The sequence below is a fragment of the Nitrospirota bacterium genome (assembly GCA_020851375.1).
Classification (GTDB): Bacteria; Nitrospirota; 9FT-COMBO-42-15; order HDB-SIOI813; family HDB-SIOI813; genus RBG-16-43-11.
Window position 1 is genome coordinate 1 of the sequence record JADZCV010000025.1, and the last position, 57,671, is coordinate 57,671.

At 46.7% G+C, this 57,671-nt stretch carries 49 protein-coding genes, 1 pseudogene and 1 riboswitch (1 of these 51 running past the window's edge); of the genes and pseudogenes, 22 read left to right on the top strand and 28 right to left on the bottom strand.

Translation table 11 applies throughout. From position 1 onward, the window contains the following. Positions 1-110: 110 nt before the first annotated feature. The 11 genes from IT393_05175 to IT393_05225 all read right to left on the bottom strand — a co-directional run bounded on the left by IT393_05175 (position 111) and on the right by IT393_05225 (position 11,348). Complete coding sequence (locus IT393_05175) at positions 111-692, bottom strand: ATP-binding protein (protein MCC7202043.1); 582 nt, start codon at positions 690-692, stop codon at positions 111-113. After that, complete coding sequence (gene istA, locus IT393_05180; GenBank protein ID MCC7202044.1) at positions 679-2,103, bottom strand: IS21 family transposase; 1,425 nt, start codon at positions 2,101-2,103, stop codon at positions 679-681. Before istA ends, IT393_05175 begins: the two co-directional genes overlap by 14 nt. Before the next feature lie 233 nt (positions 2,104-2,336). Further along, a complete protein-coding gene (locus IT393_05185) occupies positions 2,337-2,762 on the bottom strand; it encodes a hypothetical protein (GenBank protein MCC7202045.1) in 426 nt (141 codons plus the stop codon). Positions 2,763-3,001: 239 nt separating this feature from the next. Continuing rightward, entirely contained in the window at positions 3,002-3,472 is a 471-nt protein-coding gene (locus tag IT393_05190) for a GNAT family N-acetyltransferase (GenBank protein MCC7202046.1), read from the bottom strand. A 50-nt stretch (positions 3,473-3,522) separates the two neighbouring features. Beyond that, the gene (locus IT393_05195; protein MCC7202047.1) at positions 3,523-4,065 is read right to left on the bottom strand and encodes a flavin reductase family protein; all 543 of its coding nucleotides are present in this window, start codon (positions 4,063-4,065) and stop codon (positions 3,523-3,525) included. Between the two features lie 41 nt (positions 4,066-4,106). Further along, entirely contained in the window at positions 4,107-6,641 is a 2,535-nt protein-coding gene (locus IT393_05200; GenBank protein MCC7202048.1) for a GIY-YIG nuclease family protein, read from the bottom strand. Next, on the bottom strand, positions 6,634-7,758 hold the full coding sequence (locus tag IT393_05205; GenBank protein MCC7202049.1) for a DUF1016 family protein: 1,125 nt from the start codon (positions 7,756-7,758) through the stop codon (positions 6,634-6,636). Before IT393_05205 ends, IT393_05200 begins: the two co-directional genes overlap by 8 nt. Further along, positions 7,758-8,618: a Bro-N domain-containing protein gene (locus tag IT393_05210; protein MCC7202050.1), complete on the bottom strand. Its 861-nt coding sequence runs from the start codon at positions 8,616-8,618 to the stop codon at positions 7,758-7,760. The genes IT393_05205 and IT393_05210 overlap by 1 nt, the downstream gene beginning before the upstream one ends. Further along, positions 8,587-9,204, bottom strand: coding sequence for a hypothetical protein (locus IT393_05215; GenBank protein MCC7202051.1), 618 nt, complete (start codon positions 9,202-9,204; stop codon positions 8,587-8,589). The genes IT393_05210 and IT393_05215 overlap by 32 nt, the downstream gene beginning before the upstream one ends. Beyond that, positions 9,197-10,705 carry an Eco57I restriction-modification methylase domain-containing protein gene (locus IT393_05220; GenBank protein ID MCC7202052.1) on the bottom strand — a complete coding sequence of 503 codons (1,509 nt, stop codon included), beginning with the start codon at positions 10,703-10,705 and terminating at the stop codon, positions 9,197-9,199. The genes IT393_05215 and IT393_05220 overlap by 8 nt, the downstream gene beginning before the upstream one ends. Beyond that, entirely contained in the window at positions 10,689-11,348 is a 660-nt protein-coding gene (locus IT393_05225) for an SAM-dependent DNA methyltransferase (GenBank protein MCC7202053.1), read from the bottom strand. Before IT393_05225 ends, IT393_05220 begins: the two co-directional genes overlap by 17 nt. Before the next feature lie 630 nt (positions 11,349-11,978). Here IT393_05225 and IT393_05230 point away from each other — a divergent pair. Both IT393_05230 and IT393_05235 read left to right on the top strand, forming a co-directional pair. Beyond that, positions 11,979-12,857, top strand: coding sequence for a class I SAM-dependent methyltransferase (locus IT393_05230; protein MCC7202054.1), 879 nt, complete (start codon positions 11,979-11,981; stop codon positions 12,855-12,857). A 245-nt stretch (positions 12,858-13,102) separates the two neighbouring features. Then, the gene (locus tag IT393_05235) at positions 13,103-16,387 is read left to right on the top strand and encodes a glycosyltransferase (protein MCC7202055.1); all 3,285 of its coding nucleotides are present in this window, start codon (positions 13,103-13,105) and stop codon (positions 16,385-16,387) included. Between the two features lie 116 nt (positions 16,388-16,503). Here IT393_05235 and IT393_05240 read toward each other — a convergent pair whose 3' ends face one another. Then, positions 16,504-16,653 (bottom strand): aldo/keto reductase, encoded by a 150-nt coding sequence (locus IT393_05240; GenBank protein MCC7202056.1) that lies wholly within the window; start codon positions 16,651-16,653, stop codon positions 16,504-16,506. A 447-nt stretch (positions 16,654-17,100) separates the two neighbouring features. Here IT393_05240 and IT393_05245 point away from each other — a divergent pair, with 447 nt between their 5' ends. From IT393_05245 to phoU, 6 genes are all read left to right on the top strand, one after another. Then, positions 17,101-18,321: a hypothetical protein gene (locus IT393_05245; protein ID MCC7202057.1), complete on the top strand. Its 1,221-nt coding sequence runs from the start codon at positions 17,101-17,103 to the stop codon at positions 18,319-18,321. A 63-nt stretch (positions 18,322-18,384) separates the two neighbouring features. Continuing rightward, positions 18,385-19,383, top strand: a complete 999-nt coding sequence (locus tag IT393_05250; protein ID MCC7202058.1) for a PstS family phosphate ABC transporter substrate-binding protein — start codon at positions 18,385-18,387, stop codon at positions 19,381-19,383. A gap of 16 nt (positions 19,384-19,399) precedes the next feature. Further along, positions 19,400-20,287: a phosphate ABC transporter permease subunit PstC gene (gene pstC / locus IT393_05255; GenBank protein ID MCC7202059.1), complete on the top strand. Its 888-nt coding sequence runs from the start codon at positions 19,400-19,402 to the stop codon at positions 20,285-20,287. A 62-nt stretch (positions 20,288-20,349) separates the two neighbouring features. Further along, positions 20,350-21,246: a phosphate ABC transporter permease PstA gene (gene pstA, locus IT393_05260; GenBank protein MCC7202060.1), complete on the top strand. Its 897-nt coding sequence runs from the start codon at positions 20,350-20,352 to the stop codon at positions 21,244-21,246. 6 nt (positions 21,247-21,252) lie between these two features. After that, positions 21,253-22,002 carry a phosphate ABC transporter ATP-binding protein gene (locus tag IT393_05265; protein MCC7202061.1) on the top strand — a complete coding sequence of 250 codons (750 nt, stop codon included), beginning with the start codon at positions 21,253-21,255 and terminating at the stop codon, positions 22,000-22,002. 8 nt (positions 22,003-22,010) lie between these two features. Continuing rightward, the gene (gene phoU / locus IT393_05270) at positions 22,011-22,676 is read left to right on the top strand and encodes a phosphate signaling complex protein PhoU (GenBank protein ID MCC7202062.1); all 666 of its coding nucleotides are present in this window, start codon (positions 22,011-22,013) and stop codon (positions 22,674-22,676) included. 22 nt (positions 22,677-22,698) lie between these two features. Here phoU and IT393_05275 read toward each other — a convergent pair whose 3' ends face one another. Further along, on the bottom strand, positions 22,699-23,268 hold the full coding sequence (locus tag IT393_05275) for a hypothetical protein (GenBank protein MCC7202063.1): 570 nt from the start codon (positions 23,266-23,268) through the stop codon (positions 22,699-22,701). Then, the gene (locus tag IT393_05280) at positions 23,255-23,470 is read right to left on the bottom strand and encodes a hypothetical protein (GenBank protein MCC7202064.1); all 216 of its coding nucleotides are present in this window, start codon (positions 23,468-23,470) and stop codon (positions 23,255-23,257) included. The genes IT393_05275 and IT393_05280 overlap by 14 nt, the downstream gene beginning before the upstream one ends. 213 nt (positions 23,471-23,683) lie before the next feature. Here IT393_05280 and IT393_05285 point away from each other — a divergent pair, with 213 nt between their 5' ends. Together IT393_05285 and IT393_05290 are read left to right on the top strand one after the other, a co-directional pair. Continuing rightward, complete coding sequence (locus IT393_05285; protein ID MCC7202065.1) at positions 23,684-24,271, top strand: LemA family protein; 588 nt, start codon at positions 23,684-23,686, stop codon at positions 24,269-24,271. Between the two features lie 6 nt (positions 24,272-24,277). Further along, complete coding sequence (locus IT393_05290) at positions 24,278-25,192, top strand: hypothetical protein (GenBank protein ID MCC7202066.1); 915 nt, start codon at positions 24,278-24,280, stop codon at positions 25,190-25,192. 53 nt (positions 25,193-25,245) lie between these two features. On the opposite strand, the gene IT393_05295 is transcribed toward IT393_05290, so the two are convergent. Further along, on the bottom strand, positions 25,246-25,581 hold the full coding sequence (locus IT393_05295) for a helix-turn-helix transcriptional regulator (protein MCC7202067.1): 336 nt from the start codon (positions 25,579-25,581) through the stop codon (positions 25,246-25,248). A 146-nt stretch (positions 25,582-25,727) separates the two neighbouring features. On the opposite strand from IT393_05295, the gene IT393_05300 reads away from it, so the two are divergent. Further along, positions 25,728-26,102, top strand: a complete 375-nt coding sequence (locus tag IT393_05300; protein ID MCC7202068.1) for a helix-turn-helix transcriptional regulator — start codon at positions 25,728-25,730, stop codon at positions 26,100-26,102. A 10-nt stretch (positions 26,103-26,112) separates the two neighbouring features. Here the strand turns inward: IT393_05300 and IT393_05305 are convergent, their stop codons facing one another. The 5 genes from IT393_05305 to IT393_05325 form a co-directional block, all read right to left on the bottom strand. Continuing rightward, positions 26,113-27,105 (bottom strand): DUF2156 domain-containing protein, encoded by a 993-nt coding sequence (locus IT393_05305; protein ID MCC7202069.1) that lies wholly within the window; start codon positions 27,103-27,105, stop codon positions 26,113-26,115. Between the two features lie 322 nt (positions 27,106-27,427). Beyond that, the gene (locus IT393_05310) at positions 27,428-27,994 is read right to left on the bottom strand and encodes a YkgJ family cysteine cluster protein (GenBank protein MCC7202070.1); all 567 of its coding nucleotides are present in this window, start codon (positions 27,992-27,994) and stop codon (positions 27,428-27,430) included. 98 nt (positions 27,995-28,092) lie between these two features. Next, positions 28,093-29,883 carry a GAF domain-containing protein gene (locus tag IT393_05315; GenBank protein MCC7202071.1) on the bottom strand — a complete coding sequence of 597 codons (1,791 nt, stop codon included), beginning with the start codon at positions 29,881-29,883 and terminating at the stop codon, positions 28,093-28,095. A 54-nt stretch (positions 29,884-29,937) separates the two neighbouring features. Further along, positions 29,938-30,759 carry an outer membrane lipoprotein-sorting protein gene (locus tag IT393_05320; protein MCC7202072.1) on the bottom strand — a complete coding sequence of 274 codons (822 nt, stop codon included), beginning with the start codon at positions 30,757-30,759 and terminating at the stop codon, positions 29,938-29,940. 59 nt (positions 30,760-30,818) lie between these two features. Further along, positions 30,819-32,021: a transglycosylase domain-containing protein gene (locus IT393_05325; GenBank protein MCC7202073.1), complete on the bottom strand. Its 1,203-nt coding sequence runs from the start codon at positions 32,019-32,021 to the stop codon at positions 30,819-30,821. Positions 32,022-32,117: 96 nt separating this feature from the next. Here IT393_05325 and IT393_05330 point away from each other — a divergent pair, with 96 nt between their 5' ends. The 5 genes and pseudogenes from IT393_05330 (at position 32,118) to IT393_05350 (ending at position 38,511) form a co-directional block, all read left to right on the top strand. Next, positions 32,118-33,395, top strand: a complete 1,278-nt coding sequence (locus tag IT393_05330; protein MCC7202074.1) for a TolC family protein — start codon at positions 32,118-32,120, stop codon at positions 33,393-33,395. A 9-nt stretch (positions 33,396-33,404) separates the two neighbouring features. Then, a complete protein-coding gene (locus IT393_05335) occupies positions 33,405-34,712 on the top strand; it encodes an efflux RND transporter periplasmic adaptor subunit (protein ID MCC7202075.1) in 1,308 nt (435 codons plus the stop codon). A 143-nt stretch (positions 34,713-34,855) separates the two neighbouring features. Beyond that, positions 34,856-37,987 (top strand): efflux RND transporter permease subunit, encoded by a 3,132-nt coding sequence (locus IT393_05340; protein ID MCC7202076.1) that lies wholly within the window; start codon positions 34,856-34,858, stop codon positions 37,985-37,987. 21 nt (positions 37,988-38,008) lie between these two features. Further along, positions 38,009-38,353 (top strand): hypothetical protein, encoded by a 345-nt coding sequence (locus IT393_05345; GenBank protein ID MCC7202077.1) that lies wholly within the window; start codon positions 38,009-38,011, stop codon positions 38,351-38,353. 14 nt (positions 38,354-38,367) lie between these two features. Further along, positions 38,368-38,511 (top strand): annotated as a pseudogene (locus tag IT393_05350) (YHS domain-containing protein). A gap of 15 nt (positions 38,512-38,526) precedes the next feature. Here IT393_05350 and IT393_05355 read toward each other — a convergent pair. Beyond that, the gene (locus IT393_05355; GenBank protein ID MCC7202078.1) at positions 38,527-39,516 is read right to left on the bottom strand and encodes a beta-propeller fold lactonase family protein; all 990 of its coding nucleotides are present in this window, start codon (positions 39,514-39,516) and stop codon (positions 38,527-38,529) included. A gap of 319 nt (positions 39,517-39,835) precedes the next feature. Continuing rightward, positions 39,836-39,938: riboswitch (cyclic di-GMP riboswitch) on the top strand. Between the two features lie 64 nt (positions 39,939-40,002). Between IT393_05355 and IT393_05360 the strand changes: the two genes are divergently transcribed. Genes IT393_05360 through IT393_05380 form a run of 5 tightly spaced genes read left to right on the top strand, consistent with a single transcriptional unit; the run spans position 40,003 to position 49,440 of the window. Then, positions 40,003-40,908, top strand: coding sequence for a hypothetical protein (locus IT393_05360; GenBank protein ID MCC7202079.1), 906 nt, complete (start codon positions 40,003-40,005; stop codon positions 40,906-40,908). Between the two features lie 12 nt (positions 40,909-40,920). Continuing rightward, positions 40,921-45,834, top strand: a complete 4,914-nt coding sequence (locus IT393_05365; GenBank protein ID MCC7202080.1) for a hypothetical protein — start codon at positions 40,921-40,923, stop codon at positions 45,832-45,834. A gap of 2 nt (positions 45,835-45,836) precedes the next feature. Then, complete coding sequence (locus tag IT393_05370; GenBank protein ID MCC7202081.1) at positions 45,837-47,084, top strand: hypothetical protein; 1,248 nt, start codon at positions 45,837-45,839, stop codon at positions 47,082-47,084. A gap of 29 nt (positions 47,085-47,113) precedes the next feature. Then, positions 47,114-48,415: an NAD(P)-binding domain-containing protein gene (locus tag IT393_05375; protein ID MCC7202082.1), complete on the top strand. Its 1,302-nt coding sequence runs from the start codon at positions 47,114-47,116 to the stop codon at positions 48,413-48,415. Positions 48,416-48,465: 50 nt separating this feature from the next. Then, positions 48,466-49,440 (top strand): radical SAM protein, encoded by a 975-nt coding sequence (locus IT393_05380; GenBank protein ID MCC7202083.1) that lies wholly within the window; start codon positions 48,466-48,468, stop codon positions 49,438-49,440. Positions 49,441-49,449: 9 nt separating this feature from the next. Here the strand turns inward: IT393_05380 and IT393_05385 are convergent, their stop codons facing one another. Continuing rightward, a complete protein-coding gene (locus IT393_05385; GenBank protein ID MCC7202084.1) occupies positions 49,450-49,869 on the bottom strand; it encodes a peptide chain release factor-like protein in 420 nt (139 codons plus the stop codon). 95 nt (positions 49,870-49,964) lie between these two features. After that, positions 49,965-50,645, bottom strand: coding sequence for an OmpA family protein (locus tag IT393_05390; protein ID MCC7202085.1), 681 nt, complete (start codon positions 50,643-50,645; stop codon positions 49,965-49,967). A gap of 159 nt (positions 50,646-50,804) precedes the next feature. Here IT393_05390 and IT393_05395 point away from each other — a divergent pair, with 159 nt between their 5' ends. Further along, positions 50,805-51,722 carry a cation transporter gene (locus IT393_05395; protein ID MCC7202086.1) on the top strand — a complete coding sequence of 306 codons (918 nt, stop codon included), beginning with the start codon at positions 50,805-50,807 and terminating at the stop codon, positions 51,720-51,722. Positions 51,723-51,983: 261 nt separating this feature from the next. On the opposite strand, the gene IT393_05400 is transcribed toward IT393_05395, so the two are convergent. The 5 genes from IT393_05400 to mnmG all read right to left on the bottom strand — a co-directional run. Beyond that, positions 51,984-52,643, bottom strand: coding sequence for an HAD-IA family hydrolase (locus tag IT393_05400; protein ID MCC7202087.1), 660 nt, complete (start codon positions 52,641-52,643; stop codon positions 51,984-51,986). Further along, entirely contained in the window at positions 52,640-53,722 is a 1,083-nt protein-coding gene (gene mnmA / locus IT393_05405) for a tRNA 2-thiouridine(34) synthase MnmA (protein ID MCC7202088.1), read from the bottom strand. The genes IT393_05400 and mnmA overlap by 4 nt, the downstream gene beginning before the upstream one ends. A 42-nt stretch (positions 53,723-53,764) precedes the next feature. Further along, on the bottom strand, positions 53,765-54,628 hold the full coding sequence (locus tag IT393_05410; GenBank protein ID MCC7202089.1) for a ParB/RepB/Spo0J family partition protein: 864 nt from the start codon (positions 54,626-54,628) through the stop codon (positions 53,765-53,767). Continuing rightward, positions 54,603-55,382 (bottom strand): ParA family protein, encoded by a 780-nt coding sequence (locus IT393_05415; GenBank protein ID MCC7202090.1) that lies wholly within the window; start codon positions 55,380-55,382, stop codon positions 54,603-54,605. The genes IT393_05410 and IT393_05415 overlap by 26 nt, the downstream gene beginning before the upstream one ends. Before the next feature lie 806 nt (positions 55,383-56,188). Next, positions 56,189-57,671, bottom strand: partial view of a tRNA uridine-5-carboxymethylaminomethyl(34) synthesis enzyme MnmG gene (gene mnmG / locus IT393_05420; protein ID MCC7202091.1) — the 3' portion only. 521 nt of this gene lie beyond the right edge of the window; the window shows 1,483 of its 2,004 coding nt (coding positions 522-2,004); its start codon lies off the right edge, out of view; it ends in the stop codon at positions 56,189-56,191.

Below are 57,671 nucleotides of genomic sequence, written 5' to 3' on the forward strand. Positions count from 1 at the left end.
CGCTTTAACTTTAGAAAGTGCAATAAAGATAGTTTCATGATAAAGAGACAATAAGAGAGATTTTCCTGGCAATCAGCTATGGAATTTAAATTGCCCGGGACTATGGAATTTTAATTGACTTTGAGGGGCAGATTGGTGGTAACGATAGTAGGAAGTATCTCAGACCTTTTGGATATGATCTGGAAGATGACGTCCGTATCTTCCTTTTTATGAAATGTGTAGCCGATCTCATCAATACACAGTACCCGCATTTTTGCATAGTATTCGATCCTGGTAGCGGGATTCAGCGCCTTCTGGATTTTTGATATGAGGTCATAAGCAGTGATAAAGGCAGTTGGGAAGCCCAGGAGTATTGCCTCATAACATAGAGCTTGTGCTATATGCGTTTTCCCAAGACCTGTATCCCCCACAAGGACGAGGTTAGAGGCATCCCTGACCCAGTGGGAATTGGAGAAGGCAAGGATATCTTCTTTACTGATCCTGGGGTTAAACTGCCAGTCAAACTGTGCGAGGGTCTTTACCTGTTTTATGCCGGAGAGCCTCAGGAGTCTTTTGATTTTGTGTTGTTTATAATACTCCTGTTCCGTCTTGAGGAAATCGGCAATAATCCCACGGCTCTCAGACTGGATTGCATTTACAGGGGTCTTAAGCCCCAGCTCATTGAGAAGGGTTTCAAGGTTATTCTGGCTCATCTTCATACTCCTCCAATGCCCTGGCCTTATAAGTGATATTTAGAAGATCAGAATTCTGAGGACAGACCGCCTCACTCGCTTCTTCCGGCTGTATATGAAGATAGGACAGGAGTGTCTTTACTCTTGGGCTTCTCCTCGTAAGGCACTCGGATATAATGCTTAATATCATCCCCCTGCTAAACTGTTTCAGCAGCTTAAATATCTGGTATGCTGTGTTCTGTGGGTCTTCACCACAGGCTTGATTTTTTGTAAGGAACTCAGCCACGGCAGGGTGCAGGCCGGATATTACCTCATATATGCGCTGCATCCTGGCCTTTGTGGAGAGCCTGGAATAACTGCGGTGAAGGGGGTTTATGATCTGCTTATATCTCTCAAATGACCTTGGATGAGAGGCTACCTCACTATTTCCGTCATATATCTTGACCGTGGTTGGGGTGGAATAAACCGACAATGCCATGCCGACAAGATAATCAGGGACAGAGTAGGTGTTTGTATCAAAGATCATCATGGCTGTCTTGGTGGTTTTTACCGGTGGATGGACATTAACATTCTTCCAGGGTATGGCGGGAAGTGGTTTAAGCCTCTCCTCTCTGAACATATCTATAGGTCTTTTTCCTGTTGCCCTGTGCAGGGTCTTGTTTTTATCATCAACCCATTCATGGAGTCCCTGGTTTATGGCAGATAGGGACCGATACATGGAAATATTGTTAAAGAAGGTGGCTCTCATTGTGCGTATAACTCGCTCGACTCGGCCTTTTTCATTTCCTCGTGCAGGATTACAGAGGCGTATCTCAGCGCCATAGTGGCGTGTGAAGTCAAGGAATCGTGGATTGTATTGAATCTCCGGCCTGCGTCTTAGAACTACCGTTTTAAGGTTATCGTAACGAAGACTTCTGGCAGTGCCATTCATGGAAGAAAATGCCATGATGTGTCCCTCTATGAAAAACTCGAAGGAGGAGCGGGGGAATATATGGGCGAAGAGATAACGGGAATAACTTAAGATGAGCACAAAGCAAAAGAGTCTGCCCATCCCAGGATGAGAGATGATACACCAGTCTACCTGACCCTCTTCACCGGGAAGAAAATCAAGGGGATGGTAGACCTTCTCCTTTTTACTTCTAAGCTCCCTTGTGTACTTCACTACAAGTGGATAGCTCACTTCAACCCCTCTCTCGCATAACCACTTGTAGACCTGCAGCGCCTTAAGAGACGGGTAATCGTTAAACCAGTTGGAAATCAGTGGCTGATACTTATCCAACAGGGAGAATCGCTTCTTTCTGTCCCCAGGAGAACACTTCCTGTATATCCTTGATGCACGCTTTCTGGATATCCCCGTCTGCTCTTCAATCTGATGGAAGCTAAGACCTTTAACATCCCGCAGATAGAGTATCCTCTGCCGTATCTCTTCCATAACACCTCCTCACTGGAATATCCCGTACCCACCAGCGAGACATTCGATATTCGCAGTGCTTGCATTGAGCGAAGTGAAAAATAAACACTTCTTTGATTAATCATAAGCTGGCAGGCTCAGGTTCATTGACTCATGGCAGAGCCGGTGAAGGCAGCCTTACTGTAGTATCTCCTTGACCAATAATGGAGTAGCTCTTTGCACATCTCATGATGGGTCTATGCTATCCGGTGTCTTTATAGAAAACAATCTCGTCTTGTATCTTGCACCACCTCACCGGCAACGAAAACCCCGCATTCACAATGCCTTACGAGCTTTATCTCGTCTTGTATCTCACCGGAAAGCAATATCTCCGGTATCACCAAACGCACCGTTTTTACAGGGTTTTCATGGGGTATCTCGTCTTGTATCTCACGTCTTCTCTCCCTCCACTTGGTTTGATAGTCAGGGTTCCTGCCCCGCCACTCCCGCACATAGGCGTATCTGCCACGGAAATACCCCGGATTGGCCTCTACCCACATCTTCTGACTCTCACCCTTTCGCATCTTCTGACACGCCTTCTCATTACAACTCTTCTGTCTGGCACCTACCCGACGGTCCGGTTTAAAAAACCGCCGACAGTAGACACACCTCTTCTGGTTTATTTTTGTATTTGTCTCCATCCTGATATTTTATGTCAGGCTAAAGACAGATAAATACTATGATGGGAATTAAGAAGTTAAATACCTGAAGTCAGTGAGGGGATTTAAGAAATTAAATGGGACAATAAGAATTATTACTATTGGGGATATTTTAATTATTCCCTACACACCCTGCTGCCAGCGAAACGCCAAGCCATAATATCAGGCCTGTTAATGACTTCACCATCTGCAAAGTTCCTCCATTTGGCTACCGACATGGCTCAACCGCGGCGCTGTGTCAGCGGCGACGCTGGCCGGAGCGTCTTGTCGGGCGCGATTTTCTCGGCGAAGTGAAGGCTGGCCATGGTCATGCCTTCACGCTCATAAAATCGGTGCGCCTCTTTTCTTTGGACACCTGAATCGAGGTGTATTTGTTCGCACCCTTCCTTAGCGGCCTGTTCTTTGAGCCACGATAGCAACTCGGCGCCATGGCCCTTTGAACGATGCTCAGGAAGAGTTACCAGATCATCAACATACAGGAAACGCCCCCACGCCAGATTTTCACCAACCCGAAACCCGGCAACAGCCACCACGCCATTTTCACCTTCAAGGAAGGCGAGGCGATACCCAGCACTTTCCTGGCTCCGGACCCGGGAAAGAAATTGATCTTCAGTAATATGATGACGAAGCTCACGCATGACAGGATAACAAGCGGCAATCTCCGCATCGGTTTTAGCGACAAGAACAGTCATGGTTGTTTTGTTATAGCTCCACAGTAATTATACACTCTGCATAAAATGAGTTACACACCGTCCGGAAGCTTAGACTGCATCACTTTCCTTCGATTCAACTTACGCCCATCCACCACGAAGGTGCCGTCGCCAATTGCGTGAATGGTTCGCTTCTCTTTTCGAGAACTATCGAGGTAAGCAGCGACACCTTCAAGGACAATGATATTGTGCTTTTTGATGATATCGGTAACTTTGCATTCGATATTTGCCAGGCATTCCTTAATCAAGGGCGCCCTGACATGCTTTCCCTTCACCGGAGTTAGTCGGAATTTTTCAAATTTATCTGTGTCGGCGCCGGAACATGTTCCCACGCCAACAACCTGATCAATCAGGTCAACAGTGGGAATTGCAATTACGCATTCCCTGGATTTCCTAATCGCCTCATAGGAATAGTTCCACGGCCCCGTGGTTATGGCAAATAGCGGCGTAAAGTCCACAACCATGGTCCAAGAGATGGTCATGATGTTGTTATTTCTTCCATCGCTGGTAGTGACCAAGACGACTGGTCCGGACTCTATCAGGGTAAATGCCTTACTTAGCTTCAGTGCCCGCATATTTGCCCTTTTCCCTGTTTTCAAATGCCATCACCCGGAGTTCAACCCTTGGTAGTTTTGTAACGCTCCGCAGATTCATTGACAAAGATGGCCTGGTAATCTTTCCGCGACAGGACCGTATCGTAAAGGCCGATGTCTTCGCCCCCGTGTTTGTTGATTCCGGTATAGCTCAGGCTGGAATCCTCATAGCGCTTGAACTTGAAAACCGCATCATTCATCAGGGCGTTATTGAAGACACCAAGGCTCACGAGGAGTTCAAAGTCTTTTACTGTCAGGCCGGTGACCTTCTTAAACAAGCCCGGTTCCAGCTGGGTAATGACATCCTTCAGGCACCGCTCGCGGTAATCTGTCAGATACATGAAGATGGGGATGCGCGTGGCAAACTTGATGAGTTTCTCCTGAATTTCCCTGCGCCTGCTCTTGTATTCCTTCTCTTCCTCAGTCAGCTGCTTTTTCTCCTTTGCGGACAACTGCCCGTCGTTTGCTTCCCTGCGCGCCTTTTTCACGGCCTCTGACTTGTTGATGATCGTCTCGATGTCCTGATTCAGGTTGCGAAAACCCTCGATGCTCATGAGCGCCTTCATCGCCGCTCCGTTACCCATAAGACGTTTCAGGGTGCTGTTGTCCACGTTAACCAGCAGCGCGCTTTCCCAGCGCCTGGCAAGTAACGTCGCTGTTGTACCACTCATGGCCATGTCGAGGATTCCGGCGGCATCAATCTGCTTCATCGAACTGCCGTCGTAGGCCAGGACAGGCAGGAAGCTGATGAACTCCTCGACCTTTTTTTCGGGGTTTAAGTCGTTGACGTTCAGGCGGCAACTGTAGTCGGCAATCTGCCGCAGGGCCCGGTCAGGAGCGAAATCGAAGACGTAGCATTCCTCTTTGATGATCTGCTCTGCATTCGGGGTAGCGCCATCGGGATTCCTGATTGTCCATGGCGATTGAACCCGAAAGGCGGCCTGAAAATATGTCTCCGGGCTGGACGAGTTTCGGAGCATGAGTATCCCTGTCCATGGTCTGACTGTCACGCCCGTGGTCAGTTTGCCACAGGAAAGGGTAATGGTCTTCGTTCTGAGAGGATTGTCCATGGCCTCCTGCACGGGCGGCAAGGCCGCCACGCCGATCCCGGCGGTGCTTCCCGCTGCCACAATCACCACGTAATCGTGATAAAAACGGTTCTGCTTCTTAGACAGCAGGTTCCGCATGGCGTGACATGAAGCGATGCTCGGCAAAAACCAGAATGTGTGCGAGAGGACATTCAGCAATCGGACGTCCGAGAAAGGCATCGGAGGCTTCTGTGCGCCAAGTTTCAGGTTGTCCACACTGGTCGGCATAAATGCGCCACGGATCAGGTCGAGCCACTTCTGAACTTCGTCCGCATACCTGAATTTTGCCTGTTCCCCGACCCCTTCGGCGGAGAAAAAGACATTCAGATCAAATTCATTGAACTCACCCTGCAGGGCGATTTCCCGGATCGCGTCCGGTAACTGGTAGGTCAGCAGCACCATGCGGGGCAGTGAGGCGTAGGGATTGTCCGGGCCTTGCCATTCATGCTTTGCCCGCTGTTCATCTGAATAGGTCCAGTTGAATATCTGCTCCTCGATGAACTCGCCTGATGCAATCGCCCGGAATGGCGTGCCGGACAGATAGAGATACCCGTCCGTTGTGATGGGCATGATGTCCTCATCGAAGTCTTCGATACCCGCGCCCTCAGCAAACTCGACTTCCTTCCTGTCCTCAGACTCGAACAGCTCCTTCGCGTTCTCCCGCCATGCGCCGTAGTGGTATTCGTCCAGAATGACGCAATCCCAGTGAGTGGTATGTACCCATTCATTCCTGGTCTTGATCCCGCCAGTACTCGGATTTCTGCCCAGGTAGTCCTGAAACGACCCAAAGCAGACGAAGGGCTTTTTCTTGTCGGCGTGCTCATACGAAAGGCCGCCAGGCCTGATGAACTGCCAGCCCTTGAAATCCACGTGGCACTTCAAGTCCTCTTCCCATGCGCTCTGCACAGCCGGCTTGAAGGTCATGACGAGCACCTTTCGCCAGCCCATTTTCAATGCCAATTGATAGGCGGCGAAGGTCTTACCGAACCGCATCTTGGCATTCCAGAGGAAGTGCGGCGGCTTGTTGTGGTTTTCCTTGCGGAAGCTCTTGAAGTACGCAGCTGTCTTCACGACTGCCGCTTCCTGCTCCGGCCTCATCCTGAAATCGAGTGAACGGTTCTCCTCATTCAGTTGGCCGTCCCTGACGGCGATGACCGCGGCCTTGACCTGTGCGACCGTGCAACGGAACCATTCTCCATCCGGATTCTTTACTCCATTGATCCGGAGCATCCGGTGAACGTCGCGGTCGGTGAACACTGTACCATCATTTCGCATGGCCGGTTCTTCCAGGACAATCTGATAGGGCGGTTTACCGGGTCGCAGAATGGGGTACTGCTGCGCCACCCGGCTCTGCACGTCCAAAGTAGTGTACCCCACCTTGAGCAGTCCTGCGTATTGCGGATTGGTATCCTCATAGGCGTAAATGGTGGGCCGGGATGCCGGGCGCGGTGGGAAGAAGTCATTACTCATGGCCGTGTTCCTCCTGGGCCGCCTCGATCAGCATGCGTTCTTTCTCGACCTCCAGGCGGAGCTGCTCCTCCGTCGGAAGGCACAGCATATATTTGGATGCGAAGATCTGCCTGCGGTCTTTCAGCACCGAATAGCGCGCCACGGTTTCATTTTTCTCCGTGCAGAGGATAAGGCCAATGGTGGGATTGTCATCCGGCGCAACGAAAAGGCCGTCGTACATGCGCACATAGCCATCCATCTGTCCGACATCCGCATGCGTCAGCTCGCCCACCTTCAGGTCGATCAGCAGATAGAATTTCAGGCGACAGTGATAAAAGACCAGATCAATATAGCGGTCCTGTTCCTCAATGCGGATATGCTTTTGTCGGGCGACAAAGGCGAAGCCGTTGCCCAATTCCAGGAGGAACCGCTGCAAGTGGGTGATGATCGCCCGTTCCAGATTTGATTCATGGAGCATTGCCACGTCCGGCAACCCCAAAAACTCCAGGACGTACGGATTCTTCAGTTCATCGGCGGCCGTCGCCGGAATTGGCAGACGCCGTCCTTCCGTCAGCATTTTCTCAGGCTTGCGGCTCTTTGAGATGCGCTCGTAATAGTATGATTGAATCTGCCGCTCCAGCGTGCGCTTGTCCCAACCGCCCGCGACAGCTTCCCGCTCATAGAAATCCCGAGCTTCTGAGTTCTCTACCCGCATCAGGGCGCGGTAATGCGACCAGGAAAGTTGTGGCGAAAAACCCTCGGGAAATTCCCTCCCCGTTGGGGAGGAAATCAGGGCAACTGAAGATTCTCCACCCAATGGGTGGGGAATTCGATGACGATCCGCGAAAGCAAGATAGAACTGCCTGAAATACCACAGATTTGTGACAGAAAATCCTTTCCCATACCGATCCGTCAATTGCTTTGACAGAGTCTCCACCACCTTCTCACCGTATTCCGCCCGCCCCTTGCCGCGCTGGATTTCCTCCACGATCTCCCTGCCTATCAGCCAGTATGCCAGCACCATGTTCGTGTTGACCGCGCGGACGACGTTTCCCCGCGCCTGATCGAGGATCGAAACCACCCGGTCGAAGAGCGCATCCGGTTTCACTGCCGGCGCCTGCTTCTTGCCTTTACTCATCATTTGCCTCCATCGGCCCCCGTCAATCTCTTCGCCGGTTTGGGCGGAGGCAGGAAGTTCTCGCCGGTGACCACCTTTCGCCCGGTCTTACGTTCCAATTCCTTGCGCGCCTTCTTTGCAATACCGCCGCCCTTGCGGCCGGCTTCGGCATTTTCAGTCATGCCGGTTGCCTCGACGCTTTCGGCAATCTGGCGCGAGGACAGCTCGGCCAGCGCGGTGAAGATCAATTCCGCCTCGCTCATGTGGTCGCGCAGGTTTTGGTTCTTCAATCGCTTTATTTGCTTGTGCTCCTTGACCGAGATGCCGCTCCATTCCTGATGGATGATGTTGGTCAGAATGGCGTATTCATCCTCGCCCCTGATGTCGTGCGTCTTCCAGTAGTCGGTCAGCTTGTTGCGGGTCTCCTGGCCCATCATCCGCTGTTGAATCCACTTATCACTGCGTCCGTGCTGCCGCCAGTATTCGCGCGCGCGGTCAATCGAGCGGGCCGGGTCGCCCATGTCCTGGATGCGCTCGTAGCCGACCCTGGCCAGCCAAAGCTTGATCGGCTCCGCCTTGGGGCTGGGGACAGACTGGATAAGGCGCAGTAGGGTTTCCGTATCGGCTGTGTCGGTAAGGCGCATCTTCCCGTCTTCCGCAACCATTTTCAACTGGTGACAATTTGTCACCGTTTGACTGCCTTCTGCCTTCAACCGCTCTTTCAGCTTATTCCAGTATTTCCGGGCAGTCTGATAATCCGGCTGCTGAAGCAGCGCCGCGATAATATCCACGACAGAGAAATACCATGTCTCGGCTTTCTCGTCATAAAACCGGCGTATTTTAAAATTCTCAAAAACCGCCAAAGTTTTCTCGTCTTTCATAAACGTCCCTTTCATTAACTGCAAATATTGCGCATATGAACAGATACTGCTTCTGTTTCTTCAAGCCGCCTGCAATGGCCTCCCGCTCGTAGAAATCCCGCGCTTCTGCATTCTCCACCCGCATCAGGGCACGGTAATGCGACCAGGATAGCTGCGGTGAGAAAGCTCGCGGGAATTGGCTGCCCGGCGGGGAGACTTTCTCCGCTGGCAACGATTCTCTTCCCGCTGGGGAGAGTTTCGGGGAGCAGGGCAATTCTCTTCCCAATGGGGAGAGAATTGTTATCCGATCGTCATAGGTCATGTAAAACTGACGGAAATTCCACAGGACTGGCGCGGAAAAACCTTTGCCATACCGTTCCGTTAATTGCTTTGACAGAGTCTCCACCACCTTCTCGCCGTATTCCGCCCGCCCCTTGCCGCGCTGGATTTCCTCCACGATCTCTCGCCCAATCAGCCAGTACGCCAGCACCATGTTCGTGTTGACCGCGCGGACGACGTTCCCCCGTGCCTGATCGAGAATCGAAACCACCCGGTCGAAGAGCGCGTCCGGTTTCACTGCCGGCGACGGCCTCTTGACTTTACTCATTGCTTGCCTCCATGGGGCGGATTTTCGATTCGATGAAGGTGATCTCGCCCTTTGTCAGACCGTAACGTTTGTAGAGCATGTCGTCAGTCCAACGTTTGGTCATGTCTAAGATGGGAATGAAAGCGTATGTGTCCTTCGTAATCCCATGGGAATACATGAATAAGGACATCAGGAAACGAAAGAAGCGTGTTTTCATATAGGCGAGCAAGTTTCGAGCCTGTGCTTCTGTAGAGTAACTTCCGATCACCAAGTAGGTTTCCGTGCAGACAGTACCAGGGAGCAAGACAACGGTCTTTGCGAGCACCCTACGTGCACCGTCTGTGCCGGGATTGCCGGCATGCTCGTGGCCAGAGCGAGACGAAATGACCTTCCACTTGTCAATCATCTCAACCCCGGCGGTGATGTCCTTTCTTTTGTACGGGCCTTCGCCTTTCTGCCAGTGCAATACGATGTCACCGGTCTTCTGTGGCTTGACATAGGTACGCAGTCCGAAGGGCTTATAGGCTGAAACTTGAGAGTTCATTCGTTTCTCATCTCTCGCCAGCACTTTTCTGATGATAGGAACCGCCTGACCGTGTCTGATGAAAATACTAAACTCATTGAGGTGCCTTGTAGAGACAGCTTCGACGCCATTGTGCATATTTACTACTTCACACAGGCCTCTGGAATCTCTTTCCCACAGGAAGTAGCAGATGCCGCCCGCGACACTTACACCAGGAAAGACTTCCGAGGAGTCCTCAAAATCCACGATCTTGCGGATGCGGTCATCGTTAAGCATCTCGCTGCGAAACTCGTCTAACCCCTTGCCGCCTCCGAACCAGCGCGAGGGGATAATCATGGTCAGATAGCGAGGATTAAGTTTCTTGGCCTGTTGAACAAACTTCTGGTAGATGGGTGAGGCGCTTCGCCCGAAGCCGCCATCGCTCAACTGATACGGTGGATTGCCTATGATGACATCGAATTTCATTTTGAATATCTCCTCCGGATTTTTGGTGTGAATAATTTGATAGGCGTGGGTCTCCAGTTCCGAACCCCGGCCAAAGTTTTCCTCGTTAGCCCCGCAGAACGTACATCGGCCGTTCTCCCAGGCATGCTCAGTCCGCTCAAAGCAGATATTCCCCTGCGGGGTATCGAAGGCCTCGCAGACGGAGTATTTCCCGTTCGCGGTCCTGGAGCAGTACACTGACCGGCGTGAGAGCAGGGCGGTCAGTTCCGTGATGGCGAGGCCGTAGAGCTGGTTCCGGAAGATGTGGTTTATCCGCTTCTGGCGGTTGGGGATCTGCTTTTCCAGCCCTTTGTCAAGGCGTCTTGCGATCTCGCGCAGGAATACGCCGGACTTGCATCCCGGATCGAGGAACGTGGCGTCCGGGTCGCTCCAGAGGTCCGCCGGAAAGAGGTCGAGAATCCGGTTCACCAGTTGCGGCGGCGTGAATACTTCGTCGCTGCTCAGGTTGGCAATGCAGGTCAGCACATCCGGGTTGTAGCTATTGTTGCTGAACACGGGCTATCTCCATGAAATGGACGGGCGGATACTCCTTCTCAGGAGTGGGTATGAATACGTCTTCCCCAAGATCGGAGAAGAGCGGCAGCTCCTTCATGCCCTCGTGCTCCAGTAATCCGTGGAACGTGAAGTCGCGCCGCTTGAGCATGCTGCCGTTGAGCGGCGACCATTCCGAAAAGATGATGTATCCTGGCTTTCCTCCCACAGTCTTTAGCGTCAGGGCATCGCCCCAGATGATGTTGCGCTCCAGAATGAACCGGACCGCCTCCCGGCACTTGTCCTTCGCCCGGTTCCTGAAAAGCCGTGAGTAGAAATCGCAGTCAAACACGCTGTAAAGCCGATGCCTGCACTGACGGACGTTGTCCTCCAGAATGTCAATACCATAGACCGAGGACACCGCCAGTATCGCATAACGCTCAAAATCCAGTTGCGACTTGGCGTAGCGCTTTTCCACTACGGCCAGCTTCCGTTCCAGGATTACAGTCAGGAAGTTTCCGTTACCGCAAGCCGGTTCAAGAAAACGGGACTCGATGCGTTCCGTTTCCTGCTTCACAAGATCGAGCATGGCGTTGACCTCACGCCTGCCGGTCAACACCTCGCCATGATCCGCAACCCGTTTCCTGGATATAACTTGCGATTCCATCAGGTGCTTTATTTTATCACAATAAGAAGTAAATGAGGATTTTTTTGGGCCGTCAGGCAGAACTTTATTATATAGACGTAGCTTTAGGATAAAATCTACTTCCATATTGTTGGATGTCCGCCAATAAAATATGTTGTATCCAAGTCCTAAGGCGCTGTTTATTGCCATAGAGGGGATGCGTCAGGATATTACAGACAGAATTCAAAATCTTGACGGATTTTCCCAACATACCAATCAACGACACGAAAAAACAGAAAAAAAGTCTATCCAATGAAAGTGATATGCAAACTTTCATACAGGAGAAACCTACCAAAGTTGCCGTCCTGCCTAAAGTGGTTCAAATGGCAAAAAAGCTTTTGTAAAGACGTTACTTACGGCAAGAAAGCCGGCATGTTCAATGTCACTGCATTAACCTTTTTACTTCCTTAATTTTTACTTCTCTGCTCCTCAATAAGTTCCTTCTTCAAACCGTTAGTAATTGTTGGCAAGATACTTGCTATATTCTATTCGCGGACGGGATATGGATCACTGAATGATAAAAACTTTGACTGCTATAATGTATAAGTGTTGTGCTTTATTATGGACAAGTTAAACCGGTTAGAGGGATTGAACTGCTAAGGAGGAATGCAATTGCTACAGACAAATACAGAGGCAACGGTCGATCCATCTGAACAATATCGTTATGATGTATTAAAGCGCAATATCGAGACGCATCGCATTGTCAGAGACAAATTTTCTATTCCAACGTCTGACATGGCGTTACGACGCGTTGCAGAAAAATATGTTAAACCACAATGGGCAACTGGAAGCATCAGCAGCGTAGATGCACTTTTCATTTATGACATGGTAAGGTGCGTTCTTCCTGACACTGTTGTGGAAATTGGCACTGCATCCGGCGGTTCAACAACGGTGCTGCTCTTGTCACTGTCTGACAATGGCGTTCCGCTTGTTAACGGGCCCGGAAGGCGGGCTGTCCACACCTTTGATATCAGCACTCATTGTTATTTTGATATGAGTTGGCCAGTTGGTTCTGCAGTATACGAATTAGTTCCTCAATTATCCGGCGGGGTTGAATTCCATAAAGGAAAGACAGCCGTTGATGCTGCAAAAATGTTTCCCGGGAAATCAATATCACTTGCGCTCATAGATGCCAATCATCGCCATCCATGGCCGACTACAGACTTGATCTGCCTACTCCCGATCTTAAAGCCAGGGGCGTGGGTTATTTTGCATGATATCAATCTTCCTGCCCTCGCAGTTGCCCACGAGCAACGCACAGGGACATCAGTGGATTGGCACGATCATGGCCCCAAGCTGCTATATGAAAACTGGCCATTTGAAAAAGTATGCGGTGTTAATGAAGGGAACAATATTGGGGCGATTCAAATACCTCATCATGAAAGATTGAGATCAGATGACATTAAAAAAATTGTTGATATACCATGGGAATCTAACATCGAGGAATCTTCACGGAGTGTTCTCGATGATTTTATGATCAATTTCTTATGAACGGTCATGAGCCTCTGGCTAACCAAGGTTTATGAAATCGTCATTCCCGCGCAAGCTGGAATCCAGACCGGTGGCTTGACTCCGGATTCCAGGTTCCGTGGTAATGACAGGTATACAGAAGCATTTTGGGATGATGCATCTGAAATATAATTCTTTGTGTCCTTTGTGCCTTTGTGGTAAATAACATGGATTTTCAGGTGAAAGCCGGGTCTGCTATTTTCAGCAGAGCTAAATTAGGAGATATAATGATTGACAAACGTCCGATTGTAGTAATTCTTGGTATGCATAGGAGCGGAACTTCCCTCCTGACCAATTTGTTAAAAGTGCTTAATGTCGATGTAGGTAATGATCTCCTTCCTGCTGACCAATGGAATGCTGCCGGATACTTTGAATTAACCGGGATATATAAAACCCAGGACGCAATCCTTGAGAAGTTAAATCGGAGATGGGATACATTAAATGGGGTTTTGGCTTTTCCAGACAATTGGGTCAATCTTCCTGAAATTTCTCCATTGAAGGACCATCTCGCAGGTCTATTAACGACAGAACTGGGCAAAACAGAAAACCTCTGGTGTTTCAAAGACCCTCGGACGGCTACGTTATTGCCGATGTGGACTGAAATATTTAATAGGTTAAATTTATTTCCCATTTATATCCTGGCCATTAGAAATCCTTTGGAAATTGCCGCATCTTTAAAGAAGAGAAATGGATTTTCAAATCTTCATTCGCAGTTGTTATGGCTGAAAACCAACTTAGATGCATTAAGTTATGCGGGGGATAAAATAAGGCTGGTAGTCGAATATGAAAAGTGGTTCACAAAACGTGAACAACAGAGCGAAGCTGTTTATGAGGTTCTTGCACCATACATTCCTGCTATTAGAAGAGACGAATTGTTTCAAATCTGTGGATCTGTTATAAAGGCTGAACTTTATCACGAAAAGACCGGCAGCGAAGGGGCACTTCTGCCTTGTGTATCAGAACTTTACAGTCATTTAACCCTTGCGGCAGATCAGGGGAAATTACCTCAGGATACAATGAACGTCCTCGGTGCGGTGCAGAAGCAGATGGATATCTTAAGCTGGTGGGGAGCGGAGTTTATAAAAAAATCAGAAGCAGCAGATCATAATCCCGACCAGGATTTGAAAAAACAAAAAATAAGTAACGCTACATGTTCGTCATCAACAGTCAAGGGGGGTGACTATCCGCCCCTTCCTGTTATCACAAAATCAGATAATAAGACAAAGGCCCGTATCTGCATCGTGAGTAGTGAATTCATAGGACCGTACCGAAATGGCGGGATAGGAACAGCGAACACTTCTCTTGGTGTCGCCCTGGCAGATGCGGGTCATGATGTGACATTCCTGTTTACGCGCGGCAATGTGTGTGAAAACAAGACAATGGATTATTGGATATCTCATTATAAGAAAAAAGGGATCAGGTTTGTTCCACTGCCTGACCGTACAGCCCCTTCAGAAAAATCTCCTTCGTATTTGGTGACCGCGTACGACGTGTATTCATGGTTAAGGAATAACGAGATATTTGACGTCATTCATTTCCATGAGATGGGCGGTATGTCCTATTATGTTTCGTTGGCAAAACGACAAGGGCTTGCATTTACTGATTCAATAATTTGTGTAGGTAATCACAGCTCTACTCTCTGGATACGGGAGGCAAATTCAGAAGATATAACAAATTTATACGACGTAGAAATTGATTTTATTGAAAGACAGAGTGTTTTGCTGGCAGATATTTCATGGAGCCCCAGTCAGTATTTGTTCCAATGGATGAAATCGAAAGGATGGGAGCTGCCGGATAACTGTTATGTTCAACCCTATATCCTGCCCCGTTCGGCCAGACTGGCTATAGACTATAACCATACAGGAAAAAAGGAAATTAATGAGTTTGTATTTTTTGGTCGCCTCGAAACCCGCAAGGGAGTAGTGCTGTTTTGTGATGCCATAGACCGCCTGACAAGTGACAAGATATCTGAAATTAAGATAACTTTTCTTGGTCGTCATGCAATAGTAGATGGACAAAAAAGCGAAGATTACATTAAGATCCGTGCAAGGAAATGGCCATGGAAGTGGCAGATTATAAGTAATTACGACCAACCGGAAGCTATTAAGTATCTGCAGGAAGATGGTCGTCTTGCCGTCATGGCATCTCCGGTTGATAATTCACCGAATACAGTTTATGAATGTCTCGGTGCCCGGATTCCCTTCATTGCCTGTAATGCGGGAGGCATTCCTGAGTTAATAGCTAAAGAAGATGTGGAGTCTGCATGTTTTCCGTACAATGCCCATGCAATGGCGGAAAGACTTCGCAAGGTTTTAATTGAAGGGATTGACGTAGCACGTCCGGCAATAGATTTTTATGAGAACGAAAGGATATGGATTTCTTTTCACGAGAATCTCATTCACCAAAAAAGAGAGTTGCGAAATGATCCGCCGGAGATTCAGCTGTCTGCCCAGCCCTTCATTAGCGTCTGTTTGACGCATTTTAACAGGGATAAGCTATTAAGACAGGCACTCGATTCTTTGAGGTCCCAGATATATCCTTATTTTGAAGTTATTTTGGTAGATGATGGTAGTACATCAGATACGAGTATTTCTTATTTAAAGTCATTAGAACCTGAGTTCAGAAAAAGAAATTGGAAACTCATCTACCAGGATAACAGATATCTTGGAAAGGCGCGCAATACTGGTGCAGGATATGCACGCGGTGATTATATCCTGTTCATGGACGATGATAATTATGCCAAACCTCATGAACTGTCAACATTTGTTAAAGTGGCCCAAAAGACCAATGCTGACATTCTCACATCGTTTATGGATATCTTTGCAGGCGATGGGCCGCCTGATATGCAATCAACGTCTTATGAAAGATGGTTGTACACCGGAGGAGATGCCGCCAGCGGGGTCTTAAAAAATGTATTTGGTGACGCCAACGCACTGATCCGCAGGGATGCCTTCTTTGCTTTGGGTGGATTTACCGGGGATTATGGGGTTACTCATGAGGACTGGGAGTTTTTTGCAAAGGCTGTTCTGACGGGATACCGTCTTGAAGTTATTCCAGAGGCCCTCTTCTGGTATCGCCTTTCGTCTGATAGCATGATAAGAACCACAAACGGTTATAAGAATAGGATGCGTCATATGAGGCCATATTTGAGCAATATTGACCCAAAACTGAGAAATATAGTATTGCTCCTTCATGGTCAGAACATAAGAATTCTGGAATCATACAGGCTTGAACAGGGCAGGAAAAATGCTGTGAATGGCGCTAAACATTTACTTAAAGTAGGTGAGAAGCTTTATACAGAAGGCAGGACAAGGGATGCCATAGAAGTGTTTATGAGGCTCACCGAGATTGTGCCGGAGAATCCTGATTGCTGGAATAATCTGGCAGTTGCCCTGTATTCTTTTGGGATGCGAGACAACTCATTGAAATGTTTTGAAAAGGCCATTGCGATAGACCCTGGATATCAGAGCAGCATAGAAAATCTAAAGATTCTTCAGGAGGCTGTTACATAATAATCCTCTGGACGGGGCGAACGCCTTTTCAAACGATCCAGGCTGTTAAACCAGGGTTGCGCCCTCAGCCAGGCCGGGCCGTGCGAGCTCACTGATCCACCTCAGTATCTCATCATTCAACAGAATATCCGCTCAATTGGTGTTGAAGGATCCGCATAGTGTGCGTACCACAGATCAATGACGTCAATGTCGAGACGTAGGAGACTTGCGGCCAGCGCTTTACGTACATACTGCGGTTTGCCATTGATCTTGAGCGAGAACCCCAGCCTGTAGGCAGGTCCGCACCTGTCTCGTTATAGAGGATTTTTTTGGGGTGTCAAAGCAGAACTCTTTTATGCAGACGTAGCTTATGGTTACCTACTCTGTATAGCGCAGGACTTTGATGACTACTCAAGAGAGATCAGGGGGCTGTGCAGCTCGTACTCTGAAAATCATATTATTACTGGCAGACACTCCGGAGAGTTATTCTTCTTGCGATTGACAAGTTGTCCCGTGAGGATAAGATTCACATTGAAAAAGGAGGAAGAGATTATGTTTTATCGCGATAAGATTATAGGATTAGACGAAAGCCCATATCGTAACAGAATCTTAACAATTCCGTAGTAATCCGGTAACAGTTACAATTTAGAATTCCTTACAAGATGAAAAGGGGTGAGGAAAGGGCCCTGCAGAGCCAACTGTAGAGTATTTCAAGAAGGAGTATGAGTCGAGACATGCAGAAAATAAATAACAATCAATTAAAGGAGGAAAAAAGAAAGATGGTAAAATTTGCAAAACTAATACTGACACCGGCTGTAATAATAGCACTGGCGACAACGTCGTTTGCCGATTTCAGGCTGGGTGATGAGACAAAGGGGTTAAAGGTCAGGATAAGCGATGATACAGACATCAACATCAGGGTGCGCATGCAGCCAAGACTGGATATTGGGGATCTTGTAAAGAACGAAGCAGGAACTGCCTATGAATCTGAAATTGACAATTATCTCAGAAGAATCCGTCTTGAACTTAGTGGAAACATGACAAAGGAACTGAAGTATAACCTTGTATATGAGGCAGATAAAAATGGGAAAATTGCTTCGAGTGGTTCACCGGCTAATGAGGTGAAGATACAGCTTGCCAATATTGATTACAAGTTTGATGACTTGTTTGACGTAAGGTTCGGTAAGGCAAAACTGCCTTACTCGAGGGTTTCTTTAACATCATCTTCAAAACAGCTCGTTGTTGAGAGGCCTGTTTCAACAGAGGCTGCAAAAAGACTTTTTGATGATTACTACCAGTCACATCTGTTGTTTTCCGGTAAGGCATCTGAAGGCCTTTTTGTCTATAACGTTGCTATCGCAGATGGTTGGGAGCCGAATTCGACAATATCAGGTTTAACTGTTGTTCACAAATCGGGTCCTCTGTATGTTGCAAGGTTTGAAGTCTCTCCTCCGGGCTGGGCAGAGGCAAGCCAGAGCGATGCACACCTTGGCAAGGGGAAACACCTCACAATTGGGGCAAACTATGCTACCCAAAAAGGGATTGAGTATAAGACTACTGATTATGAAGAGGACAGGACCCTTACAGGACTGGATATCTCCGTACACCTGGAAGGGTTTACAGGACAGTTTGAGTATAACGCCTGGAAGCAGGAATCTACAGATCCCGCCAAAGGTAACATAGAGCCGAAGGGGTGGTACATTCAGGCAGGCTATCTGATTCCTGATATTGACATAGAACCTGTTGCAAGATATGAGGTATATGACCAGGACTCAAACAGCAGTGATAAGCAGGAGAAGACTACTACTGTCGGCGTCAACTGGTATCTGAAAGGTCACAGCATGAAGATTGGTTTGAACCGTGCCAGCACAAAGTATGACAGCGGCGCCAGCGGCTGGCTTACTAATGCAGATACAAAGGACACATATCAGCTTCAGGCACAGTTGTACTTCTAAATACTTAACATTTTGCTTACAATCTTGTAAGATGATTGTGCATTTATGACAAATGGAGGAATAATGAAAAGGATTTTATCAGGTGTCGTATCCGTACTCTTTGTTTCATCAATAGCGTCTAATGCCTATTCTGCAGTAACGGTAAAAGTAGACGGTTCATCCACAGTTTATCCGATTACTGAGGCGGTTGCTGAGGAGTTTCAGGGGGCGGAAAAGGGAAAGACGCGCGTTACTGTGGGGATATCCGGCACTGGTGGTGGATTTAAGAAGTTGTGTAATGGTGAGACTGATATTGCGGATGCCTCAAGGCCCATCAAACCTTCTGAGGTTGATCTATGCAGGAAGAAAGGTGTTGAGTACATTGAACTGCCGGTTGCATATGACGGCCTCGCCATAATGGTAAACCCAAAGAATAACTGGGTTTCTCATACTACTGTTAATGAGTTGAAGAAGTTATGGGAACCTGCTGCTCAGGGGAAGATAAAAAAATGGAACCAGATACGTCCCAACTGGCCGGACAAGGAGGTCCATCTTTTCGGGGCTGGAGTGGATTCTGGTACGTATGACTATTTTACAGAGGCCATTGTTGGAAAGGAACATGCAAGCCGTGGTGACTATACTTCCAGTGAAGATGACAATGTCCTTGTGCAGGGAATTGCAACGGATGTCCTTGCACTGGGGTTTGCCGGTGTGGCATACTATGAGAACAATAAAGAGAGCCTTAAACTTGTGCCTGTAGATGATGAAAATCCTTCAAATGGCAAAGGATCTGTACTCCCGACATATGATAATGTAGTAAAAGGTTTCTATCAGCCTTTGTCAAGACCACTGTTTATATACGTTAATAAGAATTCTGCTGAACGGCCTGAAGTTAAGAGGTTTGTTGAATATTATATGAAGAATGCAGGACAGCTTACCAGAGAGGTCGGATACATTGCCCTCCCGGACAAGGCGTATGGACTTGCGTTAAAACGCTTTGCTGACCGCCGGACAGGTTCAATATTTGGTGGACATGGCTCTCAGGTAGGGGTGAAGATTGAAGAACTTTTACAAAAGGAATAGTTTGAGAGCGTTTTGAATGTCTAAGCAAGTCAGAAGAGTAAAGGAAAGACTTATCGAGGGGGCGCTGCTATTGAGCGCCCTCTTTTCAATTTTTGTTACTGCAGGGATTATTGCAGTCCTCTTTTTTGAGACCTTTGAGTTTTTCAAAGAGGTTTCCATTATAGAGTTTCTTACTGACACTCAGTGGACGCCCTTGTTTGCTGATAAACACTTTGGCATCCTGCCGCTTTTTGCCGGTACATTGCTTACTACTATCATAGCAGTTGCAGTCGCCATTCCTATTGGTCTTACGAGCGCGATATATTTGAGTGAGTATGCCTCAGACAGGGTAAGGACCATGGTGAAGCCTGCTCTGGAAATCCTCGCTGCGGTACCGACTGTGGTCTATGGCTATTTTGCCCTGCTTCTGGTGACACCCGTCCTTCAAAAAATCTTCCCGGACCTCTCAGGCTTCAATGCCTTGAGTCCCGGGATTGTAATGGGGATCATGATAATTCCAATTATCTCATCCCTGAGCGAGGATGCTATGCATGCAGTTCCGATGGGGCTTCGGGAAGGGGCATATGCCCTTGGTTCCACAAGACTGCAGGTTGCAACACGCGTAGTTGTGCCTGCTGCATTTTCAGGTATTGCCGCATCTTTCATTCTTGGAATATCAAGGGCAGTAGGAGAGACAATGGTGGTTGCGATAGCAGCAGGTCAGCAGCCGAGACTCACGATGAATCCATTTGTTCCGGTTGAAACAGTTACAGCTTATATAGTGCAGGTAAGCCTTGGTGATACACCGACCGGGACGATTGAGTACAGGACTATCTTTGCAGTCGGTATAAGCCTGTTTGTAGTAACATTCGGGTTGAATATGGTAAGCTATTGGTTTAGAAAAAGATTCAGAGAAGAATATTGAGACGATTTCAATAAATGTCTAAAGCCATTTCTTACGTTCCGGTTAATGCTATTTAGGAAAAGATGAATAGAAAAGTATTGAGTAAATGGTTTGACAAGTCCTTTTATGTCGTAGGATTTATTGCTACCCTGATAGGGCTGGCAATTCTTGTAGTGCTCATCCTCGACATCGCAATTGACGGTGCCGGAAGGCTTGGCTGGCAGTTTTTTACAAGCTATCCTTCCAGGAGGCCGGAGGCTGCAGGGATACTCTCTGCATGGGTTGGCACTGTCTGGATTATGGTGATAACAGGGCTTCTTGCTATACCGCTTGGTATAATGGCGGCCGTGCATCTGGAGGAATACGGCAAAAAGAGCTGGCTGACAAATCTTATAGAAATCAATATTGCCAATCTGGCCGGGGTACCCTCTATTATATACGGTTTATTGGGGCTCGGCCTTTTTGTAAGGGCCTTGTCTCTTGAGAGGAGTGTTATATCAGGGGCTGCAACCCTTGCCATACTTGTTCTGCCTATAGTGATACTATCTACGCGTGAGGCGCTGAGGGCCATACCGTTTTCCATCAGAGAGGCATCATATGCCCTTGGGGCTACGAAGTGGCAGACGATAAGGCATCAGGTGCTGCCTGCTGCCCTTCCAGGTATAATGACAGGGATAATCCTTGCGATGTCGAGGGCAGTCGGTGAAACTGCGCCACTTATTACAATTGGGGCTCTCACATACGTTGCATTTCTGCCAACGAGCCCCATATCTTTGGAATTTCCTTATATAAGTTTCCAGGGACTGTTTGATCCCTTTACAGTGCTCCCTATACAGATATTCAACTGGGTATCGAGGCCGCAGAAGGGCTTTTTTGCTAATGCGGCTGCTGGTATAATAGTTTTATTGATAATAACGTTTCTTATGAATGCTATTGCAGTCTGGATCAGGCATAAACATTCGAAGAAGATAAGATGGTGAAATATTATGGCCTTTAAAGTGAGAGAAGTAAGCGCATGGTATGGGGAAAAACATGCGTTAAAAAATGTAAACTTTGAAATACCCGAGAAGTCCGTCACCGCCATTATTGGTCCATCCGGATGTGGTAAGAGCACCTTCATCAGGTGCCTTAACAGGATGAATGACCTTGTCCCGATGTTCCGGGTAAGTGGAGATATCTTATATAACGGAACAAACATATATTCAAAGAATCTCGATATCACAGAACTCAGAAGGCGAATAGGGATGGTATTTCAAAAACCCAACCCTTTTCCAAAGAGTATATTTGATAATGTCTCATACGGCTTGCGCATTCAGGGTATACACAGGAAGAGTGTTCTTGACGGGGTCGTGGAAGAGAGCCTTAAAAAGGCTGCACTGTGGGATGAGGTAAAGGACAGGCTCAGTGCAAGTGCGCTTGCCCTGTCCGGGGGACAGCAACAGAGGTTGTGCATTGCAAGGGCAATCGCAACGGAGCCGGAGGTAATCCTGTTTGATGAGCCCTGCTCTGCCCTTGATCCCATTGCAACAGCGAAGGTGGAAGACCTGATAATGGCGTTAAAGCAATACTATACCGTTGTTATTGTGACTCACAATATGCAGCAGGCGGCGCGTGTATCAGACATGACTGGATTTTTTATGATGGGTGAGTTGATAGAGTTTGACGATACAAGGCAGATATTTACTGCGCCGTCTAACAAGATGACGGAAGATTATATAACCGGAAGATTCGGATAGGAGGCTGCATGACACGGGAGGCATATCATAAGGCGTTAAAGAATGTTCAGGATGATGTTATGACAATGGCCGGCATGGTGAGTAAGGCACTGTCCGATTCTATGGAGGCACTGAAGCGCCGGGATTTTGAGTCTTCAAAGAGGATTATTGATGAAGATAACATTATAAACAGGAAGAGGTTTGACATAGAAGAAAAGTGCCTCCTTCTTATTGCCACGCAACAGCCTATGGCCGTAGACCTCAGGGTACTGGCAGCAGTTATTAACATAATTACAGATCTTGAGCGAATTGGTGACCATGCTGAGGGAATTGCCAAGATCAACATCTCCATAGGAGAAGAGCCTCTGGTAAAGCCGCTCAGAGACATACCACAGATGAGCGAGCTCGGGCTTTCCATGCTTGACAGGTGCATGAAGGCATTTCTGAACCGGGATTTAGATGCAGCAAGAAAAGTATGTCATGACGACGATGAGGTGGATGCCCTCTATGACCAGACCTACAGGGAATTACTACTTGTCATGATAGAAAATCCGAGGACCATCCAGGGGGCCACATATCTGATTTGGGCTGCACACAACCTTGAAAGGATCGCAGACCGGGTTACCAACATTGCCGAACGCGTGGTCTTCATGGTGACAGGCAAGATGGAAGAGATGAATATATCAAAATATTAGTAGGATGACGGGAGGCGGGTCATTATTTATTTCTGCCGATTCTATCCATCACCGCTTTCCATATTTCCGCAAGGCCCAGACGTTCTGCCCACTCTGAGATGTACCCATAATCAATCTCATCTCTACTGACCTTCAGGATACCTGTAATATCTCTGAGATGTTTTTCGGAGCTCCCTTCTCTGTAATATTCCATCTTTTTTATAATTACATCTTCAGGCGCAGCAAAATTTGCCTGAAAAGAGTCTGACGGGTAAATCCGTTTTAACCTTGTAAATCTACTTGTATTGAAGGGGGTATCAACCTTTATAATAATGTCTACCTTAAGACCTGAGGCAGGGTGGATGATATTGAATTGCCCCTTACGCCGGATAGCATCCCTGATCATATCTTCACTGATATAAAACTCCTCCGGCGGAAAGGCTGCAAGAAGACCTGGTATATGTTTTTCCTCCACGGCCGCGACGATATCAATATCATTGGTCAACCGTGGTTCTCCATAGACCATTGCAGCTACTGATCCGGTTACAATGTAAGGAATCTGAAGGTCCTCTAATGTTACTACTATGTCCTGGAGCAGTTCATACGGCTCCATGGCTGAGTCTCCTGGCAACCTCCTTTTGAAGTCTTAAGGTATCCCATTCCGGATGAGTTTTTTCCAGATGTGTCATTAACATTTTGTATGCCGAGACCCACAGACTGAAACCTATTCCAAGCCGCTCAGCCGGGGTCTTGTGTCGCAGTACTTCCGCCATAACGTCATCAATAACTTCAATCTGTCCTGCATCTAATCGCATAATGCACCTCTAAGCAAAAATCTACACTATTTTGCCGGGAAAATCTACCATCCGTAACACGGCTTCGTCTTAATGGATACTTCTTTATCTCAAGAGGCCGGTCAAGTTTATTCCCTGCCTTCCCGAAAAAGAAGCCGTATCACTTCAGGCCTGAACAGGAGCTGTGGCCTGTCTTTTGTTATCGTTAAGCCTGTCTTGAGGAGGGAGTACGCAATGAATATGACGCATTATGTTCTGTTAGCCATTACGGCGGCACTGGTAATTTACATAGTGATGATCTATAACAGCCTTGTCAGCCTGAAACACGGTGTCAAAAAGGCGTGGGCAAACATTGACGTCCTGCTTAGTCAGCGTCATGATGAGCTGCCGAAGCTTGTAGAGACATGCCGCCAGTACATGAAGTACGAGCAGGATACCCTGGAAAAGGTCATCAAGGCGCGTTCACAGGTGGCAGTTGCACAGGAAAAGCAGGATATGCGTGCCCTGGGGGCTGCTGAGACTGATCTGCGTAGAAACCTGGGCCAGATATTCGCTCTGGCGGAATCCTATCCTGGCCTCAAGACTGATGAAGGCTTTCAGCACCTGCAGACACGGATCACTTCCCTGGAAGACGCCATCGCTGACCGCCGTGAGTTCTACAATGAGAGTGTCAATATAAACAATATCCGCATCGAACAATTCCCTGACAGTGTTATTGCCGGCTTCTTTGGCTTTCAGGCCGGACATCTGCTGGAATTTACTGTACATGAGAAAAAGGATGTGGACATCAAGTCGTTGTTTGGGGAGCCTGTCCTGAGGTGACCTCCGATGCCTGATCTGCGTGCTGCCTATGCTGGCCTCATCACCTCTGGGGCGCATCTGATTCTGCTGCTGTTTGCCGTACGTGCCAATAACCGCTATGTCTGGATTGGGACTGTTTCCATAATTTCAGGCATCAGTTTCTTTGCATGGCTGAATGCCAATCGCCGCCGTCTTGCCATTGATGACCATCCCACCGCCCGCGTTGCATCGGCTCCTCAGGGGTATGTTGAACTGACCGGGATCTGCCGTATACCGGCGGGGAACAGTCCGCTCGGCCTCAGGGCAGAGGAACTTGCCCTGGGCGTTGGGCATGCCTGGTTCCGGTACCGTATCGAAGAAAGATCAGGCAACAGGTGGAAGACTGTCAGTACGGGACGGAGTGATCAGGAAATGGTGCTGGACGACGGAACCGGACAGTGCTTTGTAGACCCTGAAGGCGCCGAGATCGTGACCGCCCATAAGCGGGCCTGGTATCAGGGAGACTATCGCTATACCGAATGGTTTATACTTCCCAATGACAAACTGTATGCCATCGGAGAGTTTAAGACAACCGGCGGCGCAGGTTCCGAACCTGTCACGGATGCTGACATGCGTCTGCTTCTGACTGACTGGAAACGGGATCCGTCAGCACTTCTCGCGCGCTTTGACCGTAACAACGACAAACAAATAGATGTCGTCGAGTGGGAAGATGCCAGACAGGCAGCAAGGACAGCGCTGGAGGAGCAGCACTGCGAAGATGAGGCGCAGCCGTCAGTCCACACTATGAGTCGGCCACAGGACGGACGAATGTATCTCATTTCGAATCTGGAACCCGGAAAACTGGCGGGCAGGTACCGGCTCTGGGCCTGGTTTCACCTGACTATTTTCGTATCCGGCGTTGCCGCTGCATCGGGTATAGCCACTGGTTTGATCCCGCTGTAATTTGAAGGCTGGAGCTGAGACACCCGCTTGCTTTCAATTACAATGAATGTGTATCACCTTATCCTGTGACTGATGCCCTGAATGGCCTCTTGTAGCTCCTTTTTTGACATGTTGTCCAGGATTTGAATGAGGCGCAGGCGGCAGGCATGATATTCACTGTCACGTCCCGATGGCAAGTGCAGGAGTTCGGCCGGCGAGAGGTTGAGTGCTTCTGCAAGAAGGGCTATAATGGTTAATGTCGGATCTCCTCTTCCTGCCTCGATATCTTCTATATCCTTAGTGCTTAGACCGGTCTTGGTTCCCAGATCCTCACGGGATAGCAGCATCTGTTTCCGGAATATTTGAAGCTGTTTCCCAAAACGATTTAATAATAGTGCATGTTCACGCATATTATCAAATCAATACAACATATAAGTGGTATTTGTCAACTCACTCTCACACCGCTTATATTGTAGACATTTCCAGCCCTCACTATTATCGTTCTATTCAAATATCATAGATGTATTGCCAGAATAGGAGATATGGGGATGTCTGCATGTATCGAATAAAAGACAGAAGGTTCATTGGCACAAGGATCAGGGACAGGCGGAAAGAATTGGGGTTTTCACAGGAAAGACTGGCAGAGGCGATAGGAATTACATATCAGCAGCTTCAACGATATGAAAATGGAAGAGGACGTTTGAATACTGACAGGTTGCAGGCCCTGTCGGAAGTGCTTGATGTGCCCATATCTTACCTGTTTGAGGATAAGGGATCGGGAAAATCGGCGATAGGGGAAATTGATGCAATGTACCTTACCCAGGAAGAAAGGGAGTTTGTAGAGATACTGCGGAAGATTAACGATGAGGAATCCAGGAAGGGGCTTAAAGTGTTCATGAAACTTGCGGCAGAGAAGAAGAAGAGGTCATGATACAAAGAGTTTAATCCATGTATCCAATGTATGATGGTGCCAGCTTTACCGGCCGGTAAGAGAGTTTGACCCTTCTCAGATTTTCAAGTCCTGAGTCGCCAAGGGCGTTGATGTATGTATATCCCTCCATTTCCCTGCAGAATTCCCTGAACATGAATTGTGCAAGCCCTTTTATTCCAGGATTTGTGACTTCCAGCAAGACATAAAAAATATCCTTATTCCGTTCAAACCCGAAAATGTACCCCTCTACCCTGTCATTGATTGTTACAACCCGTCCTGTTATTCCGAGTGCTTCAGAATTATTTATCACCTCTCTGTGTGCCAGGAATGAATCTTCAATAATGGCATTATAGTAGGTATCTTTTTCCTTTTTTTGTTTTTCCTCTTTCCATGTATTATAGAGCTCAAGACATTGCACCGCATGTTCTGTTCTGAAGGGTTCATATCTGTATCTGTAATGTTTTTCAAAGTAGTTGCACAATGCCCTCTTTGATTTGTATGGATCACCCTTTAGACCGGACAGGTCTTTACGAAGATAGACGAACTCTGACTCACCGGGTTTAATGCTGAATCCGGTATCAGTGAAGGTTTGTATCCATGCTTCGTCAATGTTTTCAATACGGGAGACAGCCTTGTTGTGATTGATTCCGTCCATGATGCTGAAGACCTCTGTTAGTAGATCTAAGAAAATCCCCCTTAATCCCCCTTTTTCAAAGGGGGAAATTCGATCCTCCCCTTTAGTAAAGGGGGGGAAGGGGGGTTTTGAATGGAGATTTCCTGACGAAATTGGCGGTACAGGCATATATATATAGTCATCATACTTTGCAAATATGCAGAGATGGTCGCTGATAATACCCCAGTGAAAGTTGAAATGGCTGCGCCAGATATAATGGGAAGCGAATGAATAGGCAGACAGCATGGTATTCTGACGGAAAAGGATGCTGTCAATCAGTGGCCTGTCTTCAATAGTCAGCGTATTTAGGCCAAGGGTGGAGAAATTCAATCGAAAATACTCCTAAGTACCCGTCATTCCCGCGGAACCTGTCCCCGCATGATTTAAGCGGGGAGTGGAATCCAGAACCAGGCCTCGGTCTGGATTCCCGCTTACGCGGGAATGACGTTTTCATGAACCTTGGTGAGCCCTGAGCTTGTCGAAGGGCTCATGACGGCTCACCTGCAAATGCTCCTGTATACCCGTCATTCCCGCGGAACCTGTTCCCGCATGATTTAAGCGGGGAGTGGAATCCAGAACCAGGCCTCGGTCTGGATTCCCGCTTACGCGGGAATGACGTTTTCATGACCTTTTGTGAGTCCTGCCTCGCCGGTCAAGTAAGTGCCCGTGTAAGATTTGTCAGCACAACTGCATGAGCGACATCATCCTGAAAAGGTCCTATGAGACCTGGATTTTCTGAAAGTATGTCGAGTACAGGAGATGAATCAATGGTATTTCTCATCTCTATCTCAGCTTCCCTGAGACGATCTGAATTAATAAATTCTGTGACATAGGGACACTTTGAATCCACTCCAAGCAGAATCTCCCTGCGATCAGCTGACCACATTATTGCAAAAGGATAAATTATGCAATCAAGCGGCCGGGCATCATATATTTTACAGTGTGATGATGACGGGTCAAATGCAGGGCAGATATAGGCTTCCATGTATGGGATTAGTGTAATCTTGCTACCGTTAAATCCCCCCACCCCCCCTTTTTCAAAGGGGGGAATTTTATGGATGGAGGGGAAACATTTCTCCAACCCTGACAGGGTGGCAGATATAATTTCCTCACGGGAAAAATATGGTGCAAGAAAGCTGCCCTTTTCAGGGAAGCGGCAGCAGACATCGCATTTGAAGCACCATTCAGGCGGCACTACCTGGGGAATTACTGGTTGCAATTTTACTCTGATTCCTCGTTCAAATCCCCCCTGCCCCCTTTAGTAATGGGGGGGAATAAATTTACCACTTTACTAAAGGGGATTAAGGGGGATTTTCGCTATCCTTTTATCTCAGGCTCGTCATGTCTGAGTAATTTGGCAAACAGGAGGGAGTTTTCGATAGCTATTCCTATATGGCTTCCTATTGAAACCAGCATATCTTCTTCCCGTGAAGTGAGGGCCTTGATTTTCTTATAAAGGAGAAACATTATTGCAATGACCTTATCCCTCGATTTTAGCGGGATCCCTACAACGGATATGAAGTCATCTTCAGATATACTTATATTTTCAAGACGGTCATCTACCGTAACATTCTCTGATGCCCACATCCTGCCATTGTGTATGACCTTGTCTCCGATAAAATCAAATAATTCAGATATCTTCTGTTCACGGGCAGGAGTCAGATCAATGCTGTGGGATGCCATTATTGCAAAACGCCTCTTCTTGTTGTCGAGCATCCAGATTACGCCGCTGTCTGCCTTCATAACTTCGATCAGAGTCTTTAATGATTCAGCAAACGTCCTATCAAGATCAAGAGACTGATTCAGGGTAGTTGCAGTAGAATACAGTATGGATATCTCTTCATTCCTCTGCTCAAGCTCCCTTGTCCTCTCCTTTACCATTTCTTCAAGTCTGATATAGAATAACTTAAGTTTTGCCGCCATGTCATTGAACTTGTCACCGAGGTCTTCTATCTCGTCTCCGGTGTTGACGGCAATTCTATAATCAAGATCTCCTTCGCCCATGAGCTCAGCGCCTTTTTGCAGTTCTCTCACTGGCCTTACAATCTTTCCTGCTGTAATATAAGCGAGGATGGCAATGATGCCGGCGCCTATAAGCCCCGCAATTCCTATGCGCAGGAGGAGGGAGTATACAGGCCTGAAGGTTTCTGACGGGTCCTGGCTCGTTAACACGTACCAGCGTTTTCCATCAATGTTTTCCTTTCCAAGCGCTGCTGTAATCTTAACAGGTGCATACCCCACTATTGACTGTCTTCCCCTATAACTCACGTCTGCCTTTGTAGTGAGCCACCCTGATTGTGCCTGTGATATTTCCTCAAGAAGTCCCTTGTCGAGCTGTATTTCCTTAGTACCTGTTGGAGGGGAAAACAGTATGGTGCCGTCTGAGTTGGCGAGCATGACATTATCTGTAGTCCCGACCTTTGTGGCTGAAATGAATTTAAAAAAGGTATCAACGCTATGAGACATCAGGATGACGCCTATAGCCTTGCCCCCCTTCATTACAGGCGTAGCTATGTCAAGCGTCTTGATGCCGAACTCTTCACTAAGATATATGTCGCTTACGTAAGTAGCGCCCACACCATTATTGTAGGCTGAGCGCCACCATTTTTGATTGCCATAGTAATAGTGACTGGGTTTTTCAGTTGCCCCTACTACAGCCCCCTTTTCATTAGTTACCAGTACAATGTTATAGACATTCCTGTCGCCGCTGTTTGCAAAGTCTTTCAGATAACTGGTGGCCCTGTTGTTCAGCACTTCAAAAAGATAGGCATTGACCCCAACGCCTCCGGTCCATCTGGCCTCAATCTCCTGGATCCTTTTTTCTATCGCGTGATTTGTCTCCCCTTCATAAATCAGGTTTGAGTCTTCGATAGCACTGAGGATACTTTGTGCGGATACAAGAAGTCTGGATTCTTCTATGTGATGTCCAATAGAGAGGTCAATATTGTTGCTGACAGTCTCTGCAAGCTCGCGGAATGTTCCGCCGATGCTTGCCTTCAATGCAGCGCGGCCGGTAACGTAGACAACAATGAGCACGATCAATCCGGCAGCAAAGCTCACTGCGAGGATAGATGTAATTAGCCTTTTCTGCAGACCAGATTTTTTCAACTCAAAATCCCCATCAAATCCCCCCTCTCCCCCCTATAACAAAGGTGGGAACTGTTACCTCACCCTGCCGGATGACATGGTCCTTTCAGTGAAGGACGAGTCTGTCAGACCGGTATTAATTTCAACGTCGCTTATATTGAGGATCGTCTGGACATCTGTCTTGACATTCGTCAGTACGACCTTTTCCCAGACGTATGCATCTTTAACCTTCTTCCATGTAATAAGCTGTTTCTTCAGTAATGCGGAATCAGTGTCATAATAGTCAATACGCTCTTTAAGGAAGTCGTTCTTATTTATCCATTTGACGATCTTTCCGTAGGTGTAATTCGGGCTTTTTGATTTTGGTACACTCTCAATGACATAGTAGTGTTGATTTTCAATTGTTTCTTCGCGAAGCAGCTTATGTTTATCCAGCGAAACATCCCTAGGTATCATATCCGCAGGTTTGAGATTTGCCCCGCTGAAGATTTCATCCGGGTGTTCCGGAAGTTTCTGCACCTTCCTCAGTATGGGAAGATATATCCACAGGTCTTCTGGTTTTTGTGATGATGACTTATATGTCCATACCATGAATGCATTACCCTTGGTATCCGGCGGGTATTCGTTGAATACGAGCACCTTGGAATCAATGTCAGAGTCCTGTGTGTAGTTTTTCCAGTAGCGTCTTAATACTACTTTCCTTTCTGCCCCGTCAGCCTCCCTGATAATGAATGTAAGCTTTGACTGCTGGTCTGCGCCTGGATGAACATCTTCTGACTTTGCGACAATCTGGTCGGCAGTGAGTTCAGCATAAGTTGTTGATGGTGTTGTTGCGGATAGAACGGAAATACCTAAGCATAGCCAAAATACAAGAAACATAGCTCCTCGTTTACTCACGTTTACTTTCTCCTTTCATTAAGCACAAATTGTCTCATTTTAACTTATTATTTCTTGATTTACAAGGAGTTTTCAGCGCCGGCATCAATCAGCAATATGTTGTTCCACAATATCTTTCTTTCAGAAACAACATTATAAGTATAATGATTATAGGGTCTGCCAAGAGACTTAATTTTCTCTGCTGTTTTCATCCCCCCTGAAGTGCACCCCACTGCTCTGACCTTATTTTTAGAAGACACGAGTAAAAGTTCCACCACCAGTCTGTTACCTTTGTTTGTATTTGCAGTAACTTCTGCTTCAAATTTGCTTATAGCGCCTTCGATTAGATTCTGTAAATCATTGTCAATGGTTGATCGGATATCCACCCCTACATCATAAATTGTGTTATAACCAAGGGTTTTTACCAGATAATCCTGCATCAATTGTACGTGACATGGTAATGATGGTCTGGTCTTGCCTGAATCATCAAGGCCGATCCGTTTGAAGCGCTTGAATTTCTTATCCCGCCGGAACTCAATTGTGTATGCGAGCGAATCATTATATTCATCATTAGATATAAATTTGTGCCTCAGCAAGAGTTTCAAAACCAACTGCCGGCGTTTAATAACCTTTTCGGGATTCTTAAAGGGATTATATTGGGCAGGATTCCGCAGCATTGAGATGAGGAAGGCAGCTTCAGCGGTATTTAGATCGCTTGCATGTTTGTCAAGATAATATCGTGAAGCAAGTTCTGCACCATAAATACCGTATCCCCACCCTACTTCGTTCAGATACAGTTCGATAATCCGTTCCTTTGGCAGCAGCTTTTCAAGCCTTCTTGCAAGAAAGTACTCCTTTATCTTGCGTGTAATAGTCTTTTCATTTGAGAGAAAGACATTTTTTGCCACCTGTTGGGTAATCGTACTCCCGCCTCTTACCAATTGCCAGACACGGAGGTTGTCCTTGACGGATTCCCATGTCTGCCTGTAGTCAATGCCGCTGTGCCGCATGAAGTAAGGATCTTCTGTAGCTATAAGGGCATACTGCAGCTGCTTTGATATTGCAGAAATAGGCACCCATACCTGGTTCTTATCCACAGTGAATTTATACAGCGTTTTTCCGTACCTGTCGTAAATTATTGTTTCAGCATCATATCTGAAATCTTTAATGATTGTCTCAACAGGGATGTCGTTGGATAACTTGTATATCCATAGACCGGTGCCGGTCACTATTACAAGCAAAATTGTTATAAGGGTAAGAAATAAAGAGAGAATCGTTTTCATCAACGTTACTATTGTAAATAATAAGGTTGATATATTCAACTTGTACGTGTATTTGTGCTTGACATTCTACAATCTGTAGAATATATTTACGCATATATGCCTGGGAAAAGTATATACAGGATATCTCTTTTTGTTATTTGCTATTTGCTGCCTTCTGCCTGTTGTCTTTTACTGCCGTTAGTTGTCGCTTCGCAGGATACCCGTACCCTTGGACAGGTCGCAGAGGAGGCCAAACTCAATAATCCGGAAATACAGGCGCTGAGGCGCAATGTAGAGGCGAAGAAGGCCCGGGTTCAGTCAGAAGGGATACTTGATGATCCTGTACTAAGGATTGAAATGATGGATTTGGATAAGGGGAACCTTTTTCCGGCTCCGGGAAATGCCAGGGAGACACGGTATGAGTTTAGCCAGATGTTTCCTTTTCCAGGGAAACTTTCATTGGAGAAGCGTATTGCGCTTCTCAGAGTCATGACGTCAGAGGCTGAGGTGCGGTCTAAAGAAATTGAAATAGCCTCGAGGCTTAAAGAGGCATATTATGAATACCTGCTTATTATTCAGTCAATAAAGACCCTGGAGGAAACAAAGGCAGTGCTCTCCAATATGGTCAGGATTGCGGAGACAAAGTATGCTACCGGTGAGGTGTCTCAGCAGGATGTTATCAAGGCACAGGTAGAGTTGACCATGCTGTTAAATGAGATTATTGACCTCGGAGCAGAGAAGGATGTAGCAGAGGCAGGGATGAAGTCCATCCTGAACCTGCCGCAGGATGTTAATGGTTATTTTGACCATGTGATATTGAGTGAGGGAAAAGCAGAGATACAGATGGATGAACTGGCAGGAAGGGCATTGGGAGTCAATCCGTATCTTGCAGTGATGAAATATGAGGCAGATATACGTGAGCTTGAAACTGAACTAACGAAAAAGAATTATTATCCGGACTTTATGGTAGGGATAGCGCCTGTCCAGCGTGATGGGAGGTTTGACGCATGGGATGCCATGTTCCAGATGAATATACCTGTATGGAGGGCAAAGTATAAGAGTCAGGAAGAAGAAGGTGTAAAAATGACTGAAGCAATCAGATCAGAAATCAGGGCAGAAGAAAACATGATTAAGGCCAGGGTTAAAGAAGGTGTGATAAAAACAGAGACAGCCGGCAGGATCAGGACACTCTATGAGACGAGTCTGCTTCCGCAGGCAGAGCTTTCCTTTGAGTCAACCCTTAAGAACTATCAGAGCGGCAGGGCGGATTTTATTATGCTGCTTGATTCTGAGAGATTATTAAAGAAGACAAAGATAGATTACATTGGCGCTGTGATGACTTATTACAAGCGACTTGTGACATTGGAGAGTGTTGTGGGCGAGGAGTTTAATTAGGGGAGCGAGATGAAGAAATCCAGAATATTAACAAGTCTCGTTACCGGAATAATTATAGGTATAGGAATTGGTATCCTTGCGATGGTTTTTCATAAAGGAAAAAGCGGGACAGTTGCTGTTAAGACAGAACAGCCAGAACGAAAAATACTTTTCTACCGTAATCCAATGAATCCTTCTGTTACGTCACCAAATCCAATGAAGGATGAAATGGGGATGGACTATGTTCCGGTTTATGCAGGTGAAGACGGGGAAAAGGGTGGAGAGGAAGAGCCGGGCACTGTCAGTATCAGTAATGAGAAGATTCAGAAGATTGGGGTCAGGACGGAAATCGTTAAGCGGCGTTCGCTGAAACGGATAATAAGGACGGTCGGGAGGGTAGACCCTGACGAAACAAAGGTCTTTAACATTAATGCCAAAGTCGGTGGCTGGGTGGAAAAGCTATACATCAACAGGACGGACCAGATGGTAGAGCACCATGACCCACTCCTGGAGCTATACAGCCCTGAGCTCGTCTCAGCACAGGAGGAATATCTTCTGGCATATAAGGAGATGGAGAAGGTGAAAGGGAGTCCATATCCTGAAGTGAAAAGCAGTGCTGAATCTATCCTGAGTGCTGCAAGACAGCGTCTCAAATACTGGGATATTTCAGACGACCAGTTAAAGAGACTCGAAGAGGATGGCAGGATAACGCGGACAATGACAATCCGGGCCCCGGCACACGGGAGTGTTACGGAGAAGATGGTGGTTGAAGGGCAGAGGATTGAGGCAGGAGAGCAGCTATTTAAGATAATAGACCACACGTCTGTGTGGGTTTACGGCGAGTTATATGAGTATGAATTGCCGTTTGTGCGGCTTGGTCAGAAGGCAAAGATTACACCGTCGTATTCACCTGGCGAGCAATATACGGCTGCTGTCGAACATATATATACGCACCTGGGGTCTGTTACCTATACACCTGAGGGCAGTGCGGAGATAAGGACAGCAAAGATAAGGTTTGCACTGCAAAACCCTCAACACAAGTTAAAGCTTGGAATGTATGTAAATGTTGAACTGGAGGTTGGTGCAGCATCCAATGCACTTGCTGTACCGGATTCAGCCCTGATTGATACGGGGATCAGGCAGGTGGTGATTGTGGACAAGGGCGACGGCAGGTTTGAACCCCGTGAAGTAGAGATCGGGGCAAAGTCAGAGGGCTATTATGAGATACTGAAGGGAGTAACAGCAGGAGAGTCAGTGGTAACCTCGGCAAACTTCCTGATAGATTCGGAGAGCAACCTAAAAGCAGCGCTTTCAGGAATGGGAGGACACCAGCATTGAATATCCGCGTTCAAATCCCCCCATGCCCCACTTTACTAAAGGGGGAAAGAAGTATAACCATCGCTTTATATAGAGATTAGTAATATCTCCCCCTTTGAAAAAGGGGGATGAAGGGGGATTTATATTGTCCCTCAAATTTAGCCATGCTAAGCAAAATCATCGAATTTTCCGTAAAGAATAAATTTATTATTCTCCTCTTTACTGCCTTTGCAATCATGTGGGGTGTATGGACTTTATATAATACCCCGCTTGATGCAATCCCTGACCTCTCGGATGTCCAGGTCATAATTTATACGGACTATCCTGGTCAGTCACCCCAGGTTGTTGAAGACCAGATAACTTATCCTCTGACGACTGCAATGCTTGCTGTACCAGGGAGCAAGGTTGTGAGGGGCTTTTCCTTCTTTGGTGTTTCCTTTATATATATAATTTTTGAAGACGGCACTGACTTATACTGGGCACGTTCACGGGTCCTGGAATACCTGAATTTTGCCTCCGGAAAACTCCCGAAGGGAGTTACCCCTTCTCTTGGACCTGATGCAACAGGAGTCGGCTGGGTCTATGAGTACAGTATAGAGGGAAAGGGATATAACCTTGCAGAGCTCAGGAGCATCCAGGACTGGTATGTGCGATACCAGTTGACTAAGGTCCCTGGCGTCTCTGAAGTCGCATCCATCGGAGGCTTTGTAAAGCAGTACCAGGTGAATATAGACCCCAACAAACTCCTTACCTACAATATCTCTCTAAAAGATGTGGTGGACTCCATAAAGATGGGAAATGTTGATGTAGGCGGCAGGGTTGTTGAGCTGGCAGAGCGTGAGTATATGGTCAGGGGGCTTGGATATATAAAGAAGGTTCCTGACATTGAAAATATCGTTCTTAAGGTGGATCAGAATGGAACGTCTATAAGGATTCAGGATATTGCACGTGTTGAGCTTGGACCTGATGAAAGGCGGGGTATCACAGAACGGAACGGTGATGGCGAGGTGGCAGGCGGCATTGTTGTAATGAGGTTTGGAGAGAATGCCCTTGATGTAATCAGGAATGTGAAAAAGAAGATTGAGGAGCTGAAGCCCGGACTGCCGCCGGGCGTTGAGATTGTCACCACTTACGACAGGAGTCATCTCATCCTCAGGGCTATTGATACCCTTAAGGAAAAACTGATTGAAGAGTTCATTGTTGTATCTTTAGTATGTGTCATATTCCTCCTCCACTTGAGGAGCGCCCTCGTAGCGATAATAATGCTTCCTATAGCCATACTCATTTCTTTTATAGTGATGTACTACCTTGGGATAAATGCGAATATCATGAGCCTTGGCGGCATTGCCATAGCTGTAGGGGCGATGATAGATGCTGCCATTGTAATGATTGAAAATGCACATAAACACATTGAGAAGAGTCATAAGTCAGGAGAAACAATCCAGGGGGAAAGAAGATGGGAAATCATTTTAACGGCAAGTAAAGAAGTCGGACCGCCTCTGTTTTTTTCACTTCTTATAATTACAGTCTCCTTTATCCCTGTCTTTACGCTTGAGGCTCAGGAAGGCCGCCTGTTTAAGCCGCTTGCGTATACCAAGACATTTGCCATGGCTGCTGCTGCCCTGCTCTCTATTACTCTTGTGCCTGTCCTGATGGGATATTTTATCAGGGGACGCATCATGCCTGAGGAGAGGAACCCTGTCTCAAGGTTTTTGATCTACATATACAGGCCTGCTATAGACATTGTGCTGAGGTTTAAAAAGACGACGATCATTATTGCCGTTGTTATTCTTGCCATCAGCATTTACCCCTTCTCCAGGCTTGGTACTGAATTCATGCCTCCCCTTAATGAGGGGACACTCATGTACATGCCTGTGACTCTGCCAGGCATATCCGTGACAAAGGCCGCTGAGCTGATGCAGACGCAGGACAGGATTATAAAGAGTTTCCCTGAGGTTGAGTCTGTCTTTGGAAAGGCGGGGAGGGCAATGACTGCAACAGACCCTGCGCCGATGGAGATGTTTGAGACCATCATTAACCTGAAGCACGAAGGTGAGTGGCGTCCGGGCATGACTCAAAAGAAACTTATTGATGAGATGAATAAGGCACTTGAGATGCCTGGAGTGACCAATGCCTGGACCATGCCCATCAAGGCAAGGACAGACATGCTCTCTACCGGGATTCGAACCCCTGTGGGTATTAAGGTCTTTGGAAAAGATTTGAATACCATAGAGCGCCTTGCAACAGAGATAGAGTCAGTTGTTAAGGCTCTTCCTGGCACAGCCAGTGTTTATGCAGAGAGGATCGTGGGGGGCTACTATGTAGACATTGATATCAAACGTGAAGAGGCTGCACGGTATGGGTTAAAGATAGAAGACATACAGCAGGTTATCATGTCAGCCATAGGCGGAGAGAACATCTCTACAACGGTTGAAGGGCGTGAAAGATACCCCATCAATGTAAGATACAAGAGAGAACTCAGGGACAGCGTGGACAAGATAGGCCGTGTCCTTGTACCGACTATGATGGGGCAGCATATCCCGCTGTCACAAGTAGCGGATATACGGTTAAGTAAAGGGGTGGCAGGAATCAAAACAGAGAATGCCCTCTTAAACACCTGGGTCTACGTAGATGTCAGTGACAGTGATATTGGCGGTTATGTTGCGAATGCAAAAAAGGCAGTGCTTGAGAAGGTAAAATTCCCGCCTGGTTATTACATAACATGGAGTGGGCAGTATGAGTATATGGCAAGGGTGTGGGAGCGGCTCAGATATATTATCCCCCTGACGTTGTTTATCATAATATTACTGCTCTATTTTAACTTCAGGTCATATACAGAGACGCTGATAATCCTCCTCGCAATACCATTCTCTTTGATAGGGGCGTCGTGGATTCTATTTCTGCTTGGCTACAACCTGAGTATCGCAGTCTGGGTGGGTTTCATAGCCCTTGCCGGAGTTGACGCAGAGACAGGGATAGTCATGCTGATTTACCTTAAGAATGCGTATGAAAGGCGAAAGGCTGAGGGCAATATGAATACTTATGATGACCTGCGCGAGGCTATTATCGAAGGGACAGTCTTGCGGGTGCGTCCAAAATTGATGACTGTAACAGCGATAATAGCCGGCCTCCTTCCTATTATGTGGGGTACCGGCGCCGGCTCTGATGTGATGAAGAGGATAGCTGCCCCGATGGTGGGGGGGATGGTTACGTCAAGTGTTATGGAACTGCTTGTGCTTCCGGCAATCTATATAGTCTGGAAGGGGTGGTTACACAGAAGTAAAATTAAGGTATAATTCTTCTGAGGAGGTGCCGTCATGTCTACCATAAAACACCATCATATAAGATTCAGGAATGCCCCTGCTGCAGGAGGAGTTAATGACTGGACTGCAAGTCTGCGCACGTGCAAAGGGATAACGAATATCAGTATTGATACTGAGAAGAATGACCTGTTTGCCGAATATGATTTGAAGATATGTAAGGAGGAGGATGTTGAAAGGTGCATGTTGGACATCGGTTTTGTCCTTGAAGACAGCGTAATGGAGCGGATCAAGAGGGGTTGGATCCACTTTACAGAGGAGAACGAACAGTCTGAGTTTAAACATAAGGGTGCGTCCTGTTGTGATATATCAGAGATTGAAGAGAAGAGGAAGCGTGATTAGAAAGGAGTCCAGAAATGGCATTAGATCCGGTGTGTAAGATGACAGTCAGTGAAGAAAAGGCTGCTGCAAAGAGCGAATACTAGGGAAAGACTTATTACTTCTGCCATAAGAGCTGTAAAGAACGCTTCGACAAGGATCCTGAGAAATATCTTAAATAATAGTCCTGTCTGACTTCACTGTAATATGCCGATTGTAGTGACTGATACAGGGCCTGTACCTGCCTTATATGATCCTATAGGTGTAAGCGCACCATTGGATTCGATTAAATATGCGGAGACAGTGCTGGCATTAATACCGTCTCCGTAGTTGGCTGTATAAACGAAACTGCCTGAGGGGTCAACTGTGACAGAGTAAGGATTGGCCCCTGTGTTAAACGGAGAATGTGTAACTTCTGTAAGTGCGCCAGTTGTGGTGTTAATTGAATAGGCAGAAATATTGTCAGAACCAAAATTAGCCACATAAACAATCTTGCCAAATGGATCAACTGTAACAGATTTGGGGCTCGTCCCGGCTGTATATGGTGAGGTAGAAAGTGGCGTAAGCGACCCATCGGGGTTGATGGTGTAGGCTGACACGTTATCAGAATCCTGATTAGCCGCATAGACGAATTTGCCTGAGGGGTCAACAGTGACCGAGTAAGGGTTAAAGCCTGCCTCAAATGGTGATCCTACATCTGAAAGCGCCCCATTTGTGCCTATTCTATAGGCGGAAATAGTGTTTGTGGACCAATTTGCCACATATACGAACCTTCCAAGGGGGTCAACTGCAACGCTCTCCGGAGCTCCATTTGGCTGAGCAGGGAAAGGTTGGCCTGCTACAGGTGTGAGTGCCCCGTCGTCGGTACCTATCGCAAATGCTGAAATGTCGCTGGAGTCCCTGTTAGCTACATATGCGAACATGCCTGAGGGGTCAATTGCCACAGATTCAGAGGTTAAACCTGCTGTAAATGGTGACCCTGTCACATCTGTAAGCGCTCCATTGATGCCTATTGAATAGGCATTGACAGTGCCATTCCAGTTTGCAACATACACAAACCTTCCCAGTGGGTCACTTGCTATGGATTCCGGAAAGCCGGCTGCTACAACAGGGTCGCCTACAGTCAGGAGCGTCCCGTCGTCAGCGATAGAAAAGCCATAGACATCGCCTGATTCATGATTTGCCACATACAGGTACTTTTGTGTGTATGCCGGCAGCGTGGGGGTTGAGCTACTTTTTTGATTCTCGCTGCACTATGTCAAAGAGACAATCAAAAACGTTAAAAGTACAATAATTAGTCCATTGTAGCCCTTATTTTTCATTGAACCCACATATGAGATATTTATTCGTCCCTTAATTGTAAATTTTATTATTAAATTTATCAATCGGAATAAATTTCACGATACAATAATTCTTGACAAAATTCTAGTTTGGGAATAATATCCCAAAATAACATTGAAACGACCTAAATCTTTTTAAATCTTGCGCCGAATTGTTTTATATATCCTTTGCTAAGAGCAAACCTTCTGAAAGGAAGGGACGCAGAGCAACGGGGCTTAGGGTTTATCCGGTGTCCCCGGAATAAACCTATGTTCGCCGGGCCGCCAAAGGTAGATGAGACTTTGGGCGGCTTTTTTTATGGCAAATGCAACTTGCAGTATGGATTCTAATTAATGAGCAGCGCGAGAGAAGGCAAAAGTGAGAGTTATATATTTGAACTTATACTTATCATTATAGTAATCATAAGCATATGTGTCCTGGGCTATGAAAGCTATACACAAGAATATATGCCTGATTACAGCATACTAAGCTATCTTCACAGCCTGGGTTATCTTAAGAGATACCCTGTGATCTATGAACCGAGTAAAGGGATATGGCACCCTATTGGCTGGATTGGTTCCGGCATGATGGTCGTGATGATGCTCTACAGTGTAAGAAAGAGGGCGGGGTTTATGCGGTCTTATGGTTCTTTGCGGCACTGGCTTTCAGCTCACATGTTTCTTGGAATAATGGGGCCGGTCCTCGTGACTTTTCATACGACTTTCAAGTTCAACGGGATTATTGCCACGAGTTTCTGGTCAATGATAATTACGATGGTATTCGGGATACTTGGCAGGTACATATATATCCAGATCCCCCGCAGCATTGCAGGGGCTGAACTAAGGGTTCAGGACATTGAGCGTATGATTCAGACGATTGATTCCCGTCTTGGTGAAGTCTCAAAGGGAATAAACATTTCTGAGTTGTGCAAGGCATTTGATTTTAGTGAAAGGCGACATGAGGATGCAAGTTTAATTAAATCGCTCCTTTCTATGGTTCGGGATGACATAGTGATATCATACCGCTTGCACCAACTGGATAGTGTACTGAGAAAGACTCACCGGCAGGTCAGGAAAAAGATAGATTTTCTTATCAAGAAAAAGGCGGCGCTTACGAGAAGAAGGATTTACCTCGCTACATCTCACAGGATACTCCATTACTGGCACATTTTTCATGTGCCGTTGGCCATTGTAATGTTTTTGATCATGATCCTGCATGTGTTTGTATATTATCTGTTCAGGACTACCCACGTAGTGTAAATAACTTTTATGATGAAAAAATTCTTATTAATTTTCTTTGCATTGCTTCTTTGCTCGGAAGCACTGGCGCAGGAAGGCGGCGTTGGTTCTTTAATAAGCCCGGGAGAGCTGACATCCCCCCATGCAAAATATGAGGGAATCAGCAACTGCACACAGTGTCACTCCCTTGGCGGCGGTATGCCTGACAGCAAGTGTCTGGACTGCCACGACAAGCTCGCGGAAAGAATAAAAAACAAGCAGGGCGTACATGCCACATACACGGATGCATGTATTAAGTGCCATACTGACCACAAGGGAAAAGGTTTTAAGATTATATCACTTGAGAAGGATAAGTTTGACCACGGCAAGACAGATTATCCCCTCGTGGATAAACACTCAAAGGTTGACTGTAATAAGTGTCATAAAAAGGGTGATCCGTATTCCGGAATCTCCAGCGAATGTTTATCCTGTCACAAAGATCCGCATAAGGAAAAACTTGGAAAAGACTGTGAGCGCTGCCATAACATCAAGGGGTGGAAGGATCTTGTAAAGTTTAATCATGACAGAGAATCAAAATATTCACTGACCGGGAAACACATTGAGGTCAAGTGTGAGAAATGCCATTTAGACAGCAAAAATTATAAAGTAGAAAAGTTTGAAGAGTGTCTTACATGCCACAAGGACCCGCATAAGGATAAACCGAAGTGTAAGGAGTGCCACACAACAGAAAGCTGGAAAAAGGTCAGGACAGACCATGACAAGACAAAATACCCCCTTGTTGACAAGCATATAGATGTAAAGTGCGACAAGTGCCACAAGAACAGCAAGCTCACAGGCATACCATTTAAGACATGCGAGTCATCAGCCTGCCATAACGACCCGCACAAGACCCAGTTTGAAGGGCAGAAGTGCGATGAGTGTCATAATATTAAGGGTTGGAAGCCATCACTCTTCGAGCACAATGCGCCAAAATATACCGGCTATAAGCTTGAGAAGAAGCACATTGAGGTGAAATGTGAAAAGTGTCATGTCAAGGGCCGGTATAAACCGCTGGATTCGAAGACCTGCAATACATCAGATTGTCACAAGGATGTCCACAAAGGCCAGTTCAGGAATCAGAAGTGCGAGGCCTGTCATACTGTTAAGGGATGGGGACCGTCATTATTCGAACATAATGCTGCAGAATACAAGGGATACAAATTAGAAGGAAAACATGTTGACGTTGAATGCAAGAAGTGTCATGTGCAGGGCAAATACAGACCGCTTAATTATAAGAGTTGTGATACCTCGGATTGTCATAAGGATACCCACAAGGGACAGTTTAAGGAGAAGAAGTGCGAGTCATGCCATATACTGAAAGGCTGGAAGCCGTCCACATTTGAACATAATGCGCCGGATTACAGTGGTTACAGGCTGGATGGAAAGCACGTGAAGACTCCATGTGAAAAATGTCATGTGGACGGGAAGTATAAACCTCTGTCTGACCGCTGCTATGACTGCCATGAAAAGGATGATACCCACAAGAAGGAGCTGGGGAATAATTGTGCCAAGTGTCACAATACTGCAGACTGGAAGAAGTATGCGCTGGACCACAACAAACAGACTAAATTCCCGCTTATAGGAAAGCATAAGAGCACAGAATGTGAGAAGTGTCACAAGGACAAGAAGTATTCCACAAAGGCTGAAAAGTGTGTTGACTGCCATAAGGATATTCACAAAGGGAAGTTTAAGGAAGAATGCAGTTCGTGTCATACACAGAATGACTGGTTCCCCAGGAAATTTGACCATAAGAAAGAATCAGGTCTTGAGTTAAAGGGTGTTCACAATGACATAGACTGCACAAACTGCCACAAGACTAAAGGAGAATACAAGGAGGCTAATCGCTATTGTGATCAGTGCCACCAGGATCCGCACTTCAATCAGTTCGGCAGGATAAAATGCAGTCAGTGTCACAGTGAGAGGACATGGAATCCGACAGAGTTTGATCACAGCAAGACAGGATATCCCTTAATAGGCGGGCACCGGTCAGCAGAATGTCAGGACTGTCACAGGAGCAGGTTATACAGGAACACGCCGGTAGCATGCATAAGTTGTCACCAAAGCCTTTATGATTCTGCCCCTGATCATGTTGCAAAGGGTTATAGCAGGAACTGTACAGATTGTCATAAGGGCAACTTTTCTTCATGGTCTTTCAAACATACGACTGCATCAAAGAATTGTTCAAGCTGTCATATAAGCAGCAGGCCATTAAGTCATACCACGAGTGTCGCAAAGAATACGGCAACGTGCGAGAATTGTCACAATTCGACCACTTCATGGTCGTCGCATACTCATCCTGCTGTCAGTAATAACTGCAACAGCTGTCACATTAATGACAAGCCGCAAAGTCATGCAAATAATCCGGCAGCTTATCCAACTACATGTGAGAGTTGCCATACTTCAACGGCTTCCTGGTCATCCCGTAAACATACTGCGGCTACTACAGGCTGTTCTGTATGTCATGTCACATACAGCACGCCGGCAAAAACGTCGAATCATAATGCCAATAACTGGATTACGTGTGAGAATTGCCATGTATTTCCGAACTGGTCATTCGTCCATACTTCTTCTACAACGGGTTGTTCTACCTGTCACTTGACATACAGTACACCTGCGAAACCTGCAAGCCATACGACTTATAACTGGACTACCTGTGAGACCTGTCACAAATCAAAGGTATCATGGACTTTCGTGCATACGACCGTTACGTCCGGGTGTGCAAGCTGTCACGCAACATCCAGTGTTCCTGCGAAACCTGCAAGCCATACAACGTATAACTGGACTACATGTGAGACCTGTCACAAGTCAACGGCATCATGGGCCTTTACGCATACGACTGCAACGACTGGGTGTGCAAGCTGTCATGCAGCATACAGTACGCCTGTGAAACCTGCAGGCCATGCAACGAACAACTGGACTACCTGTGAGACATGCCATAAATCCAAAACATCATGGGTCTTTACGCATACGACTGCAACGACCGGTTGCTCAAGCTGTCATGCAGCATACAGTACACCTGCGAAGCCTGCAAACCATGCAACGAACAACTGGACTACCTGCGAGACGTGCCATAAGTCAAACACGACATGGGCATTTACACACACGACTGTAGCGACTGGTTGTTCAAGCTGTCATGCAACATACAGCACGCCTGCGAAGCCTGCAAGCCATGCGACAAACAACTGGACTACCTGCGAGACATGTCACAAGTCAACGGCAACATGGACCTTTGCACACACAACGCTTACGACCGGATGTTCAGGCTGTCATGCAACATACAGCACGCCTGCGAAACCTGCAAACCATGCAACAAACAACTGGACTACCTGCGAGATATGTCACAAGTCAAACACTACATGGGCATTTACGCATACGACTGCAACGACCGGATGTTCAAGCTGTCATGCGACATACAGTATGCCTGTAAAGCCATCGAATCACACGACTAATAAGTGGTCTACCTGCGAGACATGCCACAAGTCCATAACCTCATGGGCATTCGCACATCCTACTGCGGCGACAGGTTGCTCAACCTGTCATATGACATACAGCACTCCTGCAAAGCCATCGAATCATGCAACAAACAACTGGACTACATGTGAGACATGCCACAAGTCCATAACTTCATGGGCATTCGCACACCCTACTGCGGCGACAGGTTGCTCAACCTGTCATATGACATACAGCACGCCTGCAAAGCCATCGAATCATGCAACTAACAACTGGACTACGTGTGAGACATGCCACAAGTCCATAACTTCATGGGCATTCGCACACCCTGCTGCGGCGACAGGTTGCTCAACCTGTCATATGACATACAGCACTCCTGCAAAGCCATCGAATCATGCAACTAACAACTGGACTACATGTGAGACATGCCACAAGTCCATAACTTCATGGGCATTCGCACACCCTGCTGCGACCACAGGTTGCTCAACCTGTCATATGACATACAGCACTCCTGCAAAGCCATCGACCCATGCAACTAACAACTGGACTACGTGTGAGACATGCCACAAGTCCATAACTTCATGGGCATTTACGCATCCGGCTTCAACGACGGGCTGTTCAAGTTGTCACGCATCATACAGTACACCGGTAAAACCAGCTGATCATACTACTAATAAATGGACAACCTGTGAGACATGTCACAAATCCATTACTTCATGGGCATTTACGCATCCGGCTTCAACGACCGGCTGCGCAACGTGCCATGCGACATACAGTACGCCTGCGAAGCCTGCGAGCCATACGACAAACAACTGGACTACCTGCGAGACATGTCATAAGTCAACGACCTTGTGGACATTCAGCCATGGGACTATATCTACAGGCTGTGCGACCTGTCATGCAACTTACAGCACACCGGCAAAACCGGCGAACCATACTACATATAACTGGACAACCTGTGAGATATGTCACAAGTCCATTACTTCATGGGCATTTACGCATCCGGCTTCAACGACCGGCTGTGCAACGTGCCATGCGACATACAGCACGCCTGTAAAGCCTGCAAGCCATAAAACAAACAACTGGACCACTTGTGAAACATGCCACAAATCTACCACTGCATGGACTTTTACTCACGGTACATCAACCACCAACTGTACACTTTGTCATGCAACATACAGTACACCTGCAAAACCTGCCAGCCATACAATTAACAACTGGACTACATGTCAGAACTGTCATAAGTCAACATCAACGTGGGCATTTACGCATCCTGCAACCACCTTCCCGCTTAATCATGAAGGGACTAACCCGACAAATTGCGCAGCTTGTCACCCTGCCGGGGCTTATAACAACAAAGGTGGGTGTATTGAATGTCATTCAGCGAGAGGGGTGAAGGTTCACAAGACAACACTTAACTCTGGATGTCTGGGTTGTCACCCTGATGGCAGAAAATAATAATGAATAGATTATTGCCTATTGTTATTTACATAATTGTCTTTCTGTTTGTTATTCTGCCTCAGTCGCATGAGGTGTTCTGTGCAGAATATCATGGTCTCATTTCAATGGATGATTACTACTCCAATGAGTCCGGTTCATCGTATGATTACCACCTGCTGACGACCCGTATAAGGCTGGATGCAGACAAGTTGAACAAGGCGGGCAGTCTTTCATTACACTTCGAGGGCCGGGAAAGAAATAATCTCGGTGACCAGGACTACTACAGCAGCACAAGTAATTCACGTATAGACACCTTGAATATTGAGTACAATAGAAAGAAGACTGACATTGTAGCGGGCAGATTGTGGCCAAAAGAATTATATACTGAAAGGGTAGACGGCCTGAACATACTCAGGCACGGCCCGGACAGCGGTATTGGCGTTTTTGCCGGAATAAAACCTGATCCCTACACCCAGGAATTTAATTCAAACTACACGGCTGCCGGAGTATACTATTACCGTCACAAGAAAAGCAATTCCGAGAATCTTGCCTTTATACACAATGGATTCAAGGGAAAAACCGACAGACAATACATGTATGGACAGGCGTCATATTATCCGACAGAGAAGATTAGTTTGTACGGAACCATCACAGCGGATATAGATCAAATATCAGGCGGGCTTGATCTTACAAATGCCATTGTTGAAATATCCTGGCGACCGGATTACCGCAAGGGGTTTGCCATAGGCTACAGTAATTTTCATGCCTTTCGCCTTTATGAGTCAATGGATATTGCTATAGATACGGGTACGCAAAATTCATATTATATGAGGGGAGATTACCGTTTAAGTGACAAATATTCCATTTACGGCAGATATGATCTGCAGACTCTTAATTATAACTCACTGGATGCAGAACTTAGAACTTCGAATACGGTTCAGATTGGTGTCAGGAACGACAATCTGCTGAATAGTCAGATTTCAATGGATTTTAACACAACGATAGCAGACAGTTTCGGCTCTGGTTATGGAACGTATGAACTGCAGTTCAGCAGGTTCTTTAAAGATACTCTTCAATTGACACTGCACAGCGCCTACACGCAGAGTACCAGTGACATCATTGATTATAGTGATAATATTTTTGTCTATGACCTGTCAGTCTATTATTCCTTCAGCAGGATGTGGACCGCATCCGTATCATATCAGGGACGGAGCGCTAAAGATTATGAAACAGAGAACATCAGTACAAGGGTTACGTACAGGTTTTAGGTAAAGAAGGTTTATAACAGGAGAAGCTGATGCTGACGTCAATTATTTCACCGTTGGTAATAGTTGTTGTTGTGGGAATATATGTAGCTCACCAAAGCAAACGGAGCCGGAAAAATATCAGGAAAATAGGCAAGGCCAGGGAATATGGTACACACGAGCCGGTACATATTCACCCCTTTGTTGATCCCGGAGTATGTATAGGCAGCGGGGCGTGTGTTATGGCATGTCCTGAAAAGGATATACTGGGTCTTGTAAATGGACGTTCAAGCCTTATCAATTCCTCACACTGTATAGGACATGGTGCATGTGCCGCAGCCTGTCCGGTTGGTGCAATCAGACTTGTATTTGGCACTGAGACGCGCGGAGTGGATATCCCGTATGTAACACCTAAATTTGAGACTAATATGAAAGGGATCTTCATCGTTGGCGAGCTTGGGGGGATGGGGCTGATCAGGAATGCCGTAACGCAGGGCCGTGAGGTAATTGAATATATGTCCTGCATGCTTCGCAGCGGGGAGAAGAAGCGGGATAATGTACTTGATGTTTTGATTGTTGGGGCAGGTCCCGCCGGCATATCTGCATCCCTGGCGGCCTTAAAGCATAAGCTTAAATTCGTTACTGTTGAGCAGGAGGATATCGGCGGTACAGTTTTTCAATATCCCCGGCATAAGATTGTTATGACCGCGCCGATGGAACTGCCCATGCATGGAAAGGTCAAAGTACGGGAAACAACCAAGGAGGCCCTTCTTGAGCTCTGGATGCAGGTAATTCAGAAGACAGGCCTTAAAATCAGGACAAAGGAAAAGATGACAGATATAAAGCAGGATGATGACGGTTACAAGATCTTTACAACTAAAGGTGAGTATCTGTCAAGAACTATTGTCCTGGCTATCGGGCGTCGCGGCACACCTCGAAAACTCGCGGTTCCAGGCGAGAATCTCCCCAAGGTGTCATACCGGCTGCTGGATGCTGAACAGCATAAGAACCAGCATTTACTTGTGGTAGGTGGCGGTGACAGTGCGGTAGAGGCCGCTATGGCCCTTTCTGATCAGCCTGGCAACAAAGTCATCCTGTCGTACAGGGGTGAGGCATTTGGACGTATCAAGCCGATGAACAAAGAACGTTTGGACCAGAGGGTGGGGAAGAAATCCATTGAAGTAATCCTGAATTCCAACGTCAAAGAGATTAGTGAGAAAATGATTAAAATCGCTGTTAAAGACGATATTAAAGAGATACGTAATGACTACGTATATATATTTGCAGGCGGTGAGCTCCCCAATGAATTCCTGAGCAAGATCGGCGTACGTATTGACAAGAGATTCGGCACATAGTTCTGAATAAATATGTTCCCTTATTTATTCTTTGATGTATCATAACAGGCATGCCACAGTATATTGATCTATTGAAATCCGGTGAATTGAATAAACGCTCTGAGGCGCTGGCAGTGAAGCTCAGAGACTGCACATTGTGCCCGCGTGAATGCAGGGTTGACAGGACAAAGGACAAACATGGTTTTTGCCGAACAGGCTATCATCCTGTTGTGGCAAGCTACTGCGCTCATTATGGCGAGGAGCCGGTACTTTCAGGAACGATGGGCTCCGGGACTATATTTTTCGGATATTGCAATATGAGCTGCGTCTTCTGTCAGAACCATCAGATTTCTCAACCGGTAAAGTCATTAAAGAGCGAGGCTGTAAGTTTCGAACGTCTTGCAGACATTATGCTGGAATTGCAGGATATGGGCTGCCACAATATCAATTTTGTCTCCCCTTCTCATGTCAGTGCACAGATAGTTAAGTCGCTTGAGATAGCAGCGCTAAAGGGACTTAACATCCCTCTTGTCTATAATAGTAATGGATATGAATCGGTTGAAACACTGAAACTGCTTGATGGGATTATAGACATATATCTTCCGGACTTAAAATACGGTAATAACAATACAGCCTATTATTTTTCAAAGGTAGTTGATTATGTGGTTTATTCGCGGGCGGCAATCCTTGAGATGAAGAGGCAGGTTGGAGACCTTGAGGTTGACCATGAGGGAATAGCAATCAGGGGATTGATAATAAGGCATCTTGTGTTGCCCAATGATCTTTCAGGCAGTGAGGACTGTTTCAGATTTATAAGCCAGGAGGTTGGAAAACTTACATTTATCAGCTCTATGTCACAGTTCTTTCCTGCACACAGGGCATACAAACATCCCCTTTTGTCAAGACCTATCCGCGAGAGCGAATATGAAAAGGTACTCGCATGGCTTGAAAAGTACGGGCTTGATAATGGTTGGATGCAGGCCTATTCAAGCCGTGACTACTACTGTCCGGACTTTGAGAAGGACCAGCCATTTGCGGAAAATTGAAATGTGACTTTAGTCACTATAATTTATCATTCCGGAGCGAAGCTTTTTCTTTTCAGACTGGGCCTTCTTTTCAGCAAGCATCTTCTCTTTTGCACGTTTTGAGCGCTTACGCTTCTGCCGGCGGATCTTCTCTATTCTCTGTCTTTCTTCACTCTCCCTGCCTTTTACCATCTGGTCAATTTTCCTGACAAGGAGCACCCTGGCACGATAGCGATTCAAAGACTGGGAGCGTTCTTTCTGGCATTTTACCTCTATTCCGGTGGGTATATGTTTCAGGTAAACGCAGGTAGAGACCTTATTAACGTGTTGTCCCCCCTTTCCACTGGAACGGATGAAAGACTCCTCAATGTCTTCTTCCCTGATATTCAGGGCATCCATCTTATCCCTGAGTTCTTTTTCCTTTGCAGAGCTGACAGAAAATGCCGGCATAGTACACTACCATCCGCACCCGTCATTCCTCGCAGGGCTGTCTGGCGGGATTCTGTTTCTTGAGGAAAGACGTAGATTGTGGTTTTCTCTATGCATTATTTCTGCCCGGCGGCCTCAGCATCACGGACAAGTGACGGATCCGGGGTGATGTGCAGTTCAACCCTGCGATTTAAGGCCCTTCCTTCAGGGGTGTCATTAGATTCCACAGGAGCATCGAAGCCCATTCCGATTGTTTTAAGACGGCTGGCCTGTACCCCCTGATTTATCAGAAAGACCTCGACAGAATTGGCCCGTCTTTCAGAAAGGTCCTGATTATAAGTGGCTGAACCTACGTTATCTGTATGCCCTATTATCGCGACCTCTGTCTTGTTGTACCTTTTGATGACGTCGGCAATTTTGATCAGACCAAGACGTGATTCAGGTTTCAGGGCGGACTGACCTGTATCGAAGAGGATATTATCCCGCATCGTGACCCTGATCCCATCGTCTGTGCGCTGGACCTCTGCAACGGATGCCAGCTCCTGGGCCTGTTTGTCCATGTAATTACCGATCAGGCCACCTGATGCAGCTCCAAGTATGCCCCCGATCAAAGCCCCTGTTCCTGAGCTCTTTTTCCCGCCGATTAGTGCACCTGTGGCAGCTCCTCCGAGACCACCAATAATGACCCCCTGCTGTGTGCGTGACATTGAGGAGCATCCTGACTGAGTCAATCCTGTCAGCAACATGCATACCCCTGACACTGCAATGATCTTCAACCTTACATTCCCAAATACCATTGATGTTTCCTCCTTTATTGATGCATTTTTAAGTTTCCTGCAAGATAAATGATTATACAGAAATTCCCGGAATTACTGTATATTATTTTATGACCTCTGTGGTTGAATGAGCAGTACTTGTATTGTGTTCTATAGCCAATTTTCATATACTAATCCATCATGGAGCATGAACATCACCCAAAAATAGCTTCTCACGATGAGCACCACGACCATCCCCACGAGCATGTCCACAGGGGAATTGAGAAGAAACGTCTTACGCTGGTAGCGATGCTTACCGGCTCTATGATGGTGATCGAAGGTATTGGCGGCTATGTAACTAACAGCCTTGCCCTCCTTTCTGATGCTTTTCACATGCTGACTCACTTCGGGGCGTTAATGATTAGTCTGTCGGCGATCATAATTGCAACAAGGTTTCAGTCTGAAGACAAGACCTTTGGTTACTGGCGGGCTGAAATCCTGACGGCGCTACTGAATGGCATTACCCTTGTCCCGATCGTCGGATATATCCTGTATGAGTCTTATCAGAGATATATGCACCCTGAACCTATCAGGGATACCCTCATGCTTGGTGTTGCATTCGCGGGACTTGTTGTAAACATTGTCAGCGCCCTTGCCCTGTGGGGGGTTGGCAAGGAAGACATTAACATTAGGGGGGCGTTTCTCCATATGCTTGGGGATACACTCTCCTCTGTGGCTGTAATAATTGCAGGAATAATTATACATTTCACAGACTGGATGGTTGTGGACCCTATTGCCAGTGCGATAATAAGCATCATGATATTGATCTGGTCCCTGGGGCTCATATATGAGTCAGTGCACGTCCTTCTTGAATCTGTCCCGAAAGGAATAAAGCTTGATGAGGTTGAGCGTATGATTAGAACTATCCCACAGGTTAAGGATATTCACGATATTCATATATGGCAGATTACCTCAGGTATGTATTCCATAACCTGTCATGTTGTCGTAGAGGATACGACCATATCAGGGTCGCAGGGAATAATAGTACAGATCCAGTCCACACTGGATAAGAACTTTCATATAACGCACGCAAATATCCAGTTGGAGCATTCTCTCTGAAGAGTTCACTTGAGAATCCCCGTAAACTGTGCTACTTAGTCCCGGTGACAGGTTGTGTAGTAACCCATGAGCGACTTGCCGGAGCAGTTGGGTACCTGTCAAGGCGATCAGGCGGAGGAAAGCCCGACCTTTAGAGTCGGGAAGGGTTCCCCGCCTGAGAGTCCTTATGACAGGTCAACTGCGCAGGCGTTGAGCGAATGGGTTGCCACACAACCTGTCCCGGATTTTCATGAACCTTTGTGAGCCCTGGCTCATGACGGTTCACCTGGTTATCAGTTCATCAAAATCAGCTATTCCTGTAAAATGGTCAGATGATCTTATACCCAGTCTGGAGCTTGGCCTTGCCTTGAATATCAGACAACCCATGCCGTAATCTCTTGCAGAAAACAGCACATTTTCATTGTCATCAACCAGCATGGTTGTCTCTTTGTCAAATCCGATGAGTTGTTTTAATTTTGGCCAGAAGGCAGTATCCTCCTTAGGGAGCCCTATGTCGAAGGCACATACTACGGAGTCAAAATATTTGCCGATTTCAGTCTTCCTTAGCTTTAAATCAAGTGTCTTGTAATGGGCGTTCGTTACGAGATGTATGCGTTTTTTCATTGAACGCAGGAATCCAAGAAATTCTTCTGCATGTGGATGGACAGCAATGAGGTGATGGACCTGCTCTTTTAGTGCAGGTATGTCGAGGTCAAATTCTTTTGACCAGAAATCTATGTCTGTCCATGCGAGGGTCTTTTCTTCTTTCTTGTATCTTGCGAGGAGTTGCTGCCTTGCCTCACTTATTGGAACATTGTATTTTTCTGCATACTTCTCGGGCAGAAAGTGTTCCCAGAAATAATCGTCAAAATATCTGTCAAGGAGTGTGCCGTCCATATCAAGCAAGACCGTGTCTATATTATTCCATGAAAAATTATTCATATTCCCTTTTTTATAATCCCGCCGCCAACCAGCAAATCACCGTCATAAAATACAACAGACTGCCCCGGGGTAACAGCGCGCTGGGGGTCTTCAAATACGACTTTAATATGACCTTCTCCTTCAGGGGTTATCATTGCTTTTACCGCCTGTGACCTGTATCTGATCTTCGTGTAATACAGCTTGCCCTGATCAGGCAGTTCGCCGCTAATCATATGAATATCTGAGGCTACAAGACCTCCTGCAAACAACTCCTGCTCAGTTCCAAGAACAACCTCATTCTTTTGTGCATCTATATTTATTACATAGAGCCGTTCGCCTGCTGAGATCTTAAGCCCCCTCCTCTGTCCAATTGTGTAAAACGGAATACCATCGTGTTCTCCCAAAACCGTTCCTGAAGATGACACGAAATGCCCAGTGTTAATGGCTGTTGATGTGTGTTCTCTGATAAATTCCCTGTATCCCTCATGTGTGACAAAACAGACCTCCTGACTTTCTCTCATTTCTGATACAGGGAGGTCTAAAGATTCTGCCTTACTGATGACCTCTTTCTTTGTGTAGCCGCCAACTGGAAAGATTATGTTTGAGAGCTGGTCCTGAGTAAGCCTGTAAAGGAAATAGCTCTGATCTTTGTGAGGGTCCAGACCCTTTGTCAGGTTGTACCTGTTGCGAGTTTGATCGTAGCTGACCCGTGCATAATGTCCTGTAGCTATGAAGTCTGCACCTATGCTCCGTGCCTTTTCAAACATGAGAGAGAATTTGATCTTTTCATTACACCTTGTGCAGGGATTCGGAGTGCGTCCCTCTGCATATTCCCGGCAGAATTCATCAACAACATACTCTTTAAACTCCTTGTGTGCATCCCAAATGTAATAGGGTATCTTAAGTTGCTCCGCTGCATACCTCGCAAGTCCTGTCTTACAACAGGACCGGTCATGCCATTCTCCATCAAGGTACTCCCCATCTCCCCATATCCTGAGTGTGGCGCCGATTACTTCATAACCCTGTTCAACCAATAGGAGGGCTGCGACAGAGCTGTCTATTCCGCCGCTAAGTCCAACAACAACCTTTTTCCTGCTCACCTGAAAATGTCCTCTATACTTCCGCCCCAGAAATTATAATGTTTAACTATTCTCCACCAACTCCAGTATCCTTGTGAGGTCATCCGTGGAATAATAGTCCACGACAATCTTTCCGCCTTTTTTCTCTTCCTGAATCCTCACCTTTGTTCCCAATGTGCGCTGAAGTCTCAATTCAACATCCCTTATCGCAACATTCTTTGACTCTACGACCTTCTTTTTTCCTTTCTTAATCCCCCATTTTTTTGCGAGATACTCTGTTTCGCGGACTGAAGCGCCTTTATTTACTATATACTCGGCAAACCTGAGTTGCTCATTCCTGTTCGTAAAGGATAGGATTGCCTTTGCATGTCCTGTTGTAATAACAGATCGGGATAGAAATTCCTGTATCTTTTCAGGTAGTGTAAGCAGACGCATATAATTTGTTACCGTAGAACGCTCTTTACCTACCTTCGCTGCTATCTCTTCCTGAGTCAGGCCAAATTCGTCTGTAAGGCGCTGGTAACCCTGAGCTGACTCTATGGGATTTAAATTCTCTCTCTGAAGGTTTTCTATAAGGGCTATTTCCAGTGATTTTTCATTTGACAGGTCTTTTATTACAACAGGTATTTTATTAAGCCCCGCAATCTGGGCAGCCCGCCATCTCCGCTCCCCTGCCACCAGTTCATAAGCCCCGTCGTTGATGTGTCTCACTATAACCGGCTGTATTACACCATGCTCCTTTATGGAGTCTGCGAGTTCCCGCAGAGCTGTATCTTCGAAGAACTGTCTGGGCTGGTATTTGTTTGGAATGATCCGGGTAAGTTCCAGCTCTGATACAGGAATCCTGCTATCGTCAGGCCGTGCATGTGCGGCCGCACCTGGAATTAATGTCCCCAGCCCTCTACCCAGAACCATTTTTTTTGTCATTTTTCATAACCTCCAGCGCCAGTCCGAGATACGACTGGGCGCCCCTTGAATTTATGTTATAGGTAATAATTGGTTTTCCATGGCTTGGTGCCTCTCCAAGTGCAACATTCCTCGGGATTGTGCTGTTAAAAACCTTATCCTTAAAATGTCCCTTGATTTCCTGTGCAACCTGATGTGACAGATTATTCCTCCCATCGAACATGGTAAGGAGTATGCCTTCAATATCGAGAGAAGTGTTCAGGGATTTTTGAACGAGCTCTATGGTCCTCATAACCTGACTGAGCCCCTCTAACGCAAAGTACTCGCACTGAACGGGAATAATCACAGAGTCAGCAGCAGTTAATGAGTTTATAGTCAGCAATCCCAGTGACGGCGGACAGTCAAGTATAATGAAATCGAAGTTGTCCCTTACAGGATAGAGGACATTTCTAAGGACGAACTCCCTATTTTCGAGTTCTATTAGCTCAATTTCAGCGCCTATAAGATCAATGCCGGCCGGGATAACCTGAAAATAGCGCAAGTCTGTCGGCCGCATGACTTCCGTGATGTCCATCCTGCCTATCATGACATCATATATCGAAGTCTTGATGTCTCTTCTGTCTATACCAGACCCGCTAGTTGCATTTCCCTGTGGGTCCATGTCAACAAGCAGGACTTTCTTTTCTGCAACAGCAAGCGAGGCAGAGACATTTATGGCAGTTGTCGTCTTGCCAACGCCGCCCTTCTGGTTTGTTATAGAGATTATTTTGCCCATAAAATCAATAGGTTACGACATGCAGAGAGATAATCAGGGATAATTTTATCATAGTGGCTGCATTAATGGAAGTATTATAATAAATACGAATGTTCCACGTGGAACATTCATCGCCGTATCTTCCTTCCGGTCACGAAACTTGTCTCCACTTGATTTATGCGGAAGTGAACCATGAGACATTGAGTACTTGTGGCTAAAATAGAATTTCCGGTGAACCATCATGAGCCCTTCGACTGTTCGGCACATTCACAGCTCAGGACTTACAAGATGTCATGAAAAACGTCATTCCCGCGCAAGCGGGAATCCAGACCGGGGCATAGTTCTGGATTCCCACTCCCTGCTTAAATCCTGCGGGGACAGGTTCCGTGGGAATGACGGGTACTTAGGAGCATTTTCAGGTGGACATGCCTGAGCCATTCAACTGTTCGGCACGCTCACAGCTCAGGGCTCACAAAGGCAGATGAAAATCCCCCTTAGTCCCCCTTTGCAAAGGGGGAAATCCGTTCCCACACTGTACAAAGGGGGAAAGTAATTCTTCTCTGTATAAAAGAGGGAAATCAGCTCCCCCCTTTATTAAAGGGGGAGAGGGGGGATTTGAACGGGGATTTTTAGGTGAACCGTCATGAGCCCTTCGACTGTTCGGCACGCTCACAGCTCAGGGCTCACCAGGGTTCATGAAAACGTCATTCCCGCGTAAGCGGGAATCCAGGCCGATTGCCTGGTTCTGGATCCCCACTCCCTGCTTAAGTCCTGCGGGGACAGGTTCCGTGGGAATGATGGGTACTTAGGAGCATTTTCGAGTGAACCTATATGGCCTTGCTGCGCGCCTGTTTTGCTATTGTAATTGCAAGGACGGATATTGCCGCCGGCGTCATGCCTGGGATGCGCGATGCCTGACCCAGTGAAACTGGTTTAACAGACAGGAGCTTCTCTTTTATCTCATTGGAAAGACCGGATATGTTGTGGTAATCAAAATCAGCAGGGATTTTCTTCTGTTCCATATCCTTGTGGCGGTCAACCAGTTGTATCTGCCGCTTTATATACCCCTCGTACTTTATTTCAACTTCAACTCTAAACTTAATGTCTTTATCGAGCGGGCTGTCTGGCGGACTTAACTGCTCGATTTCTGTATAGCTAACTTCAGGTCTCTGAAGCAGTTGTGAAAGAGTCAGGTCAGGCCTTATGCTCCCCTCACTCCCACACTTAAAGGGGGCGGCGCTCTTTTCTTTTTCATATTCAATGTCATCCCGATCTTGTTTTGTTGTCCCGTGATCTCGCATTGCCGGAGAGACTGAAATAAATTCAGTAGGACGGATGTCTTTACCGGAACATTCTTTGTATGGAATGCGTGGTGCGTTGCCAATGCGTGTCCTTTTAAGTCTCGATATTTCATGCGCTATTGAGTTTGTTGTTTCTTTGTACTTTTTGTAACGTTCCTCTGAGACAAGACCTGTTTTGTATCCCTTTTCTGTAAGGCGTGAATCCGCGTTGTCGTGACGCAACAGGAGCCTGTATTCAGCGCGCGACGTAAACATCCTGTATGGTTCCTGTGTCCCTTTGGTTACAAGGTCGTCAATGAGAACGCCGATATATGCCTCTGACCGGTCCAATATAAGAGGTACCCGGCCCTGTACCTTTAATGACGCATTAATTCCGGCCATAACTCCCTGCGCTGCCGCCTCCTCGTAACCTGAAGTGCCGTTTATCTGGCCGGCATTATACAAGCCTTCAATTAACTTAGTCTCAAGTGTGTGTTTAATCTGTGTTGGTGGTATGAAATCGTACTCAATGGCATAGCCTGGCCTCATGATCTCTGCCTCTTCAAGTCCTTTGATGGACCTGACCAGATCTACCTGGACATCTGCAGGAAGACTCGTGGATATCCCATTGGCATACATTTCTACGGTGTTGTAGCCTTCAGGTTCGAGAAAGACCTGGTGTTTTTCCTTACCCGAAAATCTTACTATCTTGTCTTCGATGGACGGGCAATATCGCGGTCCTATACCCTTTATAACCCCTCCATACAGGGGTGACCGGTCAAGGTTTTTCCTTATAATATCATGAGTCACAGGAGATGTATAAGTAAGATAGCAGGGTACTTGCCTGGCATCTATTTTGTCTGTCATGTATGAGAACGGAACCGGTGGTTCATCCCCGTGCTGTGCTGTCATGACGCTGAAGTCTATGCTTCGGGCATCAATCCTTGGAGGAGTGCCTGTCTTTAGCCTCCCAATAGTAAAGCCAATACGTTGTAAATCCTCGGATAGACCTAACGAAGGAAATTCACCT

What these genes read in the sequence shown, in the direction of transcription:
- IT393_05380 (MCC7202083.1), top strand. Translation starts at nt 48,466, where the DNA reads ATGCCACAGTATATTGATCTATTGAAATCCGGTGAATTGAATAAACGC.
- IT393_05175 (MCC7202043.1), bottom strand. Translation starts at nt 692, where the DNA reads ATGAGCCAGAATAACCTTGAAACCCTTCTCAATGAGCTGGGGCTTAAG.
- IT393_05385 (MCC7202084.1), bottom strand. Translation starts at nt 49,869, where the DNA reads ATGCCGGCATTTTCTGTCAGCTCTGCAAAGGAAAAAGAACTCAGGGAT.
- IT393_05300 (MCC7202068.1), top strand. Translation starts at nt 25,728, where the DNA reads ATGTATCGAATAAAAGACAGAAGGTTCATTGGCACAAGGATCAGGGAC.
- IT393_05210 (MCC7202050.1), bottom strand. Translation starts at nt 8,618, where the DNA reads ATGAAAGACGAGAAAACTTTGGCGGTTTTTGAGAATTTTAAAATACGC.
- IT393_05375 (MCC7202082.1), top strand. Translation starts at nt 47,114, where the DNA reads ATGCTGACGTCAATTATTTCACCGTTGGTAATAGTTGTTGTTGTGGGA.
- IT393_05225 (MCC7202053.1), bottom strand. Translation starts at nt 11,348, where the DNA reads ATGGAATCGCAAGTTATATCCAGGAAACGGGTTGCGGATCATGGCGAG.
- IT393_05280 (MCC7202064.1), bottom strand. Translation starts at nt 23,470, where the DNA reads ATGCGATTAGATGCAGGACAGATTGAAGTTATTGATGACGTTATGGCG.
- IT393_05325 (MCC7202073.1), bottom strand. Translation starts at nt 32,021, where the DNA reads ATGAAAACGATTCTCTCTTTATTTCTTACCCTTATAACAATTTTGCTT.
- IT393_05365 (MCC7202080.1), top strand. Translation starts at nt 40,921, where the DNA reads ATGAAAAAATTCTTATTAATTTTCTTTGCATTGCTTCTTTGCTCGGAA.
- pstA (MCC7202060.1), top strand. Translation starts at nt 20,350, where the DNA reads ATGAATAGAAAAGTATTGAGTAAATGGTTTGACAAGTCCTTTTATGTC.
- IT393_05235 (MCC7202055.1), top strand. Translation starts at nt 13,103, where the DNA reads ATGATTGACAAACGTCCGATTGTAGTAATTCTTGGTATGCATAGGAGC.
- IT393_05335 (MCC7202075.1), top strand. Translation starts at nt 33,405, where the DNA reads ATGAAGAAATCCAGAATATTAACAAGTCTCGTTACCGGAATAATTATA.
- IT393_05360 (MCC7202079.1), top strand. Translation starts at nt 40,003, where the DNA reads ATGAGCAGCGCGAGAGAAGGCAAAAGTGAGAGTTATATATTTGAACTT.
- IT393_05390 (MCC7202085.1), bottom strand. Translation starts at nt 50,645, where the DNA reads ATGGTATTTGGGAATGTAAGGTTGAAGATCATTGCAGTGTCAGGGGTA.
- IT393_05190 (MCC7202046.1), bottom strand. Translation starts at nt 3,472, where the DNA reads ATGACTGTTCTTGTCGCTAAAACCGATGCGGAGATTGCCGCTTGTTAT.
- IT393_05400 (MCC7202087.1), bottom strand. Translation starts at nt 52,643, where the DNA reads ATGAATAATTTTTCATGGAATAATATAGACACGGTCTTGCTTGATATG.
- IT393_05340 (MCC7202076.1), top strand. Translation starts at nt 34,856, where the DNA reads ATGCTAAGCAAAATCATCGAATTTTCCGTAAAGAATAAATTTATTATT.
- IT393_05245 (MCC7202057.1), top strand. Translation starts at nt 17,101, where the DNA reads ATGCAGAAAATAAATAACAATCAATTAAAGGAGGAAAAAAGAAAGATG.
- IT393_05330 (MCC7202074.1), top strand. Translation starts at nt 32,118, where the DNA reads ATGCCTGGGAAAAGTATATACAGGATATCTCTTTTTGTTATTTGCTAT.
- IT393_05275 (MCC7202063.1), bottom strand. Translation starts at nt 23,268, where the DNA reads ATGGAGCCGTATGAACTGCTCCAGGACATAGTAGTAACATTAGAGGAC.
- IT393_05205 (MCC7202049.1), bottom strand. Translation starts at nt 7,758, where the DNA reads ATGAGTAAAGGCAAGAAGCAGGCGCCGGCAGTGAAACCGGATGCGCTC.
- IT393_05295 (MCC7202067.1), bottom strand. Translation starts at nt 25,581, where the DNA reads ATGCGTGAACATGCACTATTATTAAATCGTTTTGGGAAACAGCTTCAA.
- IT393_05195 (MCC7202047.1), bottom strand. Translation starts at nt 4,065, where the DNA reads ATGCGGGCACTGAAGCTAAGTAAGGCATTTACCCTGATAGAGTCCGGA.
- istA (MCC7202044.1), bottom strand. Translation starts at nt 2,103, where the DNA reads ATGGAAGAGATACGGCAGAGGATACTCTATCTGCGGGATGTTAAAGGT.
- IT393_05200 (MCC7202048.1), bottom strand. Translation starts at nt 6,641, where the DNA reads ATGAGTAATGACTTCTTCCCACCGCGCCCGGCATCCCGGCCCACCATT.
- IT393_05410 (MCC7202089.1), bottom strand. Translation starts at nt 54,628, where the DNA reads ATGACAAAAAAAATGGTTCTGGGTAGAGGGCTGGGGACATTAATTCCA.
- IT393_05265 (MCC7202061.1), top strand. Translation starts at nt 21,253, where the DNA reads ATGGCCTTTAAAGTGAGAGAAGTAAGCGCATGGTATGGGGAAAAACAT.
- IT393_05395 (MCC7202086.1), top strand. Translation starts at nt 50,805, where the DNA reads ATGGAGCATGAACATCACCCAAAAATAGCTTCTCACGATGAGCACCAC.
- IT393_05285 (MCC7202065.1), top strand. Translation starts at nt 23,684, where the DNA reads ATGAATATGACGCATTATGTTCTGTTAGCCATTACGGCGGCACTGGTA.
- pstC (MCC7202059.1), top strand. Translation starts at nt 19,400, where the DNA reads ATGTCTAAGCAAGTCAGAAGAGTAAAGGAAAGACTTATCGAGGGGGCG.
- IT393_05370 (MCC7202081.1), top strand. Translation starts at nt 45,837, where the DNA reads ATGAATAGATTATTGCCTATTGTTATTTACATAATTGTCTTTCTGTTT.
- IT393_05215 (MCC7202051.1), bottom strand. Translation starts at nt 9,204, where the DNA reads ATGAGTAAAGTCAAGAGGCCGTCGCCGGCAGTGAAACCGGACGCGCTC.
- phoU (MCC7202062.1), top strand. Translation starts at nt 22,011, where the DNA reads ATGACACGGGAGGCATATCATAAGGCGTTAAAGAATGTTCAGGATGAT.
- IT393_05185 (MCC7202045.1), bottom strand. Translation starts at nt 2,762, where the DNA reads ATGGAGACAAATACAAAAATAAACCAGAAGAGGTGTGTCTACTGTCGG.
- IT393_05345 (MCC7202077.1), top strand. Translation starts at nt 38,009, where the DNA reads ATGTCTACCATAAAACACCATCATATAAGATTCAGGAATGCCCCTGCT.
- IT393_05415 (MCC7202090.1), bottom strand. Translation starts at nt 55,382, where the DNA reads ATGGGCAAAATAATCTCTATAACAAACCAGAAGGGCGGCGTTGGCAAG.
- IT393_05250 (MCC7202058.1), top strand. Translation starts at nt 18,385, where the DNA reads ATGAAAAGGATTTTATCAGGTGTCGTATCCGTACTCTTTGTTTCATCA.
- IT393_05290 (MCC7202066.1), top strand. Translation starts at nt 24,278, where the DNA reads ATGCCTGATCTGCGTGCTGCCTATGCTGGCCTCATCACCTCTGGGGCG.